Origin of the sequence: Paenibacillus silagei (assembly GCF_017874735.1) — a bacterium.
In the GTDB taxonomy this organism is placed as follows: domain Bacteria; phylum Bacillota; class Bacilli; order Paenibacillales; family Paenibacillaceae; genus Paenibacillus_AQ; species Paenibacillus_AQ silagei.
Genome location: NZ_JAGGLV010000005.1, coordinates 345,015 through 393,430, shown reverse-complemented (window position 1 = coordinate 393,430; position 48,416 = coordinate 345,015). Strand labels below are relative to the sequence as shown.

Genomic DNA, 48,416 nt, shown 5'->3' with positions numbered 1-48,416 from the left:
ATCGGGTACGGGGACCGTGTCAGGCGGGCAGTTTGACTGGGGCGGTCGCCTCCTAAAGAGTAACGGAGGCGTTCAAAGGTTCCCTCAGAATGGTTGGAAATCATTCGCAGAGTGCAAAGGCATAAGGGAGCTTGACTGCGAGACCTACAAGTCGAGCAGGGACGAAAGTCGGACTTAGTGATCCGGTGGTACCGCATGGAAGGGCCATCGCTCAACGGATAAAAGCTACCCTGGGGATAACAGGCTTATCTCCCCCAAGAGTCCACATCGACGGGGAGGTTTGGCACCTCGATGTCGGCTCATCGCATCCTGGGGCTGAAGTAGGTCCCAAGGGTTGGGCTGTTCGCCCATTAAAGCGGTACGCGAGCTGGGTTCAGAACGTCGTGAGACAGTTCGGTCCCTATCTGTCGTGGGCGCAGGAAATTTGAGAGGAGCTGTCCTTAGTACGAGAGGACCGGGATGGACGTACCGCTGGTGCATCAGTTGTTCCGCCAGGAGCATGGCTGAGTAGCTACGTACGGACGGGATAAGCGCTGAAAGCATCTAAGCGTGAAGCCCCCCTCAAGATGAGATTTCCCAGTATGTAAGACCCCTTGAAGACGACGAGGTAGATAGGTTGGAGGTGGAAGTGCAGCAATGCATGGAGCTGACCAATACTAATCGGTCGAGGGCTTATCCAAAAAACTACCCCAAAAAGTGAAGATGACGCTGACGAAGCGGATTCCGAATACTTTCCGGGGGCCCCGTAACAAGGGCAAACGCAGATTCGTTTCGGATTCAGTTTTCAGGAATCAAATTGTAATTTATGGAGCTCAAGTAGCTCTGTAAAGAAGATTTGTTTTCAGCATTTGGCGATGCTGAGACCTGAATAATAGCATTTGATATTCAAATGCCCGTTTGGTGGCGATAGCGGAGGGGTTCCACACGTACCCATCCCGAACACGACCGTTAAGCCCTCCAGCGCCGATGGTACTTGGACCGAAGGGTCCTGGGAGAGTAGGACGTTGCCAAGCACTTAAGACCACTGTTGATTATCAATGGTGGTTTTTTGTTGCGTGACTTTATCTATTCGATGCTGGTATACCTGGATTCAGGCTATGGCGGAAGCTTTACCTATGACACTAGTACCTCATCAGATCTAAAAGGATGAAAAGGATGAATAAGCTTGTTAAACCTTATCAACCCAAAATCTAACGGACCGGAGAGATCTTATCCCCGCGAAAACGCCACTTTTTGCAGCTTAACGGACTCAGGCGACCTTATCGTCTCTCTATGAGATGTTTCGGAGCTGAAGTACAAAGGATAAGGCCTGTGGAGTCCGTTACTCGCCCAATTGACGACTTTCTTCCCAAATAAGAGCACCTCAGTCCGTTACGCTAAGCCAAACGCGCCTGAAGAACAACTCCCGATTGGAAAAAGAAGTAATTTGAAGAGGAATTGCGTCTGCTCCACTATTTTTAATCTGATGCAGTACTAGTGGAAGAAGAGTATTTCATAGAGATTGTGGGCAGGCTGAGACGCGAGGGACGAGATGTCCGTCATTTAACCTTGTCTGCTTCCTCTGAGACTCTATACAGTTGACTGGAGAGCCGTGATGAAGGCAGGAGTCCCTGGGGCGCTTTACAGATGGAGAGATGTCTTAGAGGGCATGAGAATAAGCTCTTTGCATGTGATGTAGATACTGAACATAAGTCTATTTCCGTGGTTGCCGAGATTATTATGGCTTTGGTGGAGAATCCGCTAAGTAATGAATAGAAAAATAATATTTCTATTGTATTAATCTATTTTATCTGATATAATATTTTTTGTTGTCGAAAGATTGTTTGCTTATCTGGCTCGTTGGTCAAGGGGTTAAGACACCTCCCTTTCACGGAGGTAACATGGGTTCGAATCCCATACGAGTCACCACTTTCTTCTTTGAATTATGGGATGAGAATTCCCTGGGTTCGTTGAAGCATACGCTTCGTAAGGAATACTTCGCAATCTCGTAACGGAGTGGAGAGTATCCCATACGAGTCACCACTTTCTTCTTTAATAAATTAATGGTTGTATATCTTATGAAAATGTGTTATAATCATTAAGTTGCTTCTTCGATGGAGGCTTAGCTCAGCTGGGAGAGCATCTGCCTTACAAGCAGAGGGTCGGGGGTTCGAACCCCTCAGCCTCCACCATGCAGACTTTGCAAGCTAGAAGAGAATATTTTTTACTGACGCGGGGTGGAGCAGCCCGGTAGCTCGTCGGGCTCATAACCCGAAGGCCGCAGGTTCAAATCCTGCCCCCGCAATATTATCTTGGAACCGTGGTGTAGTTGGCCTAACATGCCTGCCTGTCACGCAGGAGATCGCGGGTTCGAATCCCGTCGGTTCCGCCATTTTCATTAAAGCAGTTGGATACATACCGTGTGCGGACGTGGCTCAGCGGTAGAGCATCGCCTTGCCAAGGCGAGGGTCGCGGGTTCGATTCCCGTCGTCCGCTCCATATTTTGCGCCCTTAGCTCAGCTGGATAGAGCGTTTGACTACGAATCAAAAGGCCGGGAGTTCGAATCTCTCAGGGCGCGCCATTATTACTTCACTGATTTAACCAAGTGTCCTTAAGATTCGAACGAGTTCGTTGGAGCATAAGCTTCGATAGCACAACTTCGCAATCGGATGCGTAGCATCCGTATCTCTCAGGGCGCGCCATTATTACTTTATTGAATGTTTTCATCTTAAATTTAATTATCCATGATGGATATAAGATATTAAGCCGGCGTGGCGGAATGGCAGACGCGCTCGACTCAAAATCGAGTGGGAAACCGTGGAGGTTCGAGTCCTCTCGCCGGTACTACCAAAAGGTTTATGACATTGTATTTTGGACAATGTCATAAACCTTTTTTGTTTTTATTGCATTGAAACTATATTAACTGATTTAGCCTGCTTTCAGGTTCTTCCCCGTTTTGTACACGTTTTATATTCTTTATGAAGAAGTCATATCTTTTTTGGTGGAATTTCCGGCCGTCAGGCATTCCTGCGGTATGGGGAGTAAGGATCACGTTATCCAGCGTGCGGAGCTCACTGTCTATAGGAAGCGGTTCGGATTCATACACATCCAGGCAGGCTCCGGAAATATCTCCGTTTTTTAATGCGTCCAGCAAGTCTCTTTCGTTGACAATCCCCCCGCGGGCGGTATTGATAAAAATAGCAGTATCCTTCATTTTCTTGAAGACTTCTTGGTTCATCAGGTGCTTGGTTTGCTCAGTCAAGGGTACGTGAACACTGACGATGTCGGATGTGCTTAGGAGTGTATCGAAATCGGTCATTTTCACTATGCCGTCCGATGGCGCTTCGGTATTTCTCGCATAAGCCAACACATTCATATCAAAAGCGCTGCAAAACGCAGCTACCTTTTTTCCGATAGCGCCCAGCCCGATAATCCCCATGGTTTTGCCCTCTAATTCACTTCCTGCGTACTCCAAGTGATGTTCATCCATCCTGTTTTTCATGAAATGATCAAGAAACGGGATGTTTTTATAATAAGCCAGCATTAGTGCCATTACGTGCTCGGCCACGGCCTGTGCATTCACTCCTGCCGCATTGGCCACCCAAATGCCGAGCTGTGTACAGGCGGGGATATCGACATTATCATAACCTGCACCTGTCTGTACCAATTTTAATTTTTTGGCGCTAGCCAGCAGGCTAGGGTCCACTTGGATATGTTCAGGAATGAGGACCTGGCAATCTTCAATATGCTGCAGCATATCTTGTCCGGGCGGGACAATGATAACGTTCCAGTCTTGCGGAAAATACCCGGTAATCTTTGATTGTGCAGTTTCGTTAAAATGACCAACGATGAGAACCTTCATAGCTAAACCACCTTTTCATAACCTGGACTATTTGACCCCTTGTCTGTGTTAATGATAATTTTAGACATAAAGAATAATGTTGTAAAACGCAAATATTTTGTGAACTATATTAATATTTTCTATATATTGAGGAGGTATTCTATGTATTTTCCTGGGATAGAAGCGTTTTTAGCTATCGTACGCACTGGGAGTATAAGTAAAGCGGCCGATCTGCTGCATCTGTCACAAGCAACGGTAAGCTACCGCTTAAAGACATTAGAGCAAGGGATGGGCGGCCTGTTGGTGGAGCGAAGAAAAGGGGCAGCCAAAATCAGCCTGACCCCAAAAGGGGAGAACTTTTTTAGTATTGCGGAAAGATGGGAGGCGCTCTGGAGGGAAACTCAAATTTTAAAGGCGAATGGTTCGCAGTTAAGTCTGGCCATAAGCGCTGCCGAAAGTATAAGCCACTTTGTCTTGCCTCCGGTATATAGAATGCTTAATCAGCATACTCCGTCCATCCGATTGCAGATTCGTACGCAGCATACTCAGGAGGCTTTTGATAGTATTGAGCGGCGTGAGATGGATGTGGCGTTTGTGGTACGGGAAATTGTGTCGCCTAGCGTTACTGTTCAACCGTTTTTCACTGAAGAAATGGTGCTGTTGCGCTTGGCTGTGCCAGGGCGGCAGGCTGGAGATACGGTGGAAATGGAAGAATTGGCGGCAGAGCATGAAGTCCTCGTCAATTGGAATCGGGAGTTTCAATTCAGACATGACCAGTGGTGGGACCCGCTGTGTCCGTCCCGTGTACATCTGGACTCAGCGGGACTCATCACTACTTTTTTGACGAATGCCAGACAATGGACGATTGTGCCCGCTTCGATTGGCGCCCATATGAAGGGGATGGGAGAATTTGTTCTTCAGAAGCTGGCGGTGTCAGTGCCCCCCAGAGTAGGCTATAAGGTAACTCATAAGTTTCCAAACCAGGCGTTACACGAGCCCCTTCAGATTCTTGATAACTATCTGCAAATTAGATTTGGACACCAGTGATCTGGCTTGCCGCCATACGCCGCTGATGATGGTCTTGCAGCTTTTGCCGTTAATTCAGCTGCGAATAATTCAGCTTGTATTCCTTTGGGCTCATCCCGGTGTATTTGGAGAAGACATGGGTGAAATAGGCCGGGGTCTCGATGCCGACGGCTTCGGCGACTTCAAAGACTTTGCTGGCAGGGTTGCGCAGCAGCTTCTTGGCCATTTCAATCCGGTATTTATTAATGACGTCGATGATGGACTCGCCGGTCACTTTTTTGTACAGGCGGCTGAGGTAGCTGCTGTTGATGTGAATATGGTCGGCAATGATCTGCAGATTCAGGTTCTGGTTGTAATGCTCCCGTATATATTTCTGGCATTCGATGACGATGTAATTGGGCTGGTTGTCATTCTGCGCAATGGCCTTCGAGCAGCTCTGTATGAGGCGCATGAGGATATCTGCGAGCAGCTGGATGCTCTTGCTCTCCTGAATTTGCTTGTACACCGCCGACTGGTTCTCATCCATCTCCGGTTCGAAGGGCTGGCTGGCACTCAGCAGACGGAAGCAGTAGGACGCGATAAGCAGGCAAGCTACTTTTACATTCTCAATCGGCTCTTTGTGGCTCCGGTAGCTCTTGAGCAGCTGATCCAGCTGCTGGAGAGCCTGTTCGCTCTGTCCTTGCTGCAGATATTCGGCAATCTGCTCGGCAGCATGATGGGGAGGAGCACCGGGAGTGAGGGTCTGGCTCGCATGAGGCATATACACGGCGACATAATTATCGTTATAAAAGCTACCCTGCAGCGCCTCGCGGGCCTCCTGGTAAGCTGCAGGCAGGGTCAGCACATCCCGGTGCAGCAGGCTGATGCCGATATTGACATGGTATTGCCGGAAGTGCTCCGCCATGGCCAGAATTTCATTGCTGATCGTGAGCAGGGTCTGGGTGGAGACTGCCGCATTGCCGCTGCCCATGGAGACAATCGCCAGAAGAGTGTTTTTCTCCATATTCAGAATATAAAAGGGGCGTTCCGCGAACGCCAGTGTAAGGAACTGGCGGATGGAGGCCAGGAACCGGTGATGATCATTGGTCTGTGCTCCAGCAGAGGAATGGGGGCCGGGCATATCCTTAACTTCCATATAGATCCCGAAATAGTTCTCCAGCTGCAGTCCCAGCTCTCTGGAGCGGCTGAATAAACCGGCTTCATCACTGATCAGGCCTTCGACGGCCTCCTTTAGAAATTTCTCGCTGATTTCAGACAGATTGTCATGAATCTTGCTCTCCAGCTGCCTTACCTTCTGCTTCTGCTCTCTTTCCTTTTCCAGCAGCCGCGTTGCTTTTTCAATGGCCCGGGGAATCTGCTCCGTGGGATTGGTCTTGATGACAAAATCGACCACCTCATATTGAATAGCCGTCTGGGCATAGGAGAAATCTGCGAAGGCTGTCAGAATGATCACCTTGATCTGCGGGAAGTTCCGGTGCACATAGTCCGATAGCGCAAGGCCATCCATCCCCGGCATACGGACATCGGTAACGATAATATCGATCTCATAATAGCCCAGCAGCTCTACGGCTTCCATGCCGTTGGAGGCCTCACAGCTAACCTCGCAATGGAGCAGGCTCCAGTCAATAAAGCATTGCAGCCCTTTTTTGATAACAGGCTCATCATCTACAATCATGACATTATACATGCGATCATTCCCCCAAATCTGTCGGTATGTGAAGGGTAACCCTGGAGCCTGCGCCCGGCTCGCTCTCGACCTCAATTCCATAAGGCTCGCCGTAGATCAGCTTGGTCCGCTTATGCGTATTGATCAGGCCAATGTTGTTGTGGCCCTGTTTGCGTATCGTGAGGTTCTCGTAATTGTTCCAATCCTGCGGAATCTGGTCAAATCCGTTGCCATTATCTGTGATATCAAAAAAGACCGAGTCGTTCCGGCGGTAGATATGAATATGGATCATACCCTTGCCCAGCTTTTTCTCCACACCGTGCACCACCGCATTCTCTACCAGCGGCTGGACACTCAGCTTGGGCAGCAGCAGATCCAGCAAGGCATCATCCTCGATCTGAATCGTATACTCCAGCTTATCTTCGAATCGCTCCTTCTGCAGATAGAGATAAAATTGGATGAAATCCAGCTCCTGGCGAATCGGAATCTTGGCCAGGCTGTTCGAATAAATACTCGCCTGCAGCAGCTCCGTAAGGGAGGATACCATTCTGTAAACGGTCTCATCTCGGGACAGTTTGGCTTTGTAGCCGATCGTAATGAGCGTATTGAACAGGAAATGGGGATTCATCTGGGCTTGCAAAAATTTGATCTCCGACTCCTTGATCAGCAGGTGCTTCTCGTACACTTCCTTAATGAGATAGTTGATCTCATCCGTCATGTTGTTGAAGGTGGCACTGAGCTGGTTAAGCTCGGCATCCTTGTACGCCGGCATCCTTGTGTTGTAATTCCCCTTCTGCACTTTGCGGATATTGCGCAGCAGATCGCGGACCACCCGGGTAAAACGCAAGGAGATTACAATTCCAGCTGCGAGGGAGACGAAGGCAATCAGCGTAATGATCCAGATGTAGTTATGCATGCTTCCGGATAGTCTGGAGAGCACCTGCTTCTTCGGAATACCTGCAATGAAGGTAAGACCGGTGGTGCCGATGCTGCGGGAGGCAGCTAAGTAAGTCTCCTGGCCCAGCTTGACTTCACTTACATCGGTATTGTCTTTGAGCGCCAATATATCCGGTGAAACGACGGAACCCAGCTCCTGCTTGCCGGCACTGGAATAGATGGTTCCCCGGCTATCGATGATGTAGGCCATAGCGCCTGTGAAGTCGAGCAGGCCGGAATACTCCTCGGCCAAATCAGCCTCATTCGTGCCAAAGATCAGCACCAGACGCTGCCGGGGAAGATTGATATTGGACATGACGCGTGTGAAATAAATGGTGGGGTCACCGGGGCTTGGCTTCAGAATCTCCTTGCCTCTGACCATTCTGCCATTCACCGATTGATAGACAGCGAGATTGTTCTTATTGGTCTGTTCAATATTGGGCGGTGTCTTCAGAACGGATACATAGTTATCGCTATCAAAAAATACAAAAGCCGTTGATAACAGGCTGATATTCCAGGCATTGTTGAACATGAGGCTGTACTTCAGGTCCTCTTCCATTTCGGTTTTGTTGACGAATTTCTTGTAGAAATCATCGCTCAGCGACATATCGTCGATTAACCAGTTTCTTAACATTTTATTAGAGAGAAAATGCAGGGAGGTGTTATCGATAATCTGAAAGGATTTCTCAATATTATCGTTGGTCTGGCGGATCAGAAGAGACAGATTGGCATTGGCGTTCCTGGTTAGAATCTGGGAGATGTTCCAGTAGAAATAGCAGCCGGCGAAGGTCATCGGCAGAAGAATCAGAAGAACGATGATAATTACAATTTTATTCCTGACGGGAATACGGGTGAATAATCCGGAAACCGGGCGAAGGCTGAGCCATCGCAGGATAAGCTTGTTGGACATGCAGACTGCTCCTTGGTGATGATTCATATGATTAAAGGTATTATATAATTTTTGGCGGATGGCGAATAGCCAGGCAGGGGGAAAACAGGCCGTTTTGGCCAATGTGGTAAAGAAAACGAAGAAGAGTTAAAGAAATCTGAAAGCCCTTTCAGCTCTGCTGCTGCCTTTCCCTATTTGCTCAAGATATTATAAAAGAGTATACGGAAAAACGAATTCATTCGCCGTTTTCTTTGTTCTACAATGAGAGCTGTAACAAACTGCAACGGCTGCAGGATTACGCTTTTGCATAAGGCCATCATTATTAAGGGGGATTTCATTTGAAAAGATCAAGAGTTAAAACAGGTATTACTCTGGCAAGCGCTCTGCTGCTGGCTATGTCCATTTCAGCTTGCGGATCAGAGAATTCAGCCGATAAGGGCGGGGCTGACGGGGCAGCGGGCTCGAAAAATACGGCACCAGCGGCCAAAGCGCCGGTCAAAATATCCTATCTTACCTTCCGGGTAGGCACACATGCGTCAGCCAAGATGGAGGAAGAACAGATCAAGCAGTTCAATGCCAAGTACGGCAATGAAGTGGAGGTTGTGGTTGAAGAGATTCCAAGTGATGCCGCATACGTTGACAAGATCAAGATTCTTGCCGCCTCCGGGGATGTGCCGGATGTTGTCATGGGCAAGGACGGAATTAACGATGTTCTGATCAAAGGCAATCTTGCAACCCCTTTCAATGAATATCTGGATAAAGACGTGGAATGGAAGGCAGCCATCGGTGAAGATGCCCTCGCTTCCAATACACGGGACGGCAAGATCTGGTCGATCAGCGATCAGAAGCAGAACATCGGTTACTTTTACAATAAAGAAATGTTCGAGAAGGCAGGAATCAAACCGGCGGAGACCTGGGATGAATTCATGAGCAACAACGAGAAGCTGAAGGCGGCAGGCTTCGTTCCCCTCGCACTCATGACCGGGGAGAATGCCTGGACGTCCAATCTGATTCTTGCCGCGATGATCGGCACTAACGGGGAGAACGGGAAAGCGTTCATGAACACCCTTCACCCTACCGACTTCAATACGCCGGAAATGATTCAGGCGCTGAACATGATGAAGGAGCTGCTGGAGAAGTATACCACGAAGGATGCGCTTGGAGCGGGATATGCCAATGCAGCGAACGCGTTCAGCCAGGGCAAGGCCGCTATGATTGCCAATGGTCCATGGATGATTGGAGATTTCAGCGATCCGACCAAATCCAGTGAAGGCTTCGATAAAAAAGTGGGAGTCGCGGCTTATCCGAATAACAGTCTGATCTCCACCTATGAGGTTGGCTATATGATCGGAGCCAAAACGCCGGAAACCCGCGATGCCGCCGAGAAATTCATCAAGTTCAAAACAGGGCTTGAAGGGCAAACCATCGCGCTTGAATACGGGAATGTAATGCCGGTATCCAGTGAGGTCCAGCCGTCTGATGCCCTTAAAGAGAAATATCCGATCATGGTCGAGTCGATCACAGTCGCTCAAAAAACACAGCTTCATTACCGGACCCTCGACTCCATCGTGTATCCGAACGTAACGGATGCCTGGAAGAACCTGTATCCGAAGCTGGTTGCCGGCAAGGCAACGGCAGAAGAAGTCGCTAAGGAGCTGACTGAAATTGCTGCTAAGAATAGATAAAAAAGTCATGTAAGTTGAGGATTGGGGAGGACCATATGGATGGTTAGGAAAAATAGAGGGTATATCACGCTTTTCCTGTTACCGACAGTAATATTGTTTATTCTTGTCTATGCTGTCTCGCTGGTCATTCTGTTCGGGACATCCTTTACCGAATGGTCGGCCGGACGCAGCCCGGCGTTTATCGGTCTCGCTAACTATGTGAAGCTGTTCACCGACGATGCCGATTTTCGCCAAAGCTCACTGAATACAGGCATCTGGGTCCTGCTCCAGTCTACGATCCACGTTGCCATCGGGACCCTGTTCGCCATTATTCTCAGTATGAAGGAATTCTACTGGAAGTTCGCACGCACGGTCTACATGTTTCCGAATATTATCTCGGGTGCAGCCGTAGGGATGCTGTTCCTGTGTATGCTCAATCCTGACTTTGGTGCGGTGAACAGTATAGCCCGCATGTTCGGGAATGCGGATTTCTCGCAGAACTGGTTCATGGATTATGCCACGGCCTTCTTCTCTGTCACGATGACCTGGCTGCCTTATGCGGCGGTTGTCACGATCCTGATTCTGGCGGAGATCGCAGCCATTCCGGAAAGCCTGTATGAATCGGCGCGGATCGACGGGGCCAGCACCTTCAAGATCAATTGGTACATCGTTATTCCCATGCTGCGCAACATTATCGGGACCTGCGTTATTCTGTCCGGAACCAGCATGCTGCAGAAGATGGATATTATTCTGATGACAACAGGCGGCGGACCCGGCAATGAGACGATGAACCTGCCTATCTATATTTACAAGACGGCACTCATGGACAATAACTTCGGTTATTCCAATTCAGTGGGCGTCTTCTTAATCGGCTTTGGCTTGATTTTTGTCCTGCTGTGCCGAAATCTGTTCAGAATAGGCAGCTCCCAAAACTGAATGGAGCGGATGGGGTGAGAATGTTGAAAAAGGGTATGGCTGTTCTTAAATATGGTTTTGTGCTGTTGATTGTTCTGTTGTCCCTGGGTCCGTTCCTGTGGGTGCTGCTTGCTTCGTTTAAGACCAATGCCGAGATTCTGACCAATTCGCTTGGCTGGCCGAGCAGCTTCCGCTTCTCCAACTACACGATGGCCTTCAAAATAGCGCCGATCTCCCGGTTCTACATCAACAGTGTAATCGTGGGGATCTTCGGAACCCTGCTCAATCTGCTGCTGCTGGGAATGGCAGCCTATGTTCTGGCGCGTTTTAAATTCCGGGGCAAGAAGCTGCTGATGGGGGCCTTCTCCCTGTCGCTTCTGATTCCGGGCGCGGCGATGCTGCAGCCGCTGTACCTGACGGTGAACACGCTCGGGCTGTACGACAAACTGATTGGACTTATTATTGTATACACCGGCTTCGGGTTGCCGGTCTCGCTCTACATTCTATCCAGCTATTTCCTGACCATTCCGAAGGAAATGGAGGAATCGGCTTATCTGGATGGTGCCAGCTTCATCCAGACGTTCTTCCGGATTATTCTGCCCATCTCGAAGCCGGGCTTCGGCACGGCCGGTGTAATGCAGTTCCTGCTCTGCTGGAATGAATTTCAGTTCGCCATTATTCTGACGACGGGGAATCAGAGCCGCACACTGCCGCTGGCGCTCTATTATTTCAAAAGCCAGTTTGCCAGTGATTACGGCGTCATGTTCGCGGCCACGATGGTCGTGATCATCCCGAGTATTGTGGTGTATATTCTGCTGCAGGAGCAGGTCGTATCCGGCCTTGCTGCGGGCGCGGTGAAGGGATGACCGGGCGGACGGAAATGCCAGTGAAAGATATCGGAGAAGTGAGGGTTGCAGATGAATGAGGATAACCTGTGGTGGCTGAAGGAAGACGGGTATGAAGCCCGGCTGCATAAGCATTATGAAGGGCTTTTCACCCAAGGGAACGGCTATATGCATGTCCGCGGAAGCTTTGAGGAAGGTTGCAGTGATGCGCCGCAGGATGAGGAATATCTGCGTTTTCCCGACAATGTTACGCTCGAGAAGCCGCGTCATCCCAAGTCCAAGCAGGGAACCTTCATCCCGGGGATTGTTGCGCAGCATCCGCTGCTGAAGGAGGAGATTGTCAATCTCCCTTATATGCTGGGGCTTGAATTCCGGTCGGGGGACGAGGCTCTGGATATGGACCGCTGCCGGATCAGCGGCTACAGCCGCCGGCTGGATCTGCGGGATGGAAGGCTTCACCGCTCGTTCCTGTGGGAGACAAAAGAGGGGATGCAGCTTAAGTGTACCTATAGCCGCTATCTGAGTATGGCGGATACCCATCTGTGCATCCAGCAGGTCCAGCTGGAGGTGCTGGCAGGCGAAGGCAGGCTGGAAGTAAAGGCGGCGCTCAGGGCCGATGTGCGGACGAACGGGATGAATCATTTTGCCCGGGTAGTTCCTTCGGCGGAACCCGGGGACTGTATATCGCTTGAGACACTGACAGAGGAGGGCAACCGGATCTTCATGCTGTCTGCGCTGGAAGCCTCTGAAGCGGTGAACTGGCAGGCCGGCCACACCCCGGTGATGGCTGCGCTTCGCGGGGAGTGCCGGCTGAACACCGGTGACCGGCTGACCGTCAGCAAGCTGACTGCGGTGACAACTGACCGGGATATGGAGGAAGGAACAGTCCGCGACCGGGCACTGGCACAGCTTAGCCGCGCACGCAAATTGGGCCGGGAGCAGCTGTATAACCGGCATGCAGACTGCTGGAAGCGCAAATGGCAGGCCGCTGATATCCGTATCAAGGGAGATGATGCGGCACAATTAAGCGTCCGGGCTTCCATCTACCATCTGATCCGCTCCAACAGGGAGGAGGATGACCGTGTGGCCATCTGTGCCAAGGGATATGCCGGTGAGGCCTATTTCGGCAGATATTTCTGGGACACGGAGATTAACCTGCTGCCCTTCTTCCTGCACACCCATCCGCAAGCAGCCCGCAATCTGCTTCTATTCCGCTATAATACGCTGGATGGAGCCAGACGCAACGCGCAGAAATATGGGTACCGGGGAGCAAGGTATGCCTGGGAGTCGTCCATAAGCGGGGAAGAGCAATGTGCCAACTGGCAGTATGCGGATCACGAAATTCATATAACAGCGGATATTGTGTACGCGCTATATCATTACGTGAGGGCTACGGGCGACGATGAATTCTTGGAGCGCTATGCCGTAGATATTCTGGTGGAGACGGCCCGTTATTGGTGTGACCGGGTGGATTGGAACCGGGAGGGGGAGGGCGAGCTGCTCAGCGTGATGGGACCGGATGAATATCTGCCTTTTACCCGCAACAATGCCTTCACCAACCGTATGGTCAAATTCAGTCTGGAGCAGACCGTTGCCTGTCTGGACAGCCTGGAAGACGGTAAGCGTGACAGCTATGCGGCAGCGGCAGCGCGGCTGGATATCCGTCCCGGTGAACGGGAGCGCTTCCGGCACACGGCGGAGAAACTGAGGCTGCCGTATGACAGCCGGAGCGATATTGTTCCGCAATCCGATGATTTCGACTCCTATGCAGAGGTGGATTTTGCCAGTGTCTGGACCGACAGGTCCCGTCCCTTCGGCCATTTCATCTCCCAGGAGCGCAATTACCGCTCCAAGGCGCTGAAGCAGGCGGATGTGCTGGAATTAATGATGCTGTTCCCGCAGGAATTCACCCGGGCGCAGCTGAAGGCGTCCTATGCCTATTATGAGCCGATTACGACGCATGATTCCTCTTTGTCAGCGGCGGTTCACGGCATTGTGGCTTCCTGGCTCGGCCAGAAGGAGGCTGCGGGGGCTTTCCTGCAGCGGGTGATGGATATCGATCTCTCGGCGGAGAAGAAAGGTGCTGCCGAGGGGATTCACATCGCCAATTGCGGCGGCCTGTGGCAGCTGATCGTATACGGGTTCGCCGGGCTGAAGAGTGCGATGTGGAGTGAGAGCATTGAGCTGGAGCCCCGGCTGCCCGAGGGCTGGGAAAAGCTGAGCTTCACGCTGGCCTGGCGGGGAGAGCGCTACCAGATCACCGTTAATCCAGATACTTATGAAGTGCAGAAGCTGAATGGAGGGAATCTTGTTGCGGGCACAACCGTTTGAGGCAGCAATCTTCGACCTGGACGGTGTCATTGTCGATACCGCCAAGTTTCACTATAGGGCCTGGAAGCGTCTTGCCGGTGAGCTGGGCTTCGCGTTCAGCGAAAGAGAGAATGAGCAGCTGAAGGGTGTCAGCCGTATGGAGTCGCTTGATCTTCTGCTGCGGGCCGGCGGAATTACGGATCTGACAGCAGAACAGAAGGAGGATCTGGCTTCCCGCAAAAATGAGTGGTACAAGGAACTGCTTGAGACGCTTACCCCGGACGATGTATTACCGGGTGTAAGGAGCTTTCTTGGGCGGTTACACTCCCGCGGAATCAGAACGGCGATTGCCTCGGCCAGCAAGAACGCGCCGCTGATTCTGGAGAAGGTGAACATCCGGCCTCTGTTTGATGTGGTAGTGGACGGAAACAGCACCGCCCGGGCGAAGCCGGACCCGGAGGTGTTCCTGCAGGCCGCCCGGTTACTTACTGCGGAGCCTGCTGCCTGTATAGTCTTTGAGGATGCGGCCGCGGGTGTAGAAGGTGCGGTCCGGGCAGGCATGCGCGTGGTCGGCATCGGAGACAGGGAGCTGCTTGCCCGCGCCCACCTTACCGTTACCAGCTTCGAACAGCTGGAACCTGTATATTTGCTTAGCCATATCGGCATAGCCGGTTATACCGGAGGAGAAGAACGCCCGGATGAACATTGGTCGGTCCGGGGGGAACGGCTGGATGGCTGATGGGCGGACGGGGATGAATGGCCGGTTGGCAGAGGGGCGGACGGAAGGAGCATTTGGATGAACACTGAGCAAATTGGTAATTTGACGCTGGCCGAGCTGCAGCCGGACCTTCCACTAGCGCTGCCGGAAGGCGGCTATGTCAGTCTGGTGCTGGTTACAGACCGATTCGGCTCGCAAATGCACAAGTTGACGATCTCCAATGGACGGCTGCTCTTCACCGTGATTCTGGAGCGGGGGATGGATATCGGGGAAATCTGGCTGGAGGCCGAGAAGATCAGCTGGGAGCGGGATGAGCGGTATCTGCTTCATCCGGATCATGTAGATCTGAACGATAATGAGCATTCGGGCTGGGATTCAGGGTTCTTTGCGGCTGTAGCTGCTATAGGCCCCGAAATCTTCGGCACCCCGGATGAGGTCAGAACCGTCCACGGGACGGGTTCCTATTCCCCGGCGCTGCCGGAATCGGTGCGGCTGAGCTGGGATGAGCAGCAAATCTGCCTGGAGGGTGACATTCCGGTGAGAGGATATGGAATGTCGCCTGTGTATCATAAAACAGTCCGCATCATTACCGGTTACGGGGCGGCTGACCTGTTCCGTGAGGATACGGTGCAAAATGTAACAGATTCCGTCCAACCTGTTGATGACGGATACCATATCTAGCTGGCGGGAGCCTTCATGGCGGGCGGGGGGAGTTATATCCTGCCGGTCCTGCCTGAGAAAATGCTGCTCCGCGATTCTGCCCCGCCGGAAGCGGACCCGTTGGCTGTCTACGGTGCCTGGACCCGCCTGGACCCGATCCGCTGTTATCAATACGTCCCTGAGCCCGTGGAGGGACTGTCCGGGCTGCCGCAGGTCCGATGTTATCCTGCTGCTGCAGGGGGAAGCCGGGGCTTGACCGCCGAGATGGTGGTGAACGCAGGGCAGGATACTGCAGCCTATGTCATCCGTTCTCTACAATGCTATCCCCGTTCGCTGATCGCCAAACGGGCGATCAGCGACTGCATGTATGCTCTGGAGCCATGTAAAACGCGGCCCAATTCCATGCAGCAAAAAACGATAGACGGTGAAACGGTCTATCTCGGGCCGCGCAGCCAGTGCAGCGGCTGGATCATTCTGGGGGCAAGCCGTGATCCAGCGGAGATTGCATCCCTTATCGGCTTGATCCGAAGCGCAGCAAAGTGATGGGTGCCGGAGCAGCCCCATAAAGTGAGACCCATCCAAACACCATCCAAACACCTTCAAGAGAATGGACCCTGCCGAAAGACAGGGAGACAATCTTGAAGGTGTTTTTTTATTGCAGGGAATGGGATTATACGGCGGAAAGAAATTACACGGGGGACAGAAGTTATCCGGCAGACATAAGAAGGCCCGGCACAAGAGGCCAAGGCGGAAATGTTGCACATTATGCAGCCTAGACTCTCAAATTACCGGCATGTAAGCCGGATTCCTGCACGAAATGCAGGATTTGCTCCGTATTGATGCAAGGAGGCGGAGAAATGATGACATTCGTACAACAATTGCAGGGCGGGGCTGATTTTGTGAGAGGAATGTTGTATTTTGGGCAGGAATTGAGAGATTAGTGTGACGATACTAGTAGAGCATCAGAGCTAATATTGCGAATATGACGACCATGATCGGACTTTAACGTGCCAGTGCTTGATTCCTGCAGTTAAACATATGATGCTGTACTGGATGGAAGCGCTGAAGTTCGGAAACTTGGAACTGAAAATTTACTGTGATAGAGGCAGAGCGTTACTGTGAAGGGGACAGGAGTTACTGTAATGGAAGCGGAGCGTTACTATGTGAAGGCAAGAAGTTACTGTATTGGAAGCAGAGCGCTAATGTGTGGAGGCCAGGAGTTACTGTGATGGATGCAGAACTTTACTAGGATAAACGAGAGGTTGGTATAGCGGGTAACTGGCTTTTAAAGCTTGAGGACAGCAAGAAGCGCTCCCCCGGAAACGGTTCCGGGGGAGCGCCTTAATTATGCCTTGCAGAACAGGTGATAACCGCGTCCTGACATGGCCTATTTCTTCAAATAATTCAGCAGGAGCTGCGCAGCTTCGGCACGGGTGGCGGGAGCCTTCGGAGCGAAGGTGCCGTCGGCCCGGCCTTTCACGAGGCCGAGGGAAGCCGCTGCGGCCACTTGTTCCGCTGCCCAGCCGGAGATGCTGTCGGCATCCTTAAGGGATGGACTGAGCGGAGCAGCCGGAAGGGTAGTTCCCTGCCGGAGCTGATACGCCCGCATCAGAATGACGGTCATCTCTTCCCGGCTGATCTCTGCATTCGGCTGGAAGGACTCTGCGGTGCGTCCGGTAATCAGGCCGGCCTCGACCATGCCGGAGAGTGCCTTCTGATACCAGGCGCCTTGCGGCACATCCGTGAAGCTGGTGGTGCCGCTGCCGCTTAGCTGCAGTGTGTTCGCCAGGAGCTGTGCGAATTCAGCCCGGGTAATATTCCGGCCCGGCTGATAAGCCTGCTCTGAGATGCCCCGGATCAGATGCTTCGCAGACAGCTCGCGCAGCGCGTCAAAGGCCCAGTGTGTGGCCGGAACATCGCTGAATTGCTTGGAATACTCCAGCAGCGCGTAGGTGCCGCTGCCGTCAAGAAGTCCCTTCAACCCGCTGCCTTCTGCAGCACCGCCCAGGTAGGTGAGCGTACCGTCACTCTCCACACGGTACAGGCCGAGCAGCTTCGGATCAAGTCCAGCGGCCGGCCAGCTGAGGCTTACCGGAACCGGATATTTATCCAGCCGGTGGATCTTGCCGTCCGCCCCGGTCAGACTGAGGTCATAGCTCAGCAGCCTGCCTTTAAGCGTGACGCCTGCTTCGGTCTTCATCGCAATTTCGGCCAGCGCCTTCGGCGCTGCCGTCAGCAGGAGCCTGGCACCGCTGCGCCCGTCCGCAGGCACCGCTTCCGCCAGCTGCTTCAGCAGCTCCGGCGCCAGCACAAGCCCGATTCCGTCTCCCTGCACACGCAGGGAGCGGGTTCCCAGCAGCTCCCCGGCATTCACCGGAAGCTCAATGGAAGACGCTTGCCCTACCTGTACCGTAACCACTCCGTCCGTCCCTAGGCCGCTTAGCTGAGCCGCTGTAATGACTGCAGCCGCAGGACCCGGCGTTGCGGTTGGCTGCGGTGTGGGCTTAGGGGTTGCCGTTGATACCGGCGGGTCTGCCGGTGTCACCGGAGGGTCCGTTGGTGTTACCGCTGGACGGAAGGTCAGATCAATGGTCTCTGTAAAGGCTGTATCCGTATAAGAACGGTTGCCGATGGTACGGGTGTTGCTGAGCTCTGCCTTGTAGGCTCCTGCATCCCCAGCCCCGGCCTTCTCAACAGTCAGACTGCTGCCGGTGACGCCGTTCAGCACAAGGTCATTCTTCAGCCAGCGGTAGCTCAGCTCGCCGTAAACCGAGCTGGCTACAACAGTAAAGGTAACGGAATCTCCCTCGGTTACCGGGTTAGCTGTCGCTGCGAACGACTGGATAGACGGCAGCTCATGCGCCGGATATACCTTGAGGGTAAGCTCCGTTCCGGTAACTCGTACCGAATTCACCTCGGCTGTGCCGGTCAGCACGACACGGTACTGTATTCCGTCATCCTCCACTCCAGGAGTGAAGCTGTATACCGCTCCGGTAACACTGGCCGCCAGCCAGTCTCCGCCGTCCGGGCGCTTCATCTCCCACTCTATGGACTCTACATCTCCGGTCGGCTCAACCAGCAGCGTCAATGGTTCACCCGCCACGGTCTCCAGCCCGGCCGGCAGATCCATTCCAAATGCCGGAGGGGTCCATTCGGCATTGGCCGGAAGCACCTGCAGGATGTATTCCTGCTCCCCGGTTAAGCCGCCTTCGCCGGTCACCACGGCCTTGTACCGGTAGCCGTTCATCGCTTCCGACAGCTGCGGAAGCAACAGCCTGTCGCCCGAGCCTACCGGCTCGCCATAGCCTTCACCCGTGTTCACATACCAGGTGTAGGACAGCGTTCCTGTACCTTTGCCTGCGGCGCGGAGCACTCCGTCTGAGCCTGCCCGCATCGAGCCTTCACTGACGATCTGCACCTCCGGTGCCTTAAGCTCCCATTTCGCCGTCAGCGTTAATGCGCCGGGCACTGTACGGGCGGCAAAATCCCATTTCTCAGCCTCGTTGTACCAGCCCTCCAGCTCATAGCCTTCCTTCGTGACTGCCGGAGGAGTCAACGCTTCTCCGTATACAGCCTGAACAACCGTCTGCTCCGGACTTCCGCCACTCGCGTTAAAGGTTACCTCATAGCGCCCGCCCGGCTCGCTTAAGGCGCTGATCTCACTGTTGCTGAGGTTGCGGATTTCAATCTTCATGCGCTGATTATCCTTTGCCTGGTCATCAGCTACGATTACTGCAGCACCGTTATTATTGGATGCTCCGTTTACAGTAATGACTTTGTTATTGCTTTTGTTCACGATCTTGTAATAGTCTCCGTCTTTCACCAGCTTCCACTGCTGGGAATCCGGGATCGTTCCGGTGGCTCTTGTATTCTGGCAGATTTGCTGTATGGCTGAGCCGGGAAGAATGTCAATAACCAGGCCGCTTTGCACCGACTGGATCTGGTAATATCCTGTGCCGAGATCCAGGAATCTCCACAGCTGATTATTGCCGTCGCCGTTCGCCCATTGGTTAATGACCGCCAGCGGATCACTGGAGACCCGGTCTACATCGAGTGATTTTCCGCTGTGCTTCGGCTGGATTTTGACCATTTTTTCGGGAATGATCTTCTTGGCATTGGAGCTCATAAATCCGCCGCTTGTCTTATCAATGGTGAGACTGTCGATATTGAATCTTCCGGTATCGCCCTGTTCACGGATGAATTGAATGACATTCTTACCCGCGTTCAGGTTCACGGACTCGGTACTGTTGGCCCACATCTCCCAATTCGCGGTTGGAGTCAGAGAGACTTGCTTGATTCGCTGCCCGTTAACGTACATCGACATCGTTATGTTGGTGCTCTGTGCGCCGGAATACCGCAGGGTTGACGTATAGGCTGCCGTATTGGGCACGTTGACCTCGAACTTCAGCGAATCGCCCGTCTGCTCGAAGCCGCCGACGAATCCGTTGCCTTCATACCACAGATGATCTCTGGCCACCTGCAGGCTTCCGGCTCTGGCGGCATCTTCTGCCTGATACCTCCAGGGGGTACGCTTGGTCAGATGAATACTGTCGATATTGATGATGCCGGTATTGTCCGTTTCATTCTTGTAAGTAATTGTGTTCTTTCCCTGCTTCAGGCTCAGCGTCTCAAGCTGCTCCTTCCAGACCGCAGGCCCTCCGGAAGCAGGGAGGGTGATGCTCTTGATCCGGGTGCCGTTTAAGTAGAGGGCCAGGGTTTTGCCCGCATCAGCTTTTGCATATCTCAATTTCACATCATAGGACGCCGCATTCTCAATATTTACAGCAAACTCTACCGAGGAGTTCGCAGCGGCTAGCCCGGTTACATAACCGGTCCCCATGTTGCCGTCTTTGGCGTACACGACTGAAGTGTCAGACGCGCCCGTCAGCTTGGCATCCTCTGCTCCATAATGCCAGGTGGTTGCTTCGGTGACCGTGATATAGTCCAGATTGACATTGGCGGTATCACCGGCGTCATATTTGTACATGATCGTATTTTCCCCTTCTTTGAGGAAAACATTGTCATAACGGTCGGCCCAGCGGTCCCAGCTCCCCAGGCTGAAGAAATCGACCCGCTTAATTTTTTGCCCGTTCACATACATAGTCAGAGTCCGGTCATCCGGAAACCCTAAGCTGTAGCCCAGATTAACCGAATAGCTGCCTGCACTGGCGGCATTAACCTTGAAGGTGACCGCAGAATCGGTAACCCATAAGCCGCCGGCAAATCCGGTTCCGCTATATCCCGCGTGGTTTCTGTCAATCTGAGCATTCCCGGACAGAATGGCATCTTCGGCCTCGTACAGGCTGCTTCGTTTGATAATCATCGCATCCAGGGCCAGCTCGCTTCTGCCGGATAACCGGATCGTGTTGCTTCCGGCATTCAGCTGAATATTATGAACGGAATGGATATCGAAGTTGGCATCAAAGCCTGCGTTGGAGGCAAAAGAGAGATCCCGGGCTGCCCCCCCGTTGACTTTTAATTTCATGTTAACCGCGCCTGGCGTATTGTTGTTGTACCTGAAATCCAGAGAGTAGGTTCCCGGTGCGTTGGTGTTCACTGTAAACTCTACATAGTTATTGTCGCTGCTGTTGCTGAATTTCTCGTACAGGCCGCCTGAAGCATAACCGCTTTTGCCGACGATTCTGGTCACACCGGACAGGCTTGCATCTTCGGCTTCGTAGATTTCGCTTTTTTCCTCGCCGGAGGGTCTGTTCAGGACAGTGCCGGGATTGGAAGGGATTCCAAGATTGATGAAATCATGATCATCCCAGTGGAAGCGTTGGGCTCTGATACCCCGGTTCCCGCCGCCTTGTCCATGAGTCGGTATGCCATGATACATGATCCAATCCTCGGTGTCGTCCTCGGACTTCAGGAACAGGGGGGATCCCGGTCCGTAGGAGCTGTTCTCATCCGATCTTTTCATGACCGGCTCAGGATGCTTCACCCAGGAATCTGCCTGCATCACATCGGAGCCGGCATCCGCCACGGATACTCCCACAGAATAGTTATCATTCATGAAGCTGCTTGCAGAGTAAGCGAAATAGGTTTTGCCATTGCGTTCCACTACTGCCGCGCCCTCATTGATATTATCGTGCTGCTTCTCCCAGTCATATTGCGGCCGGGCCACAGTGCCCTCCGGACCTTCCAGGGTCCACGGGTTCTTCATTTTGACAATGGTAGGACTCTCGTCAAATTTCGTCTTTGCCGGGTCGTTCGGGTCAGGAAAATAGAAGTATTTGGTATAGGTGAAGTAGGTTTCTCCTTGAATGGATACCACTCCGCAGGCCAAACCGAAGCTCTCCGTGTTCAGCAGCCCTTGCTTGACCGTAACCTGCCCGTCGCTGTCTGCATTGGCGGATTCGCCCTTAAGCTCCCAGGTTCCTTCAAAAGGATCGGGAGACGCATTCTCCAGGACATATGAGCTGGGATGACCATAACCGTAATCATTCTCCGGGCCGGAAGAGAAGTACAGGTACCATTTACCCTCCAGCCTATAGATATAAGGACCCCATACGTATCCAAAGTTATCCGGCTTTTTCCAGACAACTTTGCTTTTGGCAACAGATACGCCGAGAATGGTCTCATGCCTCTTCAGGGTGATATTGTTATCGCCCGAAAAGGCTGAATAGTAATAGCCGTCTGCAGCCCTGGCGATGGTGGGATCAGCACCTCCCATAAGCGGATTGACAAAATTAGAGGTTACCTCTGCACTGGAGATGCCTGCCAGCATGAAGGACATCAGGATTACAAAGGGTAACATCACCAAACTTTTTTTCCTCATAATAATCTCCTTATCTGTTCAATTTTCCTCCTGAAAGCTTACGAGCTGACGAATGAAACCGCTTACTTAAATTTGTAGCGCTACGCATTCATTATAAATTAAAAGCGGAACTGTTTTTCCGCATCATGTTTTGCGATATTTTGAGGGATTGTCAGGACTGGAGAAGTCTGCCGGACAGGAAGCCGGACGGCTTGCATTTTTTTTAGTTTTCTTATGTTATTTTGACTGCCTGGACCGGGAAGCAGAAACAGGCCTGCAAGCTGCGTCCGGGCAACTTACAGGCCTGTCTGGCATGACTGGCAGGGAGAAATGGCCGTTCTTCCGGCTACACCAGCTCGATTACCGCCATCTGATGATTCTCCAGGTAAGGAATCGTGTAGGTGATCCCGCCCCCGCTGCTGACGGTGAACGGCAGCTCTGTCATCGACGGGGCCAGATAGACCCGGTGGACGGGGTCAGAGGAGGGGAGGCGCAGGCTGACGGAAATGTCCCGCAGCGGCACAATATCCTCGATGACTTCGATCCGGCCTTTGAGGGCGGGTGCGGCGTAGAGCAGATGGTGCACATAGCGCTGCTCTGCCTGCTGGTACTGCAAGGTCGTTATGCCCCGGGCCGGCAGAGTAGTGCGAAGGGAAGGAATCGGAAGCAGCCGCGACAGTGCATGCAGCACCATTTCCTTCAGGATAAGATGGCCGGCATCCGCATATTCGCTGAATACATCCCAGGCAATATAGATCCCGCTGCTGCTCTCCACCATCCCCGGCCCGTTATCCTCCTGTGCACCCGGCGTATGCTGGTGCGAGCAGAAGGTGAAGACATCGCGGTTGAAATAAGGATTCTCCAGATGACCGAGCGATTGTCCTTCCAAGAGTTCCACCAGTTGACCCTCGCCGTACATTACATAGGATGCAGGCAGCAGGGCGCCGGGCGTGAAATGGGGCTTGAAGTAAGACGGCCGGTAAGGGTTGGCCCCCAGCCAGCTGATCCCCAGGTTCAGTGCAAAAGCATCGCCTGCCGGATTCAGGCCGGAGCGTCCGGTGGCCAGCACCTTGCCGCCTCCGGCGGTAAAGGCCCCGATCGCGTCGGCCAGCTCCGGCCAGAGGGGCACCTCATCGGGCAGCACCAGCACTTTGTAGGCGGTGAAGTCGCTGAACGTATCTACGATGTCATACAGGTAATGGCCTTCTGTCAGTATGCGTACCGCACCGGCATCCGCCAGATTACGTTCCCCCCTGCGTGCCTGTCCGCCGGGGCAGGCTTCACGTGCAGCCTCCAGGGACAGGACGGCAATATCTGCAACGGACGTAACCCCGCTGCACCACTCCTCCTTCGCCTCCACCTCGCTGTAGGCGGCGCCGATCAGGGCATAGGTCGCTTCATCCATCCAGCCGGAAGGGTGAAGCTGGTCGCCGATGGAGCATCGGGCGCCATGGGCGAGGCTGAGCGCGGCTTCGAACCGCAGCGCGTTCGGATGCTTATACCCGCCGAATTCGCCCCAGGAGGTATGGAATTTGCCGGTCATGCCGAGGAATTCCATGCCGAGCGTCTGGGCGTAGCGTGCCGACAGCGGGAAATGGTCATACCCCCAGCCTCCGGTAGGAAGCGACTCCAGCTCCAGATGGCTGTTGACCTGTACCAGATCGCGGCGTCCCCGCTGCTGATGGCCGTTGTTGTGATAGACCGGCAGGCCGGGCTTCACGGCATCAATCGTCTCCCGCACACGGCGGGCATAATTCAGGTAGGTCTGCTCGCCGAGGGCGATGACGGCTGCTTCGTCGCGGGGGTCCCGGCCAGCTGCCCGCAGGGCGGCGACGCAGTATTGACAGCGGCACTTGCGGACGCCGACAATGTCAAGGAAGATACCGTCTGCCTCGTACCGGGAGACGGCTTCATGAATCTGGGCCAGCAGGATGTCCAGGTAAGGCGTGTTCAGGCAGAACTCATGGTAGCCCGGGGTCATGAAGTCTTTTACCCAGCGTGTACGGTCCTCGGCATCGCGGATCAGCCACTCCGGATGACGGCGGGCCAGCTTCTCATCAAGACCGGCTGACAGATAGACCGGAGTCTTGACACCGATTTCATGAGCGGCTTCAATCATCTCGCCCAGCAGGTCAAAGGAGAGGCCGGGATGAATCTCATTGGCGTCGCTGGGATGATAGGCCCAGCCGTGATGGCATTTGGAGAATACGGTGACCGAGTCGACGTGACCTGAGCGCAGCATGGACTGGAACTGGGATTTGGAGAAGGCCTGCCCGATGCCGGGAATGGCTTCGGAAGTATGGAAATCAAGATGAACCTGACGGAAACGCATGGATACACAACCCCTTAGAGAATTGGATGAAAAGCGGATTCCCAGTCAATGTACCTCTTTTCCGCCGTGGCAGCCAGTGATAATATAGACTTTGAATAGCACAAAATCGACCTGAGACAAGGGGGAGCTATGATGCTGTGCCTGGAATTTGCGATTCCCCCGCTGCCGCAGCTGGTTACGGTGGGACATGCGGTCTGGTCTCCGGGGGACCGGCATTTCGCCCGCACGTTCGGTGTGTACGATCTGCTGCTGGTCAAGCGGGGAACGCTCTATATGGCAGAGGAAGGCAAGGAATACGCAGTGGGTGCGGGACAACTGCTGGTGCTGGAGGCGGGAAGGCCGCATGACGGGTACCGGGCCTGTGCGGAAGATACGGAAATTTACTGGGTGCACTTCATCCATGAGCATAAGCCGGGATATATCCGGCGCGGGGAGATCCCCTGGTCTTCACTGCTGGCTAAGGGAACGGTGGAGGATGAGGAGCCGTCTGTGCAGCAGCGCCTGTACCTGCCCAAATTCGCCCCGGTTGATATAGAGGCATTGGAGCCGGTACTGCAGGAGATGAACGAGATTCACAGCCGGCTGAGCGCAGAGAACGCGCTCCGGCTCCAGCTGCTGCTGGCCGGTCTGCTGGCGGCGCTGCAGGCGGAATGCCAGCGGACGGGCCAGCCGGAGCCGGCGGCCCGGCTGGCCCGGGCTGCCGCTGCCTATCTGGATGTTCACTGGAGACAGCCGTTTCATCTGGCCGGGCTTGCGGAGGAGCTGCATTTCCAGGCGGATTATATTACGAGGTGCATGAAGCAGCATATCGGCACGACGCCGCTGCAGTATGTGCTGCAGCGGCGCCTGGAGGAAGCGAGGAAGCTGCTTGGCGGTACGGTGCTGGACATTGCTGAAATTGCCGAACGGGTCGGTATTCAGGATCCGAACTATATGACACGCCTGTTCAGCATGAGGTACGGTGTCACCCCCGGGGCATACCGGCGGCGGCTGCGCATGCGGGATGAGGCCGCCGCCGATACGGAGGAAATCTGAGCAATGGCCGGGGATAAGGTCAGGAATTCAGGATTCGCTCGCGGTACTGGGTGGGGGTGCAGTTGAATACTTTGCGGAACTGGCGTGAGTAGTAATTCTGGTCATGGAAGCCGCTGTCCATCGCCACCTGGGAGACGCTCAGGCCGGGGCTGCGCAGCAGCGTGCAGGAATAATCCAGCCGCTTGCGGATCACATAATCCATCGGCGTGGTCTGGTAGTTGCGGGTGAACACTCTCAGGAACTGGCGGGTGGACATATAGGCCATATCCGCCATGGACTGCAGGGTGACCGGCTGCAGGAAATGCTCCTCGATATAGGTGACCGTCTCACCGATCCGCAGCGCCTTGTTATCCTCGTGGCCGCTGCTGTTCTGATAATAACGTGAGAGCATGCCTACCAAGGCGGTGAAATAGGTGCGGATCATCAGCCGGTATCCTTCAGGCTGACGGTCATGCTCTTCCAGAATGTCATCCAGCAGCCGTGTCGCCTCCTGGAGCTGCCCGGCTTCCAGGGAGAGCATGCCCTTGAAGTACATCTCCTTCCGGTAGAACGGCTCGATATAGAATAATGCCTGGAACCCCGGCAGCAGTCTGAGCTCGGACTGCTGGAGCAGCTGTTCAGGCTGGAACATCACATTGACGTATTCGATGCCCTCGACATTCTTGTAGCCATGGGAAACGTTGCTGTGGATCAGAAAAACCTGGCCGGCGGTAACCGGATACTCTCTCCCTTCAATGATATGCACGGCGTTTCCCGACAGAATGACGACCAGCTCGGAGAAGTCATGGCTGTGGACGTAGTAATCATGGGTCAGCGGGCACTTCTGGATTCTGAAGGTGAAGCCGGGCTCAAGTCCAATGTCCCGCGCTAGTATTTTGGTTGTCATGGCAATATTATGCTAAAGAAGGTCGGGATCGTCAAGGCGGAGAACGGCGGGCGGCGCTACCATTAGATTGCGGGCATATTTGCCTGGCTGGGGACAGCCGGGGAGATCCGCGTAATGGTCAGGAGGGGAAAAGATGCTTCATTTACTAAATCACAGCGTACTGAATCATAAAGAAAAACCAAGTACCGGAAATCTCCGGATCCTGTTCCTCGGGGACAGCATTACGGCAGACGGCCGGTATATCAGCCTGGTCCGGGAAGGCTTAAGCAGGCACCGCTCGGAGCTGGCAGTGGAACTGCTTGCGTGCGGGGTTCCCAGCGAGACCGTCTCGGGGCTCAGCGAAGCCGCGCATCCATTTCCGCGGCCCTGTGTCCATGACCGGCTGGCAGGCGAGCTGGCGGCGGCCAGTCCCGATGTGGCCGTTGCCTGTTACGGGATGAATGACGGGATCTATCATCCCTTCTCGGAAGCGCGCTTTGCAGCCTATCAGTCCGGGATGAAGCGTCTGAGCACTCTTATCCGTGAAGCAGGAGCCGCTGCCGTGCTGCTGACACCGCCGCCGTTTCACGCCGCCTCGATGGACGGTCCGCTGCAGCCCGCAGAGGCGGCTGATTTCAGCTATCTCGCGCCTTACCGGGATTATGACCGTGTATTGGAGCGTTATGCGGACTGGCTGATCTCCGGCGGCTGTCCTGCAGACGGTGTCATCGATATACGTACACCGCTGCTGGAGCATATCCGGCATGAGCGGCTGCTTCATGCCTCTTACCGCTACGGGGACGGTATCCACCCGGATCTGTCCGGTCACCGGATCATGGCGCAGGTGCTGCTGCGGGAGTTATTCCGCCAGGATCCGGACGGACTCCGGGAGCAGCCCTGTTCCTGAACCCCTGATTGACAAGCAAAATAGCGCGGGATTATAGTAGTGTCACCCTAAGAGCCGGGAGAGAGGACCATGAATATACTTCAGACAATCCGCTCGCGCAAATATTTACAGCGGATTCTGCTCAGCTTCATGCTTGTTGTCGCCACACTGGCGGCCGCTTCGCTGTTTGTGAACTCGGGTGCCCGCAGCAAGGTGCTCAGCCTGCAGAACGAGGCAGACCGCAAGCTGCTGACCCAGATTAATTACAACATAGAGAACATGAACGGCATCGTTAAGGATTTGGCCGTATCTCTATACAATGATGAGGAGCTGCTGGCCCTGAAGTCAGGTGCGGATTACAGGCAGAGCATTCTCAAGATCGAGCGCCTGAATCATACCGTGGCGGCTTCCCCTTATCTGCACGCTGCCGTGTTCTATAACGGCGCCCAGCACCGGTTCTTCTCGTCGCTGAATCATGAGATTGATAACCGCGTTCTGTACGATTCCCTGAAGGGTTACATGGGCTCACGGGCGGATCTGCCCAAGCTGCAGCTGATTCCCCTGGACCTTGACGGAAAGGGCGGGGGCATAGACGTCTTTGCCTTCTTCCTGTATGACGGGGAGTCGCTGGGTTCAATCAATGACAACGTGCTGATATTGACGGTGAAGCCGGGGTGGATGCTGGATAATATGAAAGCGCTTAACCAGGTGGCCGAGCGGCAGAATGATGTCCTGTTCGTAACGGACAGCGAGGGTGAGATGCTTATTTCTACGGACGGCCTGCTTCCTGCCGGGCTGAATATCAGGGGTGAGCTGCTGCCGCGGATCAGCGCCTCGGGCAAGCCGCTGGATTCCTTCAATTATACACATGAAGACAGGAAGTATAAGGTTACTTATCTGAGCAAAGCGCTGAACAACTGGCAGATTGTCAGCATGCAGGATTACGATGTTGTGCTGGGCAGCGTCCGGCAGATGAAATGGACGGAAATCGCGGTTACGCTGTCTGTTGTTCTGCTGGCCGTGCTGTTGTCCGTGTTCTTTGCGGTGCGGCTGTATAAGCCGGTCGGCCAGCTGCTGACGCTGGTGCCGCAGGAGGCGCACGGCACTCCGCAGGCGAAGGATGAGCTGTCGCTGATTGCGGCCAATGTGACCGAGATGATCAGCAAGCTGAAGGGGCTTGAGCTGGAGCGGGCCTCGCAGTCGAATATTGCCAAGCTCTATCAGCTGCGCAGCCTGATCGGGTCCAGCCACAGCATGGATGAGGCTGCCTTCAGGCAGCTCAGGGAGCAGCATGGCATTGACATCGCTTATCCGTCTCCGCTCCGTCTGGCGCTGGTGCAGATTGATAATCTGCAGGGGCTTGCCGCCGAACCGGGGCTGCCGATGGAGTCCCTGCTGTATTTCGCCATTGCCAACATCGGCCAGGAGCAGCTGCGGCTGGAAGGCACTTGTGAAGCGGCCGATATGAAGAGCGGCCATCTGGTCTTTATATTCGGCAGTACAGCAGAGAGCCTTGCACAGCTGGAGGAGCGCTTCAGAGGGCTGCAGCAGACGATTGAAGGCTATTACCATATTACCTTCACGGTTACGCTGAGCGAAGTGTTCACGGATTACCGTGACATCACCCGGCATTACAATCTGGCCATCCGCCACTCCGGCTACCGGATGATCTACGGCAAGGGGGCGGTGCTTGAGCCGGGGATGCTCCGGGAGAATGAGGCAAATGAATCCCTGCGCATCCCGCAGGAGCTGGAACGGCAGCTGACGGAGGGACTGAAGGGCGGGGATCTGGCAGAGACGGAGCAGACGATCCGCAAATGGAGGGAGCTGCTGGGCAGCTTCAGCTACGAGAATATGTTCTCTGCGGTGCTGCATCTTGCGGTTACGCTAAGCAACACGCTTGGCGAGATGAACAGCCGCAACGTCAACCCGGTCTCGGTCAACCTGCAGGCCGTCAACCGCCGTATTCTGGAAAAGGAAACGCTGGATGAGATCGAGGCTGTGCTCCTGGAGGTGGTGCGTGAGGTCGCTGAGCAGCGGCGGAGCGGGCGCGAGGATAAGAACAGGCTGCTGGCGGAGACCGTGAAGGAAATTATTGATAAGCATTACGCCGATCCTGACCTTAATGTGCAGCGCATCGCCGACATGCTCAAGATGAGCTCCGTCTATCTGGGCCAGGTATTTAAGGCGCAGGAAGGAACGACGGTGGTTGATCAGATCAACGCAGCCCGCCTGGCCTGCGCCAGAGAGTATCTGGAGCAGAAGGACCTGACCGTGACAGAGATTATGGAGAAGGTCGGGTTCGGGAATGAAAGCTATTTCTACCGCCTGTTCAAACGCCGCTACGGCACCACGCCGAAGGAATACCGCCTGAAATCGGCCATTGACCGCAGCAAATAAACAAAGCCAATAAACAGGGTTTTCAGCCTTAAGCCAGGCCTGCTAATGGACATTGTTCCTATAGCGGGCTTTTTGCTGCGCGATGCATGCCACGGCCCGGCCGGAGCAGGAATCTGGCAACAATACAGCCCGGATCTACAGCAATCTTGCAATTGTACAGTAACGCAGTGGCCTGGTTCTGCGCTATGTTAGTCGTGCAAAGCCTGGGACACAGGCAGACAGCTGCAGCTAAGGAAGGAAAGGAAGGGGCTTTGGTTATGTTGAATAAGGTTCCACTGGCGGAACAACAAGCAAGTCCGGGTGCGCCTGCGGCAACGCGCAAAAAGACCTGGATCGGAAGGGAGCTTCACCATTTCCGGAACAACCGGGAGCTGTTTCTGCTCTCGCTGCCGGGACTGCTGTACAAATTGATTTTTGCCTATATTCCAATGATCGGCCTGATTATCGCCTTCAAGAACTACAGGTACGATCTCGGGATCTTCGGCAGCAAGTGGGTGGGACTGGACAATTTCCGTTACTTATTCACTACGGATACGGCGTGGCGGATCACCCGTAATACGGTTCTATATAATACCGCGTACATTCTGGTGGGGACCTCGGCAGCGCTGCTGCTGGCGATTCTGATGAACGAAATCAAGGCGAAATGGAGCAAGTTCTACCAGACGGCCCTGTTTCTGCCGCATTTCCTGTCCTGGGTGCTTGTAGGTTATGTGGCGTACGCCTTCCTGAACCATTCGGACGGATTTATCAACCGCACCCTCGAATCCTTCGGGCTGAACCCGGTGAGCTGGTACCAGGATGCCGGGCCGTGGCCGGTGATACTTATTCTGGTCCAGCTATGGAAGGTGGTGGGGTTCAACACGCTGATTTATTTTGCCGGCATTATCGGCATTAACAGCGAATATTACGAGGCGGCGCGGATCGACGGGGCGACCAAGCGGCAGATGGCCTTCAAAATCACGATTCCCCTGATGGCCCCGATCATCATCATTATGCTGATCCTGTCTATCGGCAATATGTTCCGCGGCGACTTCGGCCTGCATTATTTCATCCCGAACAACTCGGGCTTTCTCTACGGCTCTACTGACATCATTGATACCTATGTGTACCGCGCGCTGCGTGAAGTCGGCAATGTAAGCATGTCTGCGGCTACAGGCTTCTACCAGTCGGTGGTCGGTCTGGTGCTGGTGCTGACGGCCAACGGAATTGTGCGCAAGGTCGATCCCGATAATTCCCTGTGGTAAGGAGGTGCCCTGAGCATGGGCAAAACATTCGAATTTTCCAAGCTGTTCATTAATCTGCTGTTTACGGTGCTGTCGCTGGTGGTCATTCTGCCGTTTGTGCTGGTCATCGCAGTCTCGCTGACGGATGAAAAGTCGCTGACTGCAAACGGGTACCAGTTCATCCCCGAGTCCTTCAGTCTGGATGCCTACCGCTATCTGCTGGACGCGCCTGACATCCTGCTCCGGGCCTATGGCGTGACCTTCACGATAACCATCATCGGTGCGCTGACCGGGCTGCTGCTGACCGCGATGACGGCATACGTGATTTCAAGGCAGGATTACCGGTATAACCGGGCGACGACCTTTTATGTATTTTTCACCATGCTGTTCAGCGGGGGGCTCGTTCCTTCCTACATTCTGATTACGCAATATCTGCATCTGAAGGACAGCCTGCTGGCGCTGATTCTGCCCATTCTGTTGTCGCCGTTCAACATTATGGTCATGAAGGGCTTCATGTCCAAGATCCCGCTGGAGATCATCGAATCGGCCAAAATCGACGGCGCACGGGAATTCCGTATTTTCTTCCGGATCATCCTGCCGCTCTCAACGCCTGCGCTGGCTACTCTGGGCCTGCTGATTTCCTTCACCTACTGGAACGAATGGTTTAACGCGATGCTCTACATTGATGATCCGAACAAGGTGCCGCTGCAGCTTCTGCTGGTGCGGACGCTCAACAGCATCGAGTTTCTCACGACGAACTCTGAATTTACCGGGCAGCTTGGCATTGATCTGAGCAGCTTCCCCAACAGTTCGGCACGGATGGCAATTGCCGTACTGGCCGGCGGGCCGATGCTGGTGATTTTCCCGTTTTTTCAGCGGTTTTTCGTCAAAGGGCTTACGGTTGGCTCCCTAAAGGGTTAACATACATTACATGTACTAAGTACAGGAGGTCACTTACATGAAAAAAGGGCTGGTTGGCGTTTTGGCATCCGTATTGCTGGCTGCATCCGTGCTGTCAGGCTGCGGAGGGAACAATAACGGCGGCAACGGTAATGCCGCTAAAGGGACGGAAGGAAGCGGAGCGGAGGCAACGCAAAGTGCGGCTGCGGAAGGCGGGAAGGATGGCGAGCTGAAGCCGGTCGAGCTGACCTGGTATTATCCGCTGTCCCAGCTTCAGGCAGACCAGGATAAGGTGCAGGAGGAAGTCAACAAGATTACGAAGGCGAAGATCAATGCCACCGTCAAGCTGATGCCTGTAGCGATCGGGGATTATGTGCAGAAGATGAACACGGTGCTTGCAGCAGGCGAGAAGTTCGACATTCTCTGGACCGGCTACATGCTGAAGCCGGAAGAGCTGGTGCGCAAGGGCGCGATTCAGCCGATGGATAAGCTGCTGGAGGAATACGCGCCGGAGCTGAAGGCGGAGGTGCCGCAGGTGATGTGGGACGGCCTCTCGGTGGACGGGGAGATTTACGGTATCCCGAACCAGCAGATCAACGGCTCCCGTTACGGATTTATCATCCAGAAGCGTTTTGCCGACAAGTATAATCTTGATACCGCTTCCATCAAAAAAATAGAAGACATCGAGCCGTTCCTGGCCCAGATTAAGCAGAACGAGCCGGATATCATTCCGTTTGGCGTATTCGGCACTTCCTTCATCAATCCGCAGTCGCATGACGACAAGTACTGGGTAGTTCCCGGTCTGGATGACCATTTCTATATCAAAACCGATGATCCTACGTATACGCTCCAGCGCTATCCGGAAGAAGAGCTGGACAATTTCCGGCTGGCCAGCAAATGGTATAAGGAGGGCTATATTTACAAGGATGCCGCTACCGAAAAAGCGAATGATTACCTCGCCAAAGGCCAAATTGCCGTCGATTTCAACGTGACGCTGAAGCCGGGCGTGGAAGCGGAGGTCAAGGCCAAAAACGGCGGCAACGAGGTCATTACGGTTCCGCTCAGCGACTGGTTCTCCAACGGCTATTCGGCCACTACCAACCAATCCATCAGCCGTACCGCCCCTAATCCTGAGCGTGCCATGATGTTCCTGAATCTGGTGAATACCGACAAGGAGCTGTACAATCTGCTCTGTAACGGGATTGCCGGTGAACATTATGACAAGGCGGACGGGGAGTACATCAAGGCCAAAGCGGACTCCCGTTATCTGCCGAACATGGACTGGGTATTCGGCAGCGTATTCAACTCGTATCTGAAGGAAGGACAGCCGGAGAATGTCTGGGAAGAGACCAAGAAGATCAACTCGAGTTCCGAGGTTAATCCTGTAGGTGCCTTCAAATTTAATTCCGAGCCGGTGAATACGGAGATTGCCAACCTGAATGCCGTGTGGGGAGAATACAAACGCGGACTCGTGACCGGAACGCTTGATTTCGAAGAAACCTGGCCTGCGCTGTACGGCAAGCTGAAGGAAGCGGGCGAAGAGAAATACGTGGCTGAAGTCACCAAACAATTTGAACAATTCCTTAAGGATAAAGGTCTGAAGAAGTAAGCCCCTACATCCCACGTTGAAAGGAAGAGGAGCCTTGGTGAAAAAACGTTTGCTTGCGGCACTTGCGGCCAGTCTGCTGTTCACGCTCAATCCCTCTACTCCGTTTGCGTCCCCTGTACATGCGGAGGAGGTGTTGTCCGGGACCGCATTTTATGTGGCTAATAATGGAAGCGATTCCAATGCCGGGACGCTGAATGCCCCGTTTCTGACGCTTGAGAAAGCACGCGATACGATCCGGACGCTCAAAGCGGAGGAGGGACTGCCGGAAGGCGGCGTCACGGTGTATCTGCGTGAAGGCAGGTATGAACGGACGTCCAGCTTCGAGCTGCGGGAGCAGGATTCGGGCGAAGCCGGCAAACCGGTCACGTACACGGCCTATCCGGGGGAGTCGGTTACGCTGTCAGGCTCCCGCCAGCTGGCCAAATCGGCATTCGTTCCGGTCACGGATCCGGCCATTCTCGGCCGGATCATCAGCCCGGAGGCGAGAACGAAGGTGCTGGCCGCAGATCTGGGAGCACTGGGCATCACCGATTACGGCCAGCTCAGCCGCCACGGCTATTATCTGGCCAATGATCTCAGCGAGGTGCCGCCGATGGAGCTGTATGTGGCCGGGCAGGGCATGACCCTGGCCCGCTGGCCCAATGAGAGCACCGTCCAGATGGATGAAATCCTTGATCCCGGTCCGACCCGGAAGGACCCGAACGGGGAAGTGCATACGCGCGGGGGCACCTTCACCTATACGTATGACCGGCCCCAGTACTGGACGCAGGCAGACGATATCTGGCTGGACGGGATTTTCGGCTACAGCTGGGAATGGTCGTACAATAAGATTGCTTCCATCGATACGGCCGCTAAGAGCATCACCCTCCGCTACGGGGAGATGAGCGGCATCTTCAAGAACTGGTACCCTGACTTCCACTTCGCGCAGAATCTGCTGGAGGAAATCGATATGCCCGGCGAATATTATATCGACCGCCCGGCCGGCAAGCTGTATTTCCTGCCGAACGCCGAGTTCGCTGCCGCGAATCCCGATATTGAAGTCACAATGCTGAAGAGTCCGATGATTAACGCACTGAATGCTTCGTACATCGACTTCTCCGAGCTTATTCTGGAGAACGGCCGTGATTCGGCAGCTGTATTCATGGGCGGCAGTCATATGCGTATCCTGAACAGCGAGATCCGTAACTTCACCAACAGCGGGGTGCTGGTCAATACGCAGAGCCGGTTCTACTACAACAATTTTGAAGGGGCGCCGGGTACGGACCATGCCATTATCAGCAGCCATATCCATCATATCGGCGGCACTGCCGTCACGCTGGCGGGAGGCAACAAGACAACGCTTGCGCCCGGGAACAATGTGGTGGAGAACTCGCATATCCACGATTTTGCCTACTACCACAAAGCCTATAATCCCGGCGTGCTGCTGTCCGGTGTCGGCAACCGCATGTCGAACAATGAGCTGCATGACGCGCCCCATCCCGGCGTGCTGATCTTCGGCAATGACCATACTGTGGAGTATAACGAGATCTATGACGTATGCACCACCTTCTCGGATCTCGGCGCGATCTATATGAATGCGGGCGAGCAGCCCCATGAGCGGGGGACGGTCATCCGGCGCAATTATTTCCATAACATCGGCGAGAGCAAGGCCGGAGTAGAAGGGGTATACCCTGACAACTTCACGATGGGACTGACCATTGACGAGAATATTTTCTACAAGATGGGCAATTCGGCCATTAAAAATAACGGCGGATCCCATATCCTGACCCGCAACAATATCTTCATCGACAGCAAGATTCCTTATGATTATGCGGATATGTTCCTGGGCGACGAGCCGGATGATCAGGTGCCGCTCAACTACATGCCGAAGTGGCAGGCGCTGTTCGCGGCGAACAATAATTTCACCGGCACCCCTTATATGACCAAGTATCCCGAGCTGGCGGATTTCTTCACGGAGAACCGGTATTATCCCGACACCAATACGTTCCAGGGGAATGTCGTCTACAACCCGTCGGTTCCGCGCAGCGTAACGACCAATGTGTACGGGGCCTACGACAAGTTCGGACTGGTCCAGTATGCGAATAACTGGGTGACTGCCGCAGATCCCGGCTTCACCGACCTGGCGGGAGGCGATCTGTCGCTGCGGCCGGATGCGGATGTCTTTGGTGCCATTCCCGGCTTCCCTGACATTCCGTTTAACGATATCGGCGTTGACGGCAAAGCGGGCACGACAACCAGTCCGGACAGCTATCCCGTGCAGGGAGTTGCCGTCTATGACAATGAAATAACCGTGGACCGCTGGAAAACGGTGAAGCTGCGCACGGCGGTGCTTCCGTGGAATGCGGATCATCCCGCCCTGACCTTCACTTCGGCTGATCCCGCCATCGCGGTAGTGGACGGCGCAGGTAATGTTACTGGCCAGTCGGTCGGCAGCACGGTCATTACGGTAGCCTCGGCAGAGAATCCGCTGCTGACCGCCACGGTCACGGCTCATGTGGAGGCAGGGGACGGCGTGATGGATTTCACGGATTTCGAGTCCGGAGCGAACGGGTGGCTGCAGGATGCGAACCGTAGCATCGAGAAGCTCGGAACGAACCGCTGGTACAAGATTCTGAATGGAGCCTCGTCTCTCAGTGCCAAGAACTTCTCCGACTATGAGCTGAGCTTCAGGCTGAAGACGCCGGAGGTGATGGGGAATAATGCGACCCTGTATATCTTCGACCGTCAGGCCGGGAGCGGCTCCAGCCGGATCGGCTACAAGACCCGGGCGGACGGCAGCTCTGCGTGGCTGCTGTACAATTCGGCCTGGACGGTGCTGAAGGAAGTCAAGCTGCCGGGGCATGACCTGCAGCCGGATACGGAATACAGTGTCAAAATGCTTGTGAAGGGCGGCGATATCAGCGTCTATCTGGACGGAGCCTTCCGCTTGAAGGGCAATGATCCGGGACACAATGCAGAGGGCAAAGTCGGCTTCTACGTCAGCAATGTCAGCCAGATGCACTTCGATGACATTCAGTTCAAGGCTCTGACGACTACGCTGGCCGGGATTATTCCGGCGGAGAGCGCGGTGCGTCTGGCCGCAAGGGAGCAGCGGCCGTTGCAGGTGGCCTTCGATCCTTCCGATACGCCGGATACAGGCGTGACCTGGCAGTCGGCCAACCCGGCGGTCGCTACGGTGGACAATACGGGCGTTGTGCATGCCGTATACGAGGGGCAGACGGTCATCTCGGCGGTGTCTACGGTGAATCCGCTCATCAAGGCGGATATTACCGTCACCGTCTCTAATATTATGCATGAGACGGACTTCGAGAACGGGGGCAACGGCTGGCCGGTGGACCCTAACCGCAGCATCGCCGCTGATCCGGACGGCAACCGCCGCTATAAGCTGCTGAACGGCGCGTCAGGCCTGCTGGACCGCAGCTTCACGGATTATCAGCTGGAGTTCAAGCTGAAGACGCCGTCCGTGATGCCGGATAACGGCATCCTGTACATCTTCGACCGCCAGGACAGCTCCGGCTCCACCCGGATCGGCTACCGGACCCGGGCAGACGGATCTTCCTCCTGGATCCTGTATGATACAGCGTGGCAGAAGCTTACCGAGAGTGTACTGCCGGGGCATGACCTGCTGCCGGATACGGAATATGATGTGAAGGTAACGGTGAGAGGCGGAGATATCGCCGTATCTGTGAATGGTTCGCCAAGGCTCTCCGGCAGCGATCCGAACCACCGCCCGTCCGGCAAGGTCGGCTTCTATACCAGCGGCTTCGCTTATATGCTGTTCGACGATATCACCTTCTCGGTTCTGCCGTAACGGAGGGCGGGCGCTGCTTGCGCAGAATCCGAACGGGTGCAGTTAGAATAGACCACGGGTCCAGCTGGAATAGACCATGGATACAGCAAGAAGCCGCTCCCTTACGGGGCGGCTTCTTTGCCTTGCGCTACCGGTCTTATCCGGCCAGCGCCGACCGGATCTGCCTCGTGTAGAACAGGCGGACTATGAAGAAGTAGATCACCTGAATGACGAAGAACAGGCCCAGCACAAGCAGGGACTCCCTGAATATGGAGTACTGGAACATATGCGACAACGCTGTAAGGGCAACGGCTCCATGGATAAGGGCGACCACGATCGGCGCGAAGAAGAGCAGGCTGAGCTGGCGGTTCAATATCCGGCGAAGCTCTTTGTCACTCAGCCCCAGCTTGGAGATGGCCCTGAACTTCTGTTTGTCCTCATCCAGATCGCTGTACAGCCGGAAATAGAGAAAGCTGCCGGCAGAGACAAAAAACACGATCCCGACAAAAAAACCGATGAACATCACGGGGCCAAAGCCGTCATTCGTCTTGGAGGTTAAATACTCGAGTGCATAGAAAGTATACTGCTCATCATAGGGAAGCTCATTCGTCAGCTTTGCGCCTGCCTTCTCTGCACCCGGCTGTCCAACCGCTCCGTGCCATGCATAATACCGGCTCACTTTGAGCGGCTGTCCAAGCTTGCCGATCCATTCATCGGGGACGACGTAATAACCGCTGACTCCCCGCACCGCCCAAGATACGATAGCCTGGTCCGCCTCGATGACGATTCCTGACTGCAGCTCGACTGGCTGGTTGAGCATTTCTTCTCCCTCGCGGGACAGGCCGAAATCTACAACGGCTGCTTTCCCTGCGGTAAGCCGGATGGGATTTAGCCCCAGCAGCTCGGCTACATGGTTATATTCGGATTGCTTCACCAGAACCAGTGTCCGGCTGCCCTCCATAGCCTTATAGTAGTTAAGCTCCAGACCTGTTTTCTCGGCGGCAATCCCGGCTCTGCCCAGGCTCTCGTCAATCAGCTGTATATGGGCCTGTGCCTTGCTGTCTCCATCCAAGGACTGATAGGTGAACAGATAGGGATTCTTCTGTGTCAGCGCTCCGTTGATCATCGACTGGAAGCCGTATAAAGCTCCTATCGCGCTGAAGGACACAGTAGAGATGATCGCGACCAGGAAAAAGGAACGCGCGTTGTCCTTCATCCGGTAGGCCAGATCAGAGAGCAGCAGCATATTGGTTCTGCGCCAGAATAGCTGCTCACACGCCTTCAGCTTACGGATCAGGTACACACTGAGCTGTGTGAACAGCAGGTAGGTTCCGATTGACACCATAATGACCACCGGCGCGAGCAGCAGCACCACACTCAGACCGCTCGCCCGAAGAGACAGGAAGTAGCTGATTCCCAGCAGTGTTACCACCAGCAACGACAGCAGAAGCGAGGCCTTCGGCTCCGGCTTGGGCTGACGGTTGGAATGGATGAGCGTAATCAGCTTGCCGCTGCGCAGCACCGTAGAGATGAACAGGGAGATCAGGACGAACAGCAGCAGGAAGGAGATCAGCGTCAGTACTATCGCCTTGAAGGGGAAATAGAATTGCAGCGGCTCATTCAGCGCAAGCACATTCTCCCCGGCAAGCAGAATCCCCTTGGCAAAAATAACGCCGAGTCCGATGCCGCTGAGCGTGGCGCCTGACCCGACGATCATATTCTCCAGAAAGATCATCCGCCGGAGCTGCCGGACCGTCATGCCATGCATCATCATCAGCCCGAATTCCCGTTTCCGCGATTGCAGAAATGCACTCATGGAATAGAGCACGAAGAAGAAGGAGAACACATAGATCACCCATTTGGAGACCGAGAGCGCAAGAGCCGCACTGGATTGAATATTGTCCCCGCTCAGCACCGGATGGTAGGCAAAGATGGAAAAGGTAAAGAAGACCATCACGGTAAACATGCTGCTGAGAAAATAGGCGGTGTATAGCCTCATGTTCCGGGTGACATTACGGAATGCGAACTGGCGGAATGTCATGGCTATATCCCCCTAACAGCGAAAGTGTGTCGATGATTTTCTGGAAAAAACTCTGGCGGTTATCCCCGCAGTAAATCTCCGTATAGAATCTGCCATCCTTAATGAAGACGACCCGGTGACAATAGCTGGCGGCTACAGCATCATGGGTAACAAGCATCATCGTCGCGGACTGCTCACGGTTGAGCGTTTCCAGCAGATCCATCACATCCCTGGCGGCTTTGGAATCGAGATTGCCGGTAGGTTCATCCGCCAGCAGCAGCTTCGGCGAATGAATCATGGCTCTGGCGATTGCTGTCCGCTGGGCCTGTCCGCCGGAGATCTCGTAGGTGCGTTTTTTCATAATGGCGCTGATCCCCAGCTTTCCGGCAATCTCCCGGGCCTTATGCTTCATTTCACTGACCCGGATTCCATCCAGTGTCAGCGGAAGCACGATATTCTCCTCCACAGTCAGGGTGTTCAGCAGGTTGAAATCCTGAAACACAAACCCCAGCTCCCGGCGGCGGAAGACCGCCAGCTCATTTTTGTCCAGCTTGCCCGTATCCTTGTTATCAATCCTAATGCTTCCGGTAGTCGGAACGTCCACTGTGGCAATCAGATTCAGCAGAGTGGTTTTTCCGCTGCCCGAGGGTCCCATTATCCCCACGAATTCTCCGGCTGCAATGGTTAAATCAATGTCGGTCAAGGCCCGGTAGGCGACGTTTCCTTCATAGATTTTACTGACCTTTTTTACCTCCAGCATATGGCTGTACTCCCCTTCTATGTGTGCAACACACTTGTTCTGTAACCAATATACCGGAGACGGCAGCAGCTCAGCCATCGATTTAGATTTCACTTTTATTACATGCCTGTAAGCTAAGGATTCGCCGTCAAAATAATCCGCACCACCGTTCCCTCGCAGGCCGCCGATTCCAGCTCAAGCCGGTGTCCGAGACGGTCTGCGGACTCCTTCGTCAGATACAGCCCCATTCCTGTAGACTCCCGCAGTCCGCGCCCGTTGCCGCCGGTGAAGAAAGGGTCGAATACCCGTTTGAGATCAGACGCCTGAATCCCGATTCCCCTGTCTTTGACCTCAATGACCGCATCCGTTCCTCTGAGATAGCAGGCTACAGTGATTGTCCGGCCGTTCTCCGTGTTAGCCGCCGCTGAATATTTGATGGCATTGTTCATAATCTGCGACAGCATGAAGAACAGCCATTTCTCATCCGTCTGGGCGGTAATGTCCGGAGCGGAGGCGTGGACCTCGGGGTAGATATGGCTGCGGATGAACAGGCGTCTGTGATCATGGACAACCTCGTTCACCAGCTTCGGCAGGACGACAGGCTTGATGTGGAAATCCTTCTCAAAAGCCCGCAGCCTGGCCATATACAGCACGGTATGCAGTCCGCTGCGCATACTCTCCAGCTCCTCGCGGATGCTGGCAAACTCCGGCTCGTCCATATTCTGCACGGTCAGCTCTATGACCGACAACGGCGTCTTCATCTGATGGACCCATTGGTCGATGAAAGTCAGATGCTGCTCCTGCTGCTGCTTCACCGCCGTCAGCTGCTGCTGATAGTAGCCGTACTGGGTGTGCAGCAGCTGCTCCAGCGCTGTGGACACAGGGTGGTTCTCCAGCTTCTGAAAGGATTCGTCCAGTGTCTCCAGAGGTCTGCTGAGGCGGAGATAATAACGGCGCCTGCTGATATATTGGTAGATTAAGTAGCAGCTGAGGAAGAAGAAGCCTATGAAGACCGCATAGAGCGCGGTCGGCAGATCGCGGTAGCCGTCCAGCCAGTAAATGGACAGCATAGCGCCGAATTGCACGATCTGCACAGCCAATAACAACGCATGCTCACGGAGAAACAGCCTCATGACTCCGCCTCTGACCAGCTGTTGTTCAGCCGGTATCCCGAACCCCTGACGGTAAGTACGGCATCCTCCATCCCCAGCTCCTGGAATTTCTTGCGCACCCGTGCGATATTCACATTCAGCGTATTCTCATCCACAAAAGCCTGCGGGTCCCATAGCTTCTCCAGCAGCGCTTCCCGGCTGGCAACCCTCGGGTAACGCTCCATCAGACTCTCGATGAGATCCGATTCCTTGCGGGTAAGGGGCACGACCGCCTGCCCGTACTGCAGTTCAAGCCTTTCAGGATACAGCATCAGCCCTTCCTTCTCCAGCACCAGCTCCTCGCGCTTAGCCGCATATTCCCCGTAGGCCCGGCGGAGATGGCTGTGGATCTTAGCGAGCACAATTCCGGAATGGAACGGCTTGGTGATATAATCATCCCCGCCGTTCTCAAGCGCCATGATCTGGTCCATCTCACCGTCGCGCGCCGAGATGAACAGCACAGGACAGGTGGAGACCCTGCGGATCTGCCGGCACCAGTAATACCCGTCATAGCTGGGCAGATTCACATCCAGCAGAACCAGCTCCGGTCTCATCTCCTCGAATTCCTGCAGCACCAGGCGAAAGTCCCTGACCCTTACGGCCTCATAGCCATATTTCTCAATAGCCGAGTGCAGCAGATCTGCAATCTTCGGATCATCTTCCACAATCATGATTCTGGACATCTTCACGGCTCTCCTTGTCTTGTTCAGTTAAGTACATATATAGGGGAAGCAGATACACTCTGTTTTGTATTCAAGAAGGGACAGCCTGCATAGAGAAAAGCAAGAAAAGAAGAGATATGCTCTCTTTTCTTGCCTCGTCTGGTTATAAGATCTACATCGAATACTCTCTGTTACTCCCCCTATGCAGTAATCAGGTCATACAGCTTATTCAAATTTGTCTTGAAATAGGTTGTGAAGTACCAAGCCCGGTATTCTTCGGGTATTTCGATCTCTTCAATACTCTGCTGATTCTGAACGGCTTCGGTCACGATGGCGATCATTCTGCTTATGTATCCCTTCACCTCATGAAGCTGTTGCAGGGAGCAGACCTCACCATGCCCCGGTATAATCGTCTCCACATCCAACCGCTCAATCTGCTCCAGAATATGCAGCCACTCCTGAGGGTTGGCATTGGCCAGAACCGGATGGTGGTTCGAGAGCACGAGGTCCCCGATGATGACAATTTTATCTTCCGGGAGGTACACAATGGCATCACTTTGTGTGTGTCCTCCGCCATATGTAATGAGCTGCGCGCTGCGGTTGCTGCCGTGAATGGTCATTTGCCGGTCAAAAGTTATCGTCGGCACCGTATGCACCAGCTGCGGCAGCATATTCACAAATTCACGGTCCGTTGCATTCTCCCAGGCCATTTCCTGCTGCAGCTTAGTATCCGTCTCCTGCTGACTTTGCAATTCAGCTTCTTCGATCGCCTCTAGCATCTTTTCTCTGTTGTTCTGGTACTGGGCTACCCGGTCTCTGGCGAATGTATTCATGATCTCATGGGTCTCTGATGTTGCAATCAGCTGAGCGTCAAGCGCAAACACCTGATTGCCAGTGGTATGATCGCTGTGCCAGTGTGTGTTGATTACATAGGATACAGGGTTCCCTGTGAGATGCTCAGCAGCAGCCTTCAAATCCTGAGCCGCCTCCAGCGTAGCGAATGTATCCACCACCAGAGTGAGTCCCCCCAGATCAATAATGGCCGCGTTTGCGAGTGAGCCTGTGCCTGGAACCGCAACCGCTGCAACGGTGCTATCTGCAACATATTGCAGACGGAAATGCCTGGAGCCTTGAAATGATTCAATCCTGTTCAGCATAGTAATCTCTCCCTTCCAACATGGGAATATACTATACGCTATCTGAGTTCACTAGACAACTTTTAACTTAATCTCCACTTTATTTCCGCTAATTGGCGATATTCGAAGAGCTTGCGAACTGTTCAGCAGCAGCCGGGCGGCCAGACAAGAGGAGTAGAGTCCCCCAGAGCACTTTGACAGCAAGATCCGCATATACCAAGGCGTGAAAAGACAGCTCCGGCCAGACCATACCGGCCACAGCATTAGCGCTTAGCAGAACAGCCAGCAGAAACATGGAACGTCCATGCACCCAGGCCATCGGAATGAAATGGAGACCTATTGCCAAAAAAGCCCCCAGCCAGACCATCCGGTAATTGCCGTCTCCGAAGTGAGGACCGCCTACCAGCACCATAATCACGAACATTAGAATGATAGAGTAGAGCGTCATTTTGCCCTGAAAGGCGGTTTGTGGTCCGTAGGACAGCTTGCGGCTGACCGCTTTACCGGTCAAGATCCAGAAAAACCCGGCCATATACCCGAGTGAAAATACCGGCATGGAGATCAGCTGCGCTCCCCCCGCAAGCAGCCCCGCAAACAGGATGGCGGCCACCCAGATCAGCCACAATCCGCACACTTTTTTATTCAGATAGCTTCTGCCCCGTACTTGTCTTCCGTCTTCCTTCATTGTCTTCTTCCCCTTATGGATATTTTTGTTGAGCTTTATCAGTATTGACACCTGAATCAGCAGGTTAACCCGCAAAAAACCTGCAGCCGTACCGCAATTTATTTGTGGGAATTACTGGAATGGTAGTCGGTGAAGGCTTGAATAAGCTGTGATACTCTTACTTCAGAAAGACAATAACCACTGAAACGGAGCGCCTGTAAGCAGCATTCCGGACGGACTGAAGGAGGTGAAGTAACCTATGAAATCATTCGATAAAGAGCTTGAAGATCTCGACCTGGAGCTGATTGAACTCGATCAGGTGGAAGCTATTCCATCGACAGCCGCAACCAGCGGCAGCGGCAGTTCATCCACTTGCGGATCATCGTCATGTTCGTCGTGTTCCTCTTCCTGCGCGTAAGACAGACAGATTCACAAGAATACTTAACGACTAATTTTATGAAAAGGATGATGAAAAAATGAAGGATTTAAACAAAGAACTGGAAGATCTGGACCTGGAACTGATTGAACTTGAGCAAGTGGAAGCTATTCCGTCAACAGCCGCAACCAGCGGCAGCGGCAGCTCCTCTACCTGCGGTTCGTCCTCATGCTCGTCGTGCTCTTCTTCCTGTGCTTAAGAGTAACAGTATCGCAATGATAATAAAATACTAATTATGAAAAGGATGATAAATAATGAAAGATTTAAATAAAGAACTGGAAGCACTGGACCTGGAACTGATTGAACTTGATCAAGTGGAGGCTATTCCGTCAACGGCGGCATCCAGCGGCAGCGGCAGCTCTTCCACCTGCGGCTCGTCATCATGTTCGTCGTGCTCCTCCTCCTGTGCCTAATTGTTAGCTAAACCATGGATGGGACGGCATAAGCCGTGCCCATCCAATAAACAATCCCAGAAGGGGGAGCCGTGTTGAGTCGAACCTTCCTGTTTGAAAGAAGGAATCATGTTCCTTCCAGTGACCTGATGCAGATTAAGCATGGCTTCTACCAGGAGCTTCTAGCTTATTGTGAAGAACGTAAAGGATTCAATCAGCGTAAGGAATTGCTGCAGCAGCGGCTGTCCGAGCGCATAGAACAAGAGCCGGAGGTACGGATTGCCTATATCCGGCTGCAACAGGGAGTCCGCAAAGGGCGAATTCAGCCCGGAAAGATTCCGAAGGCAAACCGAGTCGCACCGGTGCTTATGGCTGAGGCGCTCTCTCTGGAGCAGACCGGCAGCGGGCTGCTGGAGCGGCATCAGGAATTAACCATCCGCTTCAAGAACGAATGCCAAATGCAGGAACAGGAGCTGTATAAGCTGTTCCGGCAGCAACCGAGTGTGCAGAATGCACTGCTGCTAACTAACTATGAAATGTATTGTTCATTGAACAAATCGTATAGCTCGAAAAAAAGCGGAAAGGTATGGAAAATGATGATGCGTTCTTTTGCCAAAACAGCACCGCTCTCTTCCTTCACTTCAATCTGCCGGGGGCCGGGGACAGGAGGGGAGAGCCGGATCAGCTTCGCTCAATGGATTCTCCTTCACTGGTATGAGCTATGGCTGCTGCTTCCCGAGGTGATACGGGCCAGCCGCTATAAGGTGGAGTACAGGGAGCAAGAGGGAACCCTTCTTACGGAGGGAAGCACTGGACCGCAGGCGGCAGAGCCTGGACTCTATATTAGAACGAAGCGAAGTTACCGCCTGAAGACACCGGCTGCCGCCAAAATCCAACCGGGCAGTATCGTCACACTGGATGAACTGGCGCTGATCTGGAACGAAAGCCTAGAAGCTATGACAGCCAAGGCGGTTCAGCTGGTGCGCTGCGGCTACCTCAAGAATACGATCCACAGGGAGAGCGGGCCGCTTACACTGGAGGTATTCATCGAGACCGTTTCTGCGTTTCGTCCCGGAAGCAGCAGGATACAGTCCCTGGCTCAGCATCTGGAAGCCATCCGTCTGTTGTCCGGTCAGATCGAACTGACCCATGAGGTTGCGCAAAGGGAGAGGTTGCTGGAAATCGCCCAAAAGCATGTGAACCGCTGCTGTGAATGGCTTGGATGGGAAGGCAGATATCCGGCCAACCCGTTTAATGAGGACAGCTACACAGATGCACCAGCCGGTCCGTCTTTGGAAGTGGAAGTGGAGCCGCTTCGTGATCCGCTTGCAGAGTGGGCTGAAGTGCTGCCGGTGTTCGATAACCGCCTGAAGTTCCGGCTCTATATGGAGCATCATCTGCACGATACGCTCCCTGTGGCCTATGCCTCTCTTCAGCCAAGCCTGTCCAGGTATGCCGCAGAGTATGAGCAGCATGTAGCGCTGAACAGAACCTGCAGGGGAAGTGTATTCGAGAATGCTCCCGCAGTAGCGCATCTGGAGGAGCTGAGAGATCAGTACCGGATGAAGCTGGCTGCGGCAGCATCGGGAGAGGATGTTGCACTAGAGCGTGCGGATCTGGCTTCACTGAAGGCAGGGCTGCAGGCCCTCCATATCCGCCAGCCTGCCACAGCAGGCTTCTGGCTTCAGCAGAGCGGCGCCGGAGAGCTTGTATTGAATGATTGCAAGAACAGCTATCTGGCTTATTCCATGTATCATTTGCCGGAGAGCCATGAGGCTATCGCTGAACGGATCAAAGAAGTGCTCCACTGCGGAGAGGAGGCGCAGCTAATCACCTACTCGCCCTCCTGCGGGTTCAATCCCAATATGAATGGTTTTGTAGAGGGCAGTAGCCTGGCTGCGGAGCTGCGGGATGCCGTACTGATATGGAATGCCGAACGCACCAGCTTCGAGCTGCAGTCCGGGGAGCAGCGGGTGGTTCCCCTATATACAGGTACGCTTGCCCCGGCTTGTCTGCCCGAGGAATACAGGAATCTTGCCTTACTCACCCAATCCGGTTTCCTCACTGGAACTGGACTGGACTATGATGAGCTCGCCGTTGATGAATGCCTGCATATCGGCAGAATCAGCTACGGGAAGCTGATCCTGCACAGAAGGCAAACCATTCTTCATGAGAAGCTGTTTGCCGGGGTAACCCCGGATTTCGACGGATATCTGCGGCTTCATGAGCTGCTTGAGACCTATCATGTTCCGCTGCATTCATTCGTCCGGCTGTTTCCTGTCCGCTACAACAGGCTACACATCGAATATGGCGAATCCGGGCTGCATAAGCCTATTTTTCTTGACGCAGAGGAGCCGCAGTATTGTATGGAATGGCTTAAGCACAGGGAACGCTGCCGCAGGCAGCACGGGGAATTGGCCGTTGTGTTCGAAGAGGCGCTACCCGATCCGTATGACAATGAATATACCACTGAGTTTGTGTACGAAATGCATGAAGAACCGCTCAGAAGGGGGGGATAAAGCGATGGGCGAGCAACCGGTACGTATTCTGGAAACTAAAGAGGGTACTGAAGTCATTGGCCGCAAAAGGAGGATCAGGCTCAAAACGGCAGGTTATGAGCAGCTTGTCGGGTTATTCACACATCCGCAGCCGTCTCCTGCCGAAGCACAGCGGCTGGCGGATCTCCGGCACAAGCTGAACGGAGCAGAGCAGATGGCCACAGAGGCAGATGCGTATGAACTGGGTGACCGGGTCATTCTGTCCGCCGGAGTCTGTCCACGCTGTCTGGGCTTACAGTATCCTGCAGCAAGCCGGTTCAGATTCCCGCTTCCTGCCTTTATGAGAGCCGGGAAGTATACCGGTAATAAGCTGGTCAGATTAGATGCCTTCGGACTTCAGTCCATCCAGTCTCTGCCTGAAGTAGCTCATGCCGAATGCTGCCCGCTTCAATGCAGTCTGCTGGAGCATCTGCAGGAGGCGGCCTTTGACGAGGGGATTCTTTCACAGGAGCTGGTAAGCGCAGTGGTCAAGAGCATCGATTTCCGCTTCGACCGTTATTGGAGGCTGGACGCTGATGCCGGCGGCCGGGCGGTGAGCTTCGCCGGACCCAGCAAACGCCGGGTACTGGAGGATCTGTATGCCTATCTGCTGGAGCACTGCTACAGCTATCGTCAGCTATCGCCGGGGTTAACCGACCAGGCCGCCTACCTGCATTACCTGAACCGCCAGGGAGCCGGGGATGCCGAAGAACTGGAGCAGGGGGATTTGGCTTCAGGCCGCCTTGCCTTCTGGCCGGATACGGAGCTGCCGCTTCCTTCACAGGTCAGATATAAGAAGTTACAAGCCCTCATGATTGTGTATCTCATAGAGGCTGAATACGAGGGGAAGCGGTATAACGCAATCGGTGAAGACCTGGAAGACGCGGTATTCCGGGTATGGAACCAAATTCGTAGAGGAGATAGTGATCCCGCCGGGCCTTACCCGTCCCCTTTTCCTGAAGCGGGCTATGGTGCGCTTTGCCGGTATGAGGACGGTCTGTCCCGCAGATACGGCTTCTCTCTCTTAGGAGGTGAACGGCGATGAAGACAGCAGTAACGACATTGGATCAGGCGGTGCACCGCCTGGAGGAACAGGTGGTTCTTGAGCTCGGCGGGGAACGGCTGCTATGCTTCATAGCCTACGCTCACCAGACGGGCAGGGAGCGGGTCTGGCCCCGCGAGGAGAGATTTGCGCTACTGCAGGTGGATGTTCATGAAGTGCTTGCCGGGCCTATATTCAATCCGGGCGGGATAGGCTGTCCGTCCTGCTTCGGGCAACGGAGGAACGAGAACCTTAGGGCGAATGAGCGGCTGGCCGGGGATGAAGGCCGGAGTGAGCTCATTGGAAGCTACAGCGTGGATGAAGAGCTGGTGCAGGAATGTCTGGCTCTGCTGCTCCGGCAGACCGGGGTGCCCGGCGTGCTCGACT

At 54.1% G+C, this 48,416-nt stretch carries 33 protein-coding genes, 7 tRNA genes and 2 rRNA genes (1 of these 42 only partly in view); 30 read left to right on the top strand and 12 right to left on the bottom strand.

Translation table 11 applies throughout. From position 1 onward, the window contains the following. From J2Z70_RS10645 to J2Z70_RS10605, 9 genes are all read left to right on the top strand, one after another. A 23S ribosomal RNA gene (locus tag J2Z70_RS10645) occupies nt 1–680 on the top strand; the annotation flags it as partial. Nucleotides 681–896: 216 nt separating this feature from the next. After that, a 5S ribosomal RNA gene (rrf, locus tag J2Z70_RS10640) occupies nt 897–1,013 on the top strand. An 820-nt stretch (nt 1,014–1,833) separates the two neighbouring features. Beyond that, nucleotides 1,834–1,908, top strand: a tRNA-Glu gene (locus tag J2Z70_RS10635). 187 nt (nt 1,909–2,095) lie between these two features. Next, a tRNA-Val gene (locus J2Z70_RS10630) sits at nt 2,096–2,171 on the top strand. A gap of 39 nt (nt 2,172–2,210) precedes the next feature. Further along, nucleotides 2,211–2,284, top strand: a tRNA-Met gene (locus J2Z70_RS10625). Nucleotides 2,285–2,293: 9 nt separating this feature from the next. After that, nucleotides 2,294–2,371 (top strand) — tRNA-Asp (locus J2Z70_RS10620). 32 nt (nt 2,372–2,403) lie between these two features. Then, a tRNA-Gly gene (locus J2Z70_RS10615) sits at nt 2,404–2,478 on the top strand. Nucleotides 2,479–2,484: 6 nt separating this feature from the next. Then, nucleotides 2,485–2,561: transfer RNA gene (locus J2Z70_RS10610), tRNA-Arg, on the top strand. A 184-nt stretch (nt 2,562–2,745) separates the two neighbouring features. Further along, nucleotides 2,746–2,824: transfer RNA gene (locus tag J2Z70_RS10605), tRNA-Leu, on the top strand. Nucleotides 2,825–2,894: 70 nt separating this feature from the next. Here the strand turns inward: J2Z70_RS10605 and J2Z70_RS10600 are convergent. Next, entirely contained in the window at nt 2,895–3,842 is a 948-nt protein-coding gene (locus J2Z70_RS10600) for an NAD(P)-dependent oxidoreductase (protein ID WP_209872465.1), read from the bottom strand. 141 nt (nt 3,843–3,983) lie between these two features. On the opposite strand from J2Z70_RS10600, the gene J2Z70_RS10595 reads away from it, so the two are divergent. Continuing rightward, a complete protein-coding gene (locus J2Z70_RS10595; RefSeq protein ID WP_209872462.1) occupies nt 3,984–4,868 on the top strand; it encodes a LysR family transcriptional regulator in 885 nt (294 codons plus the stop codon). A gap of 49 nt (nt 4,869–4,917) precedes the next feature. Here the strand turns inward: J2Z70_RS10595 and J2Z70_RS10590 are convergent, their stop codons facing one another. Together J2Z70_RS10590 and J2Z70_RS10585 are read right to left on the bottom strand one after the other, a co-directional pair. Next, the gene (locus J2Z70_RS10590; RefSeq protein WP_209872459.1) at nt 4,918–6,534 is read right to left on the bottom strand and encodes a response regulator; all 1,617 of its coding nucleotides are present in this window, start codon (nt 6,532–6,534) and stop codon (nt 4,918–4,920) included. 4 nt (nt 6,535–6,538) lie between these two features. Continuing rightward, entirely contained in the window at nt 6,539–8,359 is a 1,821-nt protein-coding gene (locus J2Z70_RS10585) for a cache domain-containing sensor histidine kinase (protein ID WP_209872456.1), read from the bottom strand. Between the two features lie 317 nt (nt 8,360–8,676). Between J2Z70_RS10585 and J2Z70_RS10580 the strand changes: the two genes are divergently transcribed. From J2Z70_RS10580 to J2Z70_RS10550, 7 genes are read left to right on the top strand one after another with little or no spacing between them, the layout of a single operon-like run. After that, nucleotides 8,677–10,023, top strand: a complete 1,347-nt coding sequence (locus tag J2Z70_RS10580) for an ABC transporter substrate-binding protein (RefSeq protein ID WP_209872453.1) — start codon at nt 8,677–8,679, stop codon at nt 10,021–10,023. Nucleotides 10,024–10,062: 39 nt separating this feature from the next. Continuing rightward, nucleotides 10,063–10,938, top strand: coding sequence for a carbohydrate ABC transporter permease (locus J2Z70_RS10575; RefSeq protein WP_209872451.1), 876 nt, complete (start codon nt 10,063–10,065; stop codon nt 10,936–10,938). Nucleotides 10,939–10,973: 35 nt separating this feature from the next. After that, nucleotides 10,974–11,783, top strand: a complete 810-nt coding sequence (locus J2Z70_RS10570; protein WP_209872448.1) for a carbohydrate ABC transporter permease — start codon at nt 10,974–10,976, stop codon at nt 11,781–11,783. Between the two features lie 51 nt (nt 11,784–11,834). Further along, complete coding sequence (locus J2Z70_RS10565; protein ID WP_209872445.1) at nt 11,835–14,093, top strand: glycoside hydrolase family 65 protein; 2,259 nt, start codon at nt 11,835–11,837, stop codon at nt 14,091–14,093. Further along, nucleotides 14,074–14,811 (top strand): beta-phosphoglucomutase, encoded by a 738-nt coding sequence (gene pgmB / locus J2Z70_RS10560; protein ID WP_245368127.1) that lies wholly within the window; start codon nt 14,074–14,076, stop codon nt 14,809–14,811. Before J2Z70_RS10565 ends, pgmB begins: the two co-directional genes overlap by 20 nt. Nucleotides 14,812–14,868: 57 nt before the next feature. Beyond that, entirely contained in the window at nt 14,869–15,471 is a 603-nt protein-coding gene (locus J2Z70_RS10555) for a DUF4432 family protein (RefSeq protein ID WP_209872440.1), read from the top strand. Nucleotides 15,472–15,486: 15 nt separating this feature from the next. After that, complete coding sequence (locus J2Z70_RS10550) at nt 15,487–15,993, top strand: hypothetical protein (protein WP_209872437.1); 507 nt, start codon at nt 15,487–15,489, stop codon at nt 15,991–15,993. 844 nt (nt 15,994–16,837) lie between these two features. Here J2Z70_RS10550 and J2Z70_RS10545 read toward each other — a convergent pair. After that, nucleotides 16,838–22,210 (bottom strand): CBM35 domain-containing protein, encoded by a 5,373-nt coding sequence (locus tag J2Z70_RS10545; protein ID WP_209872434.1) that lies wholly within the window; start codon nt 22,208–22,210, stop codon nt 16,838–16,840. Nucleotides 22,211–22,556: 346 nt separating this feature from the next. Continuing rightward, nucleotides 22,557–24,542 carry an alpha-amylase family protein gene (locus J2Z70_RS10540; protein WP_209872432.1) on the bottom strand — a complete coding sequence of 662 codons (1,986 nt, stop codon included), beginning with the start codon at nt 24,540–24,542 and terminating at the stop codon, nt 22,557–22,559. A 132-nt stretch (nt 24,543–24,674) separates the two neighbouring features. Here J2Z70_RS10540 and J2Z70_RS10535 point away from each other — a divergent pair, with 132 nt between their 5' ends. Next, on the top strand, nt 24,675–25,577 hold the full coding sequence (locus J2Z70_RS10535; protein ID WP_036732433.1) for an AraC family transcriptional regulator: 903 nt from the start codon (nt 24,675–24,677) through the stop codon (nt 25,575–25,577). 19 nt (nt 25,578–25,596) lie between these two features. On the opposite strand, the gene J2Z70_RS10530 is transcribed toward J2Z70_RS10535, so the two are convergent. Further along, entirely contained in the window at nt 25,597–26,463 is an 867-nt protein-coding gene (locus J2Z70_RS10530; RefSeq protein WP_051478676.1) for a helix-turn-helix domain-containing protein, read from the bottom strand. 133 nt (nt 26,464–26,596) lie between these two features. Here J2Z70_RS10530 and J2Z70_RS10525 point away from each other — a divergent pair, with 133 nt between their 5' ends. The 6 genes from J2Z70_RS10525 to J2Z70_RS10500 all read left to right on the top strand — a co-directional run bounded on the left by J2Z70_RS10525 (nt 26,597) and on the right by J2Z70_RS10500 (nt 37,271). After that, the gene (locus J2Z70_RS10525) at nt 26,597–27,349 is read left to right on the top strand and encodes a GDSL-type esterase/lipase family protein (RefSeq protein WP_209872429.1); all 753 of its coding nucleotides are present in this window, start codon (nt 26,597–26,599) and stop codon (nt 27,347–27,349) included. A gap of 69 nt (nt 27,350–27,418) precedes the next feature. Further along, entirely contained in the window at nt 27,419–29,728 is a 2,310-nt protein-coding gene (locus J2Z70_RS10520; protein WP_209872426.1) for a helix-turn-helix domain-containing protein, read from the top strand. Between the two features lie 257 nt (nt 29,729–29,985). Beyond that, entirely contained in the window at nt 29,986–30,972 is a 987-nt protein-coding gene (locus J2Z70_RS10515) for an ABC transporter permease (RefSeq protein WP_051478672.1), read from the top strand. Nucleotides 30,973–30,987: 15 nt separating this feature from the next. Continuing rightward, complete coding sequence (locus J2Z70_RS10510) at nt 30,988–31,872, top strand: carbohydrate ABC transporter permease (RefSeq protein WP_036732429.1); 885 nt, start codon at nt 30,988–30,990, stop codon at nt 31,870–31,872. A gap of 37 nt (nt 31,873–31,909) precedes the next feature. After that, a complete protein-coding gene (locus tag J2Z70_RS10505; protein ID WP_036732427.1) occupies nt 31,910–33,460 on the top strand; it encodes an ABC transporter substrate-binding protein in 1,551 nt (516 codons plus the stop codon). 37 nt (nt 33,461–33,497) lie between these two features. Then, nucleotides 33,498–37,271, top strand: coding sequence for an Ig-like domain-containing protein (locus tag J2Z70_RS10500; protein WP_209872424.1), 3,774 nt, complete (start codon nt 33,498–33,500; stop codon nt 37,269–37,271). Nucleotides 37,272–37,407: 136 nt separating this feature from the next. Here the strand turns inward: J2Z70_RS10500 and J2Z70_RS10495 are convergent, their stop codons facing one another. The 6 genes from J2Z70_RS10495 to J2Z70_RS10470 form a co-directional block, all read right to left on the bottom strand. Next, entirely contained in the window at nt 37,408–39,291 is a 1,884-nt protein-coding gene (locus J2Z70_RS10495) for an FtsX-like permease family protein (RefSeq protein WP_209872421.1), read from the bottom strand. Next, nucleotides 39,263–40,030: an ABC transporter ATP-binding protein gene (locus J2Z70_RS10490; RefSeq protein ID WP_209872418.1), complete on the bottom strand. Its 768-nt coding sequence runs from the start codon at nt 40,028–40,030 to the stop codon at nt 39,263–39,265. The genes J2Z70_RS10495 and J2Z70_RS10490 overlap by 29 nt, the downstream gene beginning before the upstream one ends. A 113-nt stretch (nt 40,031–40,143) precedes the next feature. Then, nucleotides 40,144–41,142 carry a sensor histidine kinase gene (locus J2Z70_RS10485; protein WP_209872415.1) on the bottom strand — a complete coding sequence of 333 codons (999 nt, stop codon included), beginning with the start codon at nt 41,140–41,142 and terminating at the stop codon, nt 40,144–40,146. Then, nucleotides 41,139–41,843, bottom strand: a complete 705-nt coding sequence (locus J2Z70_RS10480) for a response regulator transcription factor (RefSeq protein WP_209872412.1) — start codon at nt 41,841–41,843, stop codon at nt 41,139–41,141. Before J2Z70_RS10480 ends, J2Z70_RS10485 begins: the two co-directional genes overlap by 4 nt. Nucleotides 41,844–42,022: 179 nt before the next feature. Then, entirely contained in the window at nt 42,023–42,979 is a 957-nt protein-coding gene (locus J2Z70_RS10475; RefSeq protein WP_209872408.1) for an MBL fold metallo-hydrolase, read from the bottom strand. A gap of 88 nt (nt 42,980–43,067) precedes the next feature. Beyond that, nucleotides 43,068–43,643, bottom strand: coding sequence for a DUF6609 family protein (locus tag J2Z70_RS10470; RefSeq protein WP_209872406.1), 576 nt, complete (start codon nt 43,641–43,643; stop codon nt 43,068–43,070). Nucleotides 43,644–43,881: 238 nt separating this feature from the next. Here J2Z70_RS10470 and J2Z70_RS10465 point away from each other — a divergent pair, with 238 nt between their 5' ends. The 6 genes from J2Z70_RS10465 to J2Z70_RS10440 form a co-directional block, all read left to right on the top strand. Next, complete coding sequence (locus J2Z70_RS10465) at nt 43,882–44,040, top strand: thiazolylpeptide-type bacteriocin (protein WP_081751417.1); 159 nt, start codon at nt 43,882–43,884, stop codon at nt 44,038–44,040. A 58-nt stretch (nt 44,041–44,098) separates the two neighbouring features. Continuing rightward, a complete protein-coding gene (locus tag J2Z70_RS10460; RefSeq protein WP_036732414.1) occupies nt 44,099–44,257 on the top strand; it encodes a thiazolylpeptide-type bacteriocin in 159 nt (52 codons plus the stop codon). A gap of 55 nt (nt 44,258–44,312) precedes the next feature. Continuing rightward, entirely contained in the window at nt 44,313–44,471 is a 159-nt protein-coding gene (locus J2Z70_RS10455) for a thiazolylpeptide-type bacteriocin (protein ID WP_036732412.1), read from the top strand. Nucleotides 44,472–44,545: 74 nt separating this feature from the next. Continuing rightward, the gene (locus tag J2Z70_RS10450) at nt 44,546–46,969 is read left to right on the top strand and encodes a hypothetical protein (RefSeq protein ID WP_209872403.1); all 2,424 of its coding nucleotides are present in this window, start codon (nt 44,546–44,548) and stop codon (nt 46,967–46,969) included. Beyond that, nucleotides 46,941–48,032, top strand: a complete 1,092-nt coding sequence (locus tag J2Z70_RS10445) for a hypothetical protein (RefSeq protein ID WP_209872400.1) — start codon at nt 46,941–46,943, stop codon at nt 48,030–48,032. Before J2Z70_RS10450 ends, J2Z70_RS10445 begins: the two co-directional genes overlap by 29 nt. Continuing rightward, nucleotides 48,029–48,416: the beginning of a YcaO-like family protein gene (locus tag J2Z70_RS10440; RefSeq protein ID WP_209872397.1), read on the top strand. Its footprint extends 1,451 nt past the window's final position; only the first 388 of its 1,839 coding nucleotides appear in the window; it begins with the start codon at nt 48,029–48,031; its stop codon lies beyond the right edge, outside the window. Before J2Z70_RS10445 ends, J2Z70_RS10440 begins: the two co-directional genes overlap by 4 nt.

Coding starts and splice junctions, on each gene's coding strand:
- J2Z70_RS10600 (WP_209872465.1), bottom strand. CDS start 3,842: ATGAAGGTTCTCATCGTTGGTCATTTTAACGAAACTGCACAATCAAAG.
- J2Z70_RS10595 (WP_209872462.1), top strand. CDS start 3,984: ATGTATTTTCCTGGGATAGAAGCGTTTTTAGCTATCGTACGCACTGGG.
- J2Z70_RS10590 (WP_209872459.1), bottom strand. CDS start 6,534: ATGTATAATGTCATGATTGTAGATGATGAGCCTGTTATCAAAAAAGGG.
- J2Z70_RS10585 (WP_209872456.1), bottom strand. CDS start 8,359: ATGTCCAACAAGCTTATCCTGCGATGGCTCAGCCTTCGCCCGGTTTCC.
- J2Z70_RS10575 (WP_209872451.1), top strand. CDS start 10,063: ATGGTTAGGAAAAATAGAGGGTATATCACGCTTTTCCTGTTACCGACA.
- J2Z70_RS10570 (WP_209872448.1), top strand. CDS start 10,974: ATGGCTGTTCTTAAATATGGTTTTGTGCTGTTGATTGTTCTGTTGTCC.
- J2Z70_RS10565 (WP_209872445.1), top strand. CDS start 11,835: ATGAATGAGGATAACCTGTGGTGGCTGAAGGAAGACGGGTATGAAGCC.
- J2Z70_RS10555 (WP_209872440.1), top strand. CDS start 14,869: ATGAACACTGAGCAAATTGGTAATTTGACGCTGGCCGAGCTGCAGCCG.
- J2Z70_RS10550 (WP_209872437.1), top strand. CDS start 15,487: ATGGCGGGCGGGGGGAGTTATATCCTGCCGGTCCTGCCTGAGAAAATG.
- J2Z70_RS10545 (WP_209872434.1), bottom strand. CDS start 22,210: ATGTTACCCTTTGTAATCCTGATGTCCTTCATGCTGGCAGGCATCTCC.
- J2Z70_RS10540 (WP_209872432.1), bottom strand. CDS start 24,542: ATGCGTTTCCGTCAGGTTCATCTTGATTTCCATACTTCCGAAGCCATT.
- J2Z70_RS10535 (WP_036732433.1), top strand. CDS start 24,675: ATGCTGTGCCTGGAATTTGCGATTCCCCCGCTGCCGCAGCTGGTTACG.
- J2Z70_RS10530 (WP_051478676.1), bottom strand. CDS start 26,463: ATGACAACCAAAATACTAGCGCGGGACATTGGACTTGAGCCCGGCTTC.
- J2Z70_RS10525 (WP_209872429.1), top strand. CDS start 26,597: ATGCTTCATTTACTAAATCACAGCGTACTGAATCATAAAGAAAAACCA.
- J2Z70_RS10520 (WP_209872426.1), top strand. CDS start 27,419: ATGAATATACTTCAGACAATCCGCTCGCGCAAATATTTACAGCGGATT.
- J2Z70_RS10515 (WP_051478672.1), top strand. CDS start 29,986: ATGTTGAATAAGGTTCCACTGGCGGAACAACAAGCAAGTCCGGGTGCG.
- J2Z70_RS10510 (WP_036732429.1), top strand. CDS start 30,988: ATGGGCAAAACATTCGAATTTTCCAAGCTGTTCATTAATCTGCTGTTT.
- J2Z70_RS10505 (WP_036732427.1), top strand. CDS start 31,910: ATGAAAAAAGGGCTGGTTGGCGTTTTGGCATCCGTATTGCTGGCTGCA.
- J2Z70_RS10495 (WP_209872421.1), bottom strand. CDS start 39,291: ATGACATTCCGCCAGTTCGCATTCCGTAATGTCACCCGGAACATGAGG.
- J2Z70_RS10490 (WP_209872418.1), bottom strand. CDS start 40,030: ATGCTGGAGGTAAAAAAGGTCAGTAAAATCTATGAAGGAAACGTCGCC.
- J2Z70_RS10485 (WP_209872415.1), bottom strand. CDS start 41,142: ATGAGGCTGTTTCTCCGTGAGCATGCGTTGTTATTGGCTGTGCAGATC.
- J2Z70_RS10480 (WP_209872412.1), bottom strand. CDS start 41,843: ATGTCCAGAATCATGATTGTGGAAGATGATCCGAAGATTGCAGATCTG.
- J2Z70_RS10475 (WP_209872408.1), bottom strand. CDS start 42,979: ATGCTGAACAGGATTGAATCATTTCAAGGCTCCAGGCATTTCCGTCTG.
- J2Z70_RS10470 (WP_209872406.1), bottom strand. CDS start 43,643: ATGAAGGAAGACGGAAGACAAGTACGGGGCAGAAGCTATCTGAATAAA.
- J2Z70_RS10465 (WP_081751417.1), top strand. CDS start 43,882: ATGAAATCATTCGATAAAGAGCTTGAAGATCTCGACCTGGAGCTGATT.
- J2Z70_RS10460 (WP_036732414.1), top strand. CDS start 44,099: ATGAAGGATTTAAACAAAGAACTGGAAGATCTGGACCTGGAACTGATT.
- J2Z70_RS10455 (WP_036732412.1), top strand. CDS start 44,313: ATGAAAGATTTAAATAAAGAACTGGAAGCACTGGACCTGGAACTGATT.
- J2Z70_RS10445 (WP_209872400.1), top strand. CDS start 46,941: ATGAAGAACCGCTCAGAAGGGGGGGATAAAGCGATGGGCGAGCAACCG.